General features: G+C 65.0%; 52 protein-coding genes (1 of these 52 only partly in view). 35 read left to right on the top strand and 17 right to left on the bottom strand.

What is annotated here, in order from left to right; genetic code table 11:
- Positions 1-56: 56 nt before the first annotated feature.
- Positions 57-821, bottom strand: coding sequence for a class I SAM-dependent methyltransferase (locus LDZ23_RS03185; RefSeq protein WP_008351004.1), 765 nt, complete (start codon positions 819-821; stop codon positions 57-59).
- Between the two features lie 103 nt (positions 822-924).
- Between LDZ23_RS03185 and LDZ23_RS03180 the strand changes: the two genes are divergently transcribed.
- From LDZ23_RS03180 to LDZ23_RS03090, 19 genes are all read left to right on the top strand, one after another.
- Entirely contained in the window at positions 925-1,731 is an 807-nt protein-coding gene (locus tag LDZ23_RS03180) for a helix-turn-helix transcriptional regulator (RefSeq protein WP_175981740.1), read from the top strand.
- A 55-nt stretch (positions 1,732-1,786) separates the two neighbouring features.
- Positions 1,787-3,190 carry an argininosuccinate lyase gene (gene argH / locus LDZ23_RS03175; RefSeq protein ID WP_008351007.1) on the top strand — a complete coding sequence of 468 codons (1,404 nt, stop codon included), beginning with the start codon at positions 1,787-1,789 and terminating at the stop codon, positions 3,188-3,190.
- 143 nt (positions 3,191-3,333) lie between these two features.
- Positions 3,334-4,263, top strand: a complete 930-nt coding sequence (locus LDZ23_RS03170) for a bestrophin family protein (protein ID WP_008351010.1) — start codon at positions 3,334-3,336, stop codon at positions 4,261-4,263.
- A 106-nt stretch (positions 4,264-4,369) separates the two neighbouring features.
- Entirely contained in the window at positions 4,370-4,975 is a 606-nt protein-coding gene (gene gstA, locus LDZ23_RS03165; protein WP_008351011.1) for a glutathione transferase GstA, read from the top strand.
- A gap of 231 nt (positions 4,976-5,206) precedes the next feature.
- Positions 5,207-5,722: a Csu type fimbrial protein gene (locus LDZ23_RS03160; protein ID WP_244807785.1), complete on the top strand. Its 516-nt coding sequence runs from the start codon at positions 5,207-5,209 to the stop codon at positions 5,720-5,722.
- Between the two features lie 68 nt (positions 5,723-5,790).
- Positions 5,791-6,198 carry a hypothetical protein gene (locus LDZ23_RS03155; RefSeq protein ID WP_152563197.1) on the top strand — a complete coding sequence of 136 codons (408 nt, stop codon included), beginning with the start codon at positions 5,791-5,793 and terminating at the stop codon, positions 6,196-6,198.
- A gap of 391 nt (positions 6,199-6,589) precedes the next feature.
- The gene (locus LDZ23_RS03150; protein WP_244807784.1) at positions 6,590-8,704 is read left to right on the top strand and encodes a glycosyl hydrolase family 18 protein; all 2,115 of its coding nucleotides are present in this window, start codon (positions 6,590-6,592) and stop codon (positions 8,702-8,704) included.
- A 78-nt stretch (positions 8,705-8,782) separates the two neighbouring features.
- Positions 8,783-9,253: a type II secretion system major pseudopilin GspG gene (gene gspG, locus LDZ23_RS03145; protein WP_008351020.1), complete on the top strand. Its 471-nt coding sequence runs from the start codon at positions 8,783-8,785 to the stop codon at positions 9,251-9,253.
- Between the two features lie 17 nt (positions 9,254-9,270).
- On the top strand, positions 9,271-10,455 hold the full coding sequence (locus tag LDZ23_RS03140) for a type II secretion system F family protein (protein WP_034474466.1): 1,185 nt from the start codon (positions 9,271-9,273) through the stop codon (positions 10,453-10,455).
- A gap of 3 nt (positions 10,456-10,458) precedes the next feature.
- Positions 10,459-12,102 carry a GspE/PulE family protein gene (locus tag LDZ23_RS03135; protein WP_008351022.1) on the top strand — a complete coding sequence of 548 codons (1,644 nt, stop codon included), beginning with the start codon at positions 10,459-10,461 and terminating at the stop codon, positions 12,100-12,102.
- Between the two features lie 12 nt (positions 12,103-12,114).
- Entirely contained in the window at positions 12,115-12,957 is an 843-nt protein-coding gene (locus tag LDZ23_RS03130) for a hypothetical protein (protein WP_244807783.1), read from the top strand.
- A complete protein-coding gene (locus LDZ23_RS03125) occupies positions 12,954-13,718 on the top strand; it encodes a hypothetical protein (protein ID WP_244807782.1) in 765 nt (254 codons plus the stop codon). Before LDZ23_RS03130 ends, LDZ23_RS03125 begins: the two co-directional genes overlap by 4 nt.
- The gene (locus LDZ23_RS03120; RefSeq protein ID WP_244807781.1) at positions 13,715-14,239 is read left to right on the top strand and encodes a hypothetical protein; all 525 of its coding nucleotides are present in this window, start codon (positions 13,715-13,717) and stop codon (positions 14,237-14,239) included. Before LDZ23_RS03125 ends, LDZ23_RS03120 begins: the two co-directional genes overlap by 4 nt.
- Positions 14,236-14,799, top strand: coding sequence for a hypothetical protein (locus LDZ23_RS03115; protein WP_008351026.1), 564 nt, complete (start codon positions 14,236-14,238; stop codon positions 14,797-14,799). Before LDZ23_RS03120 ends, LDZ23_RS03115 begins: the two co-directional genes overlap by 4 nt.
- Positions 14,796-16,775 (top strand): secretin GspD/PilQ domain-containing protein, encoded by a 1,980-nt coding sequence (locus LDZ23_RS03110; RefSeq protein ID WP_244807780.1) that lies wholly within the window; start codon positions 14,796-14,798, stop codon positions 16,773-16,775. Before LDZ23_RS03115 ends, LDZ23_RS03110 begins: the two co-directional genes overlap by 4 nt.
- Positions 16,776-16,797: 22 nt before the next feature.
- On the top strand, positions 16,798-17,265 hold the full coding sequence (locus tag LDZ23_RS03105; protein ID WP_244807779.1) for a type II secretion system protein: 468 nt from the start codon (positions 16,798-16,800) through the stop codon (positions 17,263-17,265).
- A 5-nt stretch (positions 17,266-17,270) separates the two neighbouring features.
- Positions 17,271-17,648: a type II secretion system protein gene (locus LDZ23_RS03100; RefSeq protein WP_244807778.1), complete on the top strand. Its 378-nt coding sequence runs from the start codon at positions 17,271-17,273 to the stop codon at positions 17,646-17,648.
- Complete coding sequence (locus LDZ23_RS03095) at positions 17,623-18,135, top strand: type II secretion system protein (protein ID WP_244807777.1); 513 nt, start codon at positions 17,623-17,625, stop codon at positions 18,133-18,135. Before LDZ23_RS03100 ends, LDZ23_RS03095 begins: the two co-directional genes overlap by 26 nt.
- Positions 18,136-18,187: 52 nt before the next feature.
- Positions 18,188-20,215 carry a glycoside hydrolase family 19 protein gene (locus tag LDZ23_RS03090; RefSeq protein ID WP_244807776.1) on the top strand — a complete coding sequence of 676 codons (2,028 nt, stop codon included), beginning with the start codon at positions 18,188-18,190 and terminating at the stop codon, positions 20,213-20,215.
- Between the two features lie 91 nt (positions 20,216-20,306).
- Here LDZ23_RS03090 and LDZ23_RS03085 read toward each other — a convergent pair whose 3' ends face one another.
- Positions 20,307-21,134 (bottom strand): lytic transglycosylase domain-containing protein, encoded by an 828-nt coding sequence (locus tag LDZ23_RS03085; RefSeq protein WP_244807775.1) that lies wholly within the window; start codon positions 21,132-21,134, stop codon positions 20,307-20,309.
- A gap of 163 nt (positions 21,135-21,297) precedes the next feature.
- On the opposite strand from LDZ23_RS03085, the gene LDZ23_RS03080 reads away from it, so the two are divergent.
- Positions 21,298-22,158: a 2OG-Fe(II) oxygenase gene (locus tag LDZ23_RS03080; RefSeq protein WP_008351040.1), complete on the top strand. Its 861-nt coding sequence runs from the start codon at positions 21,298-21,300 to the stop codon at positions 22,156-22,158.
- Between the two features lie 43 nt (positions 22,159-22,201).
- Here the strand turns inward: LDZ23_RS03080 and LDZ23_RS03075 are convergent, their stop codons facing one another.
- On the bottom strand, positions 22,202-23,680 hold the full coding sequence (locus LDZ23_RS03075) for a lytic polysaccharide monooxygenase (RefSeq protein ID WP_244807774.1): 1,479 nt from the start codon (positions 23,678-23,680) through the stop codon (positions 22,202-22,204).
- 319 nt (positions 23,681-23,999) lie between these two features.
- Here LDZ23_RS03075 and LDZ23_RS03070 point away from each other — a divergent pair, with 319 nt between their 5' ends.
- The 4 genes from LDZ23_RS03070 to LDZ23_RS03055 all read left to right on the top strand — a co-directional run bounded on the left by LDZ23_RS03070 (position 24,000) and on the right by LDZ23_RS03055 (position 28,751).
- Complete coding sequence (locus LDZ23_RS03070; RefSeq protein WP_008351043.1) at positions 24,000-24,518, top strand: Csu type fimbrial protein; 519 nt, start codon at positions 24,000-24,002, stop codon at positions 24,516-24,518.
- A 104-nt stretch (positions 24,519-24,622) separates the two neighbouring features.
- Positions 24,623-25,348 (top strand): fimbrial biogenesis chaperone, encoded by a 726-nt coding sequence (locus tag LDZ23_RS03065; protein WP_034472900.1) that lies wholly within the window; start codon positions 24,623-24,625, stop codon positions 25,346-25,348.
- Between the two features lie 22 nt (positions 25,349-25,370).
- Positions 25,371-27,785, top strand: coding sequence for a fimbria/pilus outer membrane usher protein (locus tag LDZ23_RS03060; RefSeq protein WP_244807773.1), 2,415 nt, complete (start codon positions 25,371-25,373; stop codon positions 27,783-27,785).
- Between the two features lie 3 nt (positions 27,786-27,788).
- Positions 27,789-28,751: a Csu type fimbrial protein gene (locus LDZ23_RS03055; protein ID WP_008351048.1), complete on the top strand. Its 963-nt coding sequence runs from the start codon at positions 27,789-27,791 to the stop codon at positions 28,749-28,751.
- A 28-nt stretch (positions 28,752-28,779) separates the two neighbouring features.
- Here LDZ23_RS03055 and LDZ23_RS03050 read toward each other — a convergent pair whose 3' ends face one another.
- The 4 genes from LDZ23_RS03050 to apbC form a co-directional block, all read right to left on the bottom strand.
- Entirely contained in the window at positions 28,780-31,065 is a 2,286-nt protein-coding gene (locus LDZ23_RS03050) for an arginine/lysine/ornithine decarboxylase (RefSeq protein WP_008351050.1), read from the bottom strand.
- Positions 31,066-31,156: 91 nt separating this feature from the next.
- On the bottom strand, positions 31,157-31,726 hold the full coding sequence (gene dcd, locus LDZ23_RS03045) for a dCTP deaminase (protein WP_008351052.1): 570 nt from the start codon (positions 31,724-31,726) through the stop codon (positions 31,157-31,159).
- A 161-nt stretch (positions 31,727-31,887) separates the two neighbouring features.
- A complete protein-coding gene (locus LDZ23_RS03040; RefSeq protein WP_008351054.1) occupies positions 31,888-32,421 on the bottom strand; it encodes a superoxide dismutase family protein in 534 nt (177 codons plus the stop codon).
- A 119-nt stretch (positions 32,422-32,540) separates the two neighbouring features.
- The gene (gene apbC, locus LDZ23_RS03035; RefSeq protein ID WP_008351057.1) at positions 32,541-33,629 is read right to left on the bottom strand and encodes an iron-sulfur cluster carrier protein ApbC; all 1,089 of its coding nucleotides are present in this window, start codon (positions 33,627-33,629) and stop codon (positions 32,541-32,543) included.
- 261 nt (positions 33,630-33,890) lie between these two features.
- Between apbC and LDZ23_RS03030 the strand changes: the two genes are divergently transcribed.
- Both LDZ23_RS03030 and metG read left to right on the top strand, forming a co-directional pair.
- Complete coding sequence (locus tag LDZ23_RS03030; RefSeq protein WP_008351059.1) at positions 33,891-34,547, top strand: YiaD family glycine zipper/OmpA-like lipoprotein; 657 nt, start codon at positions 33,891-33,893, stop codon at positions 34,545-34,547.
- A 314-nt stretch (positions 34,548-34,861) separates the two neighbouring features.
- The gene (gene metG / locus LDZ23_RS03025) at positions 34,862-37,009 is read left to right on the top strand and encodes a methionine--tRNA ligase (RefSeq protein WP_008351060.1); all 2,148 of its coding nucleotides are present in this window, start codon (positions 34,862-34,864) and stop codon (positions 37,007-37,009) included.
- 64 nt (positions 37,010-37,073) lie between these two features.
- Here the strand turns inward: metG and LDZ23_RS03020 are convergent, their stop codons facing one another.
- On the bottom strand, positions 37,074-41,237 hold the full coding sequence (locus tag LDZ23_RS03020; RefSeq protein ID WP_244807772.1) for a translocation/assembly module TamB domain-containing protein: 4,164 nt from the start codon (positions 41,235-41,237) through the stop codon (positions 37,074-37,076).
- A 32-nt stretch (positions 41,238-41,269) separates the two neighbouring features.
- Positions 41,270-43,003, bottom strand: a complete 1,734-nt coding sequence (locus LDZ23_RS03015) for an autotransporter assembly complex protein TamA (RefSeq protein ID WP_239295371.1) — start codon at positions 43,001-43,003, stop codon at positions 41,270-41,272.
- A gap of 333 nt (positions 43,004-43,336) precedes the next feature.
- Between LDZ23_RS03015 and LDZ23_RS03010 the strand changes: the two genes are divergently transcribed.
- From LDZ23_RS03010 to panD, 4 genes are all read left to right on the top strand, one after another.
- Positions 43,337-43,525 carry a DUF3460 family protein gene (locus LDZ23_RS03010; RefSeq protein ID WP_174447747.1) on the top strand — a complete coding sequence of 63 codons (189 nt, stop codon included), beginning with the start codon at positions 43,337-43,339 and terminating at the stop codon, positions 43,523-43,525.
- Positions 43,526-43,611: 86 nt separating this feature from the next.
- Entirely contained in the window at positions 43,612-44,439 is an 828-nt protein-coding gene (locus LDZ23_RS03005) for a segregation and condensation protein A (protein WP_034472990.1), read from the top strand.
- Between the two features lie 60 nt (positions 44,440-44,499).
- The gene (gene panC, locus LDZ23_RS03000; protein ID WP_008351071.1) at positions 44,500-45,333 is read left to right on the top strand and encodes a pantoate--beta-alanine ligase; all 834 of its coding nucleotides are present in this window, start codon (positions 44,500-44,502) and stop codon (positions 45,331-45,333) included.
- Positions 45,334-45,347: 14 nt separating this feature from the next.
- On the top strand, positions 45,348-45,734 hold the full coding sequence (gene panD, locus LDZ23_RS02995) for an aspartate 1-decarboxylase (protein WP_008351073.1): 387 nt from the start codon (positions 45,348-45,350) through the stop codon (positions 45,732-45,734).
- A 57-nt stretch (positions 45,735-45,791) separates the two neighbouring features.
- Here panD and LDZ23_RS02990 read toward each other — a convergent pair whose 3' ends face one another.
- A complete protein-coding gene (locus tag LDZ23_RS02990; protein WP_008351074.1) occupies positions 45,792-46,418 on the bottom strand; it encodes a ParA family protein in 627 nt (208 codons plus the stop codon).
- Positions 46,419-46,595: 177 nt separating this feature from the next.
- Here LDZ23_RS02990 and LDZ23_RS02985 point away from each other — a divergent pair, with 177 nt between their 5' ends.
- Positions 46,596-47,015, top strand: a complete 420-nt coding sequence (locus LDZ23_RS02985) for a PaaI family thioesterase (protein WP_034472911.1) — start codon at positions 46,596-46,598, stop codon at positions 47,013-47,015.
- On the opposite strand, the gene LDZ23_RS02980 is transcribed toward LDZ23_RS02985, so the two are convergent.
- Entirely contained in the window at positions 47,009-48,484 is a 1,476-nt protein-coding gene (locus LDZ23_RS02980; RefSeq protein WP_244807771.1) for a cobyric acid synthase, read from the bottom strand. The genes LDZ23_RS02985 and LDZ23_RS02980 overlap by 7 nt on opposite strands.
- Positions 48,485-48,540: 56 nt before the next feature.
- Here LDZ23_RS02980 and cobU point away from each other — a divergent pair, with 56 nt between their 5' ends.
- From cobU to LDZ23_RS02960, 4 genes are read left to right on the top strand one after another with little or no spacing between them, the layout of a single operon-like run.
- Positions 48,541-49,089 (top strand): bifunctional adenosylcobinamide kinase/adenosylcobinamide-phosphate guanylyltransferase, encoded by a 549-nt coding sequence (cobU, locus tag LDZ23_RS02975; protein WP_244807770.1) that lies wholly within the window; start codon positions 48,541-48,543, stop codon positions 49,087-49,089.
- A gap of 4 nt (positions 49,090-49,093) precedes the next feature.
- Positions 49,094-50,035, top strand: a complete 942-nt coding sequence (cbiB, locus tag LDZ23_RS02970; RefSeq protein ID WP_244807769.1) for an adenosylcobinamide-phosphate synthase CbiB — start codon at positions 49,094-49,096, stop codon at positions 50,033-50,035.
- 5 nt (positions 50,036-50,040) lie between these two features.
- Positions 50,041-51,036, top strand: a complete 996-nt coding sequence (cobD, locus tag LDZ23_RS02965) for a threonine-phosphate decarboxylase CobD (RefSeq protein ID WP_244807768.1) — start codon at positions 50,041-50,043, stop codon at positions 51,034-51,036.
- Positions 51,033-51,926, top strand: a complete 894-nt coding sequence (locus LDZ23_RS02960; RefSeq protein WP_244807767.1) for a cobalamin-binding protein — start codon at positions 51,033-51,035, stop codon at positions 51,924-51,926. Before cobD ends, LDZ23_RS02960 begins: the two co-directional genes overlap by 4 nt.
- Here the strand turns inward: LDZ23_RS02960 and LDZ23_RS02955 are convergent, their stop codons facing one another.
- The 6 genes in view from LDZ23_RS02955 to LDZ23_RS02930 are tightly spaced (at most 11 nt apart) and all read right to left on the bottom strand, a layout consistent with a single transcriptional unit that may run on beyond the window.
- Positions 51,927-52,496, bottom strand: coding sequence for a histidine phosphatase family protein (locus tag LDZ23_RS02955; protein ID WP_244807766.1), 570 nt, complete (start codon positions 52,494-52,496; stop codon positions 51,927-51,929). It abuts the gene before it with no gap.
- Positions 52,481-53,239: an adenosylcobinamide-GDP ribazoletransferase gene (locus LDZ23_RS02950; protein ID WP_244807765.1), complete on the bottom strand. Its 759-nt coding sequence runs from the start codon at positions 53,237-53,239 to the stop codon at positions 52,481-52,483. Before LDZ23_RS02950 ends, LDZ23_RS02955 begins: the two co-directional genes overlap by 16 nt.
- 1 nt (position 53,240) lies before the next feature.
- Positions 53,241-54,293 (bottom strand): nicotinate-nucleotide--dimethylbenzimidazole phosphoribosyltransferase, encoded by a 1,053-nt coding sequence (gene cobT / locus LDZ23_RS02945; protein ID WP_244807764.1) that lies wholly within the window; start codon positions 54,291-54,293, stop codon positions 53,241-53,243.
- Between the two features lie 11 nt (positions 54,294-54,304).
- A complete protein-coding gene (locus LDZ23_RS02940; protein WP_244807763.1) occupies positions 54,305-55,081 on the bottom strand; it encodes an ABC transporter ATP-binding protein in 777 nt (258 codons plus the stop codon).
- Positions 55,078-56,106: a FecCD family ABC transporter permease gene (locus LDZ23_RS02935; protein ID WP_425306892.1), complete on the bottom strand. Its 1,029-nt coding sequence runs from the start codon at positions 56,104-56,106 to the stop codon at positions 55,078-55,080. Before LDZ23_RS02935 ends, LDZ23_RS02940 begins: the two co-directional genes overlap by 4 nt.
- A protein-coding gene (locus tag LDZ23_RS02930) for a TonB-dependent receptor domain-containing protein (protein WP_244807762.1) crosses the window boundary here: on the bottom strand, positions 56,103-56,913 show its final stretch. Its footprint extends 1,070 nt past the window's final position; 811 of the gene's 1,881 nt are visible here — the last part of the coding sequence; the start codon falls outside the window, past its right edge; its stop codon occupies positions 56,103-56,105. The genes LDZ23_RS02935 and LDZ23_RS02930 overlap by 4 nt, the downstream gene beginning before the upstream one ends.

Below are 56,913 nucleotides of genomic sequence, written 5' to 3'. Positions count from 1 at the left end.
GAAATCAACAACCGTCACCGACACGAACCCGAGGATCGAGCGACATCCAACAATCTTCAACCACGCCGCTTCCCCTCCACCATCACCGCATCGAGCTCGAACGAGCAATCATCCTTCACGTTGAAATACTGCCGCACCTCATCCGGCGCGCTCGCCCACATCGATCTGATGGCCGTCACGCGCTCGGCCGGCGTACGCATCCGCGTCACCCACGACTCGAATTCCAGCGGGATGCGCCAGCGCTCGGCGATTTGCGCATCGAAACCGGCGGCATCGAGCATCGCGATCCATTCGTCGGCGCGATAGTCACGGATATGCGACGCATCGCGCAGGATTTCGATCGCCTGAATGTGCGTGTCGTAGAGCGGATCGTCGATGCCCGCGATATCGATGAACTTCAGCCGCCCGCCAGGCTTCAACACGCGATGCACTTCGGCAAGCGCTGACGAAACGTCGCGCCAATGATGCGCGCTCATCCGGCTCACGGCCCAGTCGAACGACGCATCCGCGAACGGCAGCGTTTCGGCCGCGCCCTGCTGCGTGCGAATCGTCGTCAGGCCGCGTTCCTTCGCGGCGGCTTCCACGGTCGCGAGCATCTGCGGGGCGATGTCGTACGCCACCACTTCGCGCACGTGCGGCGCGATCGCAAAGCTCGCGTGGCCCGCGCCGCATCCCATGTCCAGCACGCGCGCGTTGCCGCAAGTGGCCGCGAACGTCGCGGAGAGATTCTGCAGATCCGCGCCGCTCGCATGGACGGCGCTCGTGAGATACGCGGCAGCGGTGCTGCCGAATGCGTCTGCGACCTGATCGTGGTGTTTCATCGTGGGCTCCGGTTTCGTCGTGGTCTTGTGTCGCTACAATAGAACCCGCTTTGTACCAGTACAAGTTGTGCAGTTATTCTGGTATGTACACCACCTGCCACGCATGAATCACATCGACAAGAACGAAACCCTCGCCGAAACGTCCGCGCACGCGCTCGGCGAGTTCATCCGCGCGCATCGCGAAAGGCTGTCGCCGCAAGCGGTCGGACTCGCGCCCGGCCCGCGCCGCCGCACGCCCGGCTTGCGCCGCGAAGAAGTCGCGCAACTGTGCGGCGTGAGCCCGACCTGGTACACCTGGATCGAGCAAGGCCGGCCCGTGTCCGCTTCCGCCGATGCCCTCGCGCGCATCGCCGTCGCGCTGCAACTGTCGCGCGCCGAACGTGCGTATCTTTTCGAGCTCGCCGCCCAGCGCGATCCCGCCGAGCCCGATCCGGCTTCGCAGGACGCGCCCGCCGCGCTGCTCCAGACCGTCGGGCTGATCGCCGCGCCCGCCTACGTGCTCGATCGTCAGTGGAACGCGCTGCGCTGGAACGAGCATGCGTCGGCGCTGTTCGTCGGCTGGCTCGACGGCGAGCACGACCGCAATCTGCTCACGTACACGTTCACGTCGCCGGCGGCGCGCGCGCTGATCGTCGACTGGGAAACGCGCGCGCGGCGTCTCGCGGCCGAATTCCGCGCCGATTCGATCCGCCATCTGAACGATGCGCCGACGCGCGCGCTCATCGACGATCTCTCCGCCGCGAGCGATGCCTTCGCGCGCTACTGGGCGTCGCAGGACGTGTTCGAGCGCGAAGGCGGCGAGCGCGCGTTCAATCATCCGTCGCGCGGGCGCGTCGTGTTCAATCAGATCACGTTCAAGCCCGCGCATCGCGAGGATTTGAAGCTCGTGATTCTGGTCGGATCGGAATAGTGCCGAATGTTAAGATTGTCGACTTCCCGAAGCCCGAACCGCTGAAAACATCACCATGACGTCCCAACTCCACAAAAAAGGCGAAGCCTGGTCGGCTCGCTTCTCCGAGCCGATGTCGGAGCTCGTCAAGCGCTACACGTCGTCGGTGTTCTTCGACAACCGGCTCGCGCTCGTCGACATTCAAGGCTCGCTCGCGCACGCGTCCATGCTTGCGGCGCAGAAGATCATCAGCGCCGACGACCTCGCCGCCATCGAGCGCGGCATGGCGCAGATCAAGGGCGAAATCGAGCGCGGCGAGTTCGAGTGGAAGCTGGATCTGGAAGACGTGCATCTGAACATCGAGGCGCGCCTGACGGCGCTGATCGGCGATGCGGGCAAGCGCCTGCACACCGGCCGCTCGCGCAACGATCAGGTCGCGACCGACATCCGCCTGTGGCTGCGCGGCGAAATCGACCGCATCGGCGAGCTGCTGAAGGAGTTGCGCGTCGCGCTCATCGACATGGCCGAAAAGCATGCCGACACCATCATGCCGGGCTTCACGCACCTGCAGGTCGCGCAGCCGGTCACGTTCGGGCATCACCTTTTGGCCTATGTCGAAATGTTCTCGCGCGATGCCGAGCGCATGCGCGATCTGCGCCGTCGCGTGAACCGTCTGCCGCTGGGCGCGGCGGCGCTCGCGGGCACGAGCTATCCGATCGACCGTCACGCGGTCGCGGCGGCGCTCGGCTTCGACGGCATCTGCGCGAATTCGCTCGACGCCGTGTCCGACCGCGACTTCGCGATCGAATTCACGGCGGCGGCCGCGCTCGTCATGACGCACGTGTCGCGCTTCTCCGAAGAACTCGTGCTGTGGATGAGCCCGCGCGTCGGCTTCATCGACCTGGCGGACCGTTTCTGCACGGGTTCGTCGATCATGCCGCAGAAGAAGAATCCCGACGTGCCCGAACTCGCGCGCGGCAAGACGGGCCGCGTGAACGGCCATCTGATGGCGCTGCTCACGCTGATGAAAGGCCAGCCGCTCGCGTACAACAAGGACAATCAGGAAGACAAGGAGCCGCTGTTCGATACCGTCGATACGGTCGCGGATACGCTGCGCATCTTCGCGGAAATGGCCGCAGGCATCACGGTGAAGCCGCAGGCGATGCGCGCGGCCGCGCTGCAAGGCTTCTCGACCGCCACCGATCTCGCCGACTATCTCGTGAAGCGCGGCCTGCCGTTTCGCGACGCGCACGAAGCCGTCGCGCACGCGGTGCGTATCTGCGACGATCGCGGCTGCGATATCGCGGACCTGTCGCTCGACGCGATGCGTATCGAACTGCCGAACGTCGCGCATCTGATCGGCGAAGACGTGTTCGACTATCTGACGCTCGAAGGCTCGGTCGCGAGCCGCAATCATCCGGGCGGCACCGCGCCGGATCAGGTGCGCGCGGCGGCGAAAGCGGCGCGCGCGGCGCTCTGATCGCATTGTCGCGTTGCTGATCTCGAAGGCCGTTCGCAAGGACGGCCTTTTCGTTTCCGCACGCGACGCCATGTCTCGCGCGCGATGCACCTTATTTTCGAGATAATCGGAAATTCATTGCGGTTTCACCGGCAAGCTCGTCCATGATCATTCGCCCCAAGCTCAACTGGTTCCGGCTGCTGTTCGTGTGGCGCGGCTCCGTGCTGCCGCAACTGCTGCCGCGCCTCGGGCTGATCTTCGCGCTGTCGCTCGCGGCGATCTTCATGCACGACCACATGCGGCACTATCCGCTCGGGCTCGGCACGCCGCCGTTCGCGCTCGTCGGCATCGCGCTCGCGGTGTTTCTCGGTTTCCGCAATAGCGCGAGTTACGAGCGATGGTGGGAAGGCCGCAAGCTGTGGGGCACGCTGCTCAACACATCGCGCGCGCTGGCGCAGCAGGCGCTGTCGCTGCCGGACAATCGCGACCGCGCTGAGGAGCGACGTTTTCTGTCCGCGCTCGGCGCGCTGCCTCACGCGTTGAGACATCAACTGCGCAACACCGACGCGCTCGCCGATCTCGCGCCCCGCCTCTCGCCTGAACTGCACGCACGCGTGGCCGCCGCGAAGTTCCGGCCCGCGCTGATTCTGCTCTGGCTCGGCGAATGGGTCGCCGAACGCAAGCGGGAAGACGCGCTCGACGGCTATGCCGTCCTCGCGATTCAGCACAATCTGAACGCGCTTTCGGATGTGATCGGCGGATGCGAGCGCATCGCCTCCACGCCGCTGCCCTTCTCCTACTCGGTGATGATTCACCGCACGATCTACCTCTTCTGCGTGATGCTGCCGTTCGGCCTCGTCGATGGCGCCGGCCTGCTCACGCCGCTTTTCGCGTTGCTCGTCGCGTATGCGTTCATGGCGCTGGAGGCGATCGCCGCGCAGATCGAAGATCCGTTCGGCCTCGAGGAAAACGATCTCGCGTTGAACGCCATCTGCGACGCGATCGAAGCCGCGCTGCACGACATGGCCGCCGACCCCGACTTCCCGATGCCGCCGAAGACCGTCGCATCCTCGCGCGATTTCATCCTCGATTGATCGCGGTTCGATCTTTCATCAAACGACACAATTCGTTTCGCGATAGCGGATGCTGCGCAAGCACGACATCGTTCATAATCGTGCGACTCATCCTGGAGGAATTGTTTTGAAACTGTTCTACAAGGCAGGCGCCTGTTCCCTCGCGTCGCACATCGCGCTCGAAGAATCCGGGCTCGCCTACGAAACCGAAGCCGTCGATCTCAAGACCAAGCTCACCGCGAGCGGCGCGGATTTCACCAAGATCAACGCGAAGGGTTACGTGCCCGCGCTCCTGCTCGACAACGGGGAACTGCTGACCGAAGGCCCGGCGATCATGCAATACATCGCCGATCAGGTCCCGGCGAAGCATCTCGCGCCGCTCAACGATGCGATGGCGCGGTACCGTCTGCAAAGCTGGCTCACGTTCATCGGCACGGAACTGCACAAGAACTTCTCGCCGTTCTTCAACCCGGCCGCAAGCAGCGACTGGAAGGCCGCGGCGATGGCCAATCTCGAACGCCGTCTCGCCTACGTCGCGCAGCAAGTCGATGACAAGCAGTTCCTGCTCGGCAACGAATTCAGCATCGGCGATGCGTATCTGTTCACGGTTTTGAGCTGGGCGAAGCATATCGATCTCGACCTCGGCAAGTGGCCCGCGCTCGTCGCGTATCAGGCGCGTGTCGGCGCGCGCCCGGGCGTGCAGGCCGCGCTCAAGGCCGAAGGACTGATCTGAATCCACGTCGTCACCGTTAGCCAGGCGGCCTCCTTCGGGAGGCCGTTTTCACATGTAGCGTCGGCATCTCGATAAACGCGTCAGCACAATGCCATCCGGCGAAACCGCTCGTTTCACCATCTCAAATAAGAGTCGTCTCATTCAGTCTTAGACGCGCGCTCCCTATCATTTGCTCATGTTCTCGCGACGCCAAACGCAATCGGCGTCGTCAATCTGATACCGGAGATTCTCATGCGCAATCTGTTCAGCAAAGCCGCCGTCATCGCCATCGTTGCCGGCGCCGCCACGCTCGGCGTCGTCGCTTCGCCCAATGCAATGGCCGCCAGCAAGAGCGCGACATTCGATGTCACGCTGACCGTGCAGGACGACTGCTCCATCGCCGCGAACCCGCTGAATTTCGGCAGCACCGGCGTGATCAGCAACAACCTCGATCAGACGACGACGCTCTCGGTCACATGCACCAAGGGCACGGCCTACAGCGTCGCGCTCGACGCGGGCACCGCGAACGGCTCGACTGTCGCGGACCGCAAGATGAGCAACGCGGCCGGCGATGCATCGGTCGAATTCAATCTGTATCGGGATACGGCGCGCACGCAGGTCTGGGGCAATACGGTGGACAGCGACACGGTCGCAGGCACGGGCGACGGCTCGAACCAGAGCATCACGGTTTATGGCCGCGTGCCGTCGCAAGACACGCCGGCTGCGGGCACGTATTCGTCGACCATCACCGCGACGCTGGTTTTCTAAGCATTTCGGTTTCCTTTTTTCAAAGGCGCGGGGCTTTTTAGAAAGCACCCGCGCATACGCACTGTTGCATGGCGCGAAAAATCAATATCCCCTCGGGTCCATTCATGAAAAGTCACTCGCTCTACCATGCCGCATTCGCCGCCTTGATTGCGGCGGAAACGCTTGCTGTGTCTCCCGAAGGTTTCGCGAAAAGCGGCACGGCTAAAATGGACATCGCGCTGACAATCGAAAATGCCTGCTCGATCGTCACGCCCGGCGCACCTGTCGAAATCGATCAGGCAAGCCGCGTCGCGGTGAATTGCGGCGGGACCAAAACGCCGTATCGCGTCGGCGTCGAAGCGAGATCGGCTTCGGGTGAGGCGCTATCGTTGCAATCGATCGAGCACGCATCTCACGTCAAGGGCGCGGCGGCATCGACCAGTGTGTCCGGCAGCGAAAACTATCCACCGATCGTTGCCGTCACGGTTCAGTTCTGACGCACCGATACGCCGATATACCGGCAGGCGATTAAAGCGATCCCGCATACGGACCTGCGGCGCGTTTCACATTCGCATCGCTGCATGCATCAACGATCCATATCGCCGGAATGCCGATTGAAAATAACGGCCCGATGTCGAACTCACGACGTGCATATTCAAATCGACGGTGCCATATTTCGAAGCAGTATTCTTTGCGTCGCGTAAAAAGCACGCCTATAAGAAAACCAGAAGGAAAACTAATCATCAATTTCCAACTTGCTTAGTGGAGAAGCTTGGATTATCAAAATATCCGCGTATAGGCGCTTGAAATGCGCGGCGTTTGAGGCAAACAGCTTGACAATGTAGAGAATCGAAACCAACCATAATCGAAACAAAGGAGGCCATTCTCATGAATCGCCTTGTTAAGCATTCCAAAATTAGCGCATTGACGCTGGCATTGCTGGTTGCCTATTCAGTCAGCGCCAATGGCGCCGAGTGGCAGGAAGGGACCACATATTCGGCAGGCGCCACCGTCACTTACAACGGCCACACCTATCAGGCGCTGCAATCGCATACCGCCTACCCCGGCGCGGGATGGACGCCTTCCACCACGCCGACGTTGTGGAAGGATCTCGGCGCAACGGGCGGCACGCCGACGCCGACACCGACTCCAACGCCGAGTCCCACGCCGACACCGACTCCAACGCCGACTCCAACACCCACGCCAACGCCAACGCCGACTCCGACTCCGACGCCCACGCCCACGCCGACACCGTCGGGCGCCGCGTGTTATGACGCGTGGTCGTCGACGCAGGCTTATGCGACGGCGGGCACGCGCGTGACCTACAACGGCCGCAATTATCGAAACAAGTGGTGGACGCAGGGCGAAAATCCGGCGCAATCCGGGCAATACGGCGTATGGGAAGATCTCGGCGCGTGCTCGGGCGGGCCGTCGCCTGCTCCTGCTCCTGCGCCGACGCCGGTTCCGACACCGACGCCAACACCCGTTCCGACGCCCACGCCCACGCCCACGCCGACGCCGACGCCCACGCCCACGCCGACGCCGACGCCGGTTCCAACACCAACGCCGACGCCCACGCCGGTTCCAACACCGACGCCAACGCCGGTGCCAACGCCGGCCCCAACACCGACGCCGACACCCACACCCACACCCGCACCCTCCCCCTCAGGGGCGCGTGAAATCGGCGGCTACTTCGCGCAGTGGGGCATCTACGATCGCAACTACAAGCTCAAGGACGTCGACACGACCGGCTCTGCCTCGATGCTCACGTTCATCAACTACGCGTTCGGCAACCTCTACCAGAAGAACGGCGGCTACGAGTGCGGCATCATCAACAAGGCCGAGCCGGGCGCGACCAATCCGAACGCCGCGGACGCAGGCACCGGCGGCGACGCCTGGGCCGACTATCAAAAGAACTTCGGCGCCAACGAAGCCGTCAGCGGCAAGGGCGACACCTGGGACTTCCCGACGAACGATCCGCGCTACGGCAAAGCCGGAGCCGGCCCGCTGAAAGGGAACTTCAATCAGCTCAAGCAGTTGAACGCCAAGCATCCGAACCTGAAGGTGATCATTTCGCTTGGCGGCTGGACCTGGTCGCGATGGTTCGGCAAAGCGGCGGCAACCGACGCGCTGCGCAAGCAGCTCGTGAGCTCGTGCATCGACGTCTACATCAAGGGCAATCTGCCCTATGACGCCGGCTCGAACGCGGGCGGCGACGGCATCGGCGCGGACGTGTTCGACGGCATCGACATCGACTGGGAATTCCCCGGCGGCGGCGGCCAGCCATACAACGCCGTCGATCCGAACGACAAGAAGAACTACACGCTGCTGCTCGCCGAGTTCCGCAAGCAACTCGACGCCATCGGCGCCCAGAACGGCAAGCGCTATCTGCTGACGGTCGCGATCGGCGCGGGCGGCGACAAGATCGCGATGACCGAGCCGGGCGAATACAGCAAGTCGCTCGACTGGATCAACATCATGTCGTACGACTTCCACGGCGGATGGGAAACCAACGGGCCGACCGACTTCCAGGCGCCGCTCTACGGCGACCCCGACAGCCCGAACTACAAGGCGGGCCAGTATGCGCCGACCTATAACGTCGACGGAGCGGTGAAGGCGCTGCTCGCAGGCGGCGTGCCGACATCGAAGATCGTGGTCGGCGTGCCGTTCTACGGACGCGGCTGGACCGGCGTCACCAAGGGTCCGCAAGGCGACGGCCTGTATCAGAAAGCCACCAAGCCCGCGCCGGGCAAGTACGAGGAAGGCATCCAGGACTACCGCCTCCTGAAGAGCGCGGCCGGCACGGTGTACGAGCATCCGGTCGCGAAAACCGCGTACAAGTTCGACGGCACCACCTGGTGGTCCTACGACACGCCCGGAACCATGAAACTCAAGATGGACTACGTGAAAGCGCAGAACCTGCGCGGCTCGTTCGCCTGGGAACTCGACGGCGACGGACCCAACGCCGAGTTGCTGAAAGTGATGAGCGACGGACTGAAGTGATGCTCGACGGGCCGCGCGCGTATCGCCCGACCGGGCAGACGCGCGCGGCGCCGAGATCCGAACCTGCCGGGGGCTGCCATGTATAACCATTTGACGAAGGCTGCCGCACTGAGGGGAAAGCTGACGCAGACCGGCATCGGCTTGCGCCGGCGCGGCTTCACCTTGCTCGAACTGCTGGTGGTGCTGCTCATCATCGCGCTATTGGCGGGCTATGTCGGACCGAAGCTCTTCGGCGAAGTGGGCAAGGCGCGCAGCAAGACGGCGGCATCGCAGATGAAGGGCATCGAAAGCGCGCTCGACCGTTATCGGCTGGACACCGGGCACTATCCGGGCACCGACGCCGGCCTCGCCGCGCTGATGACCAACGTCGGCAACACGTCGGGCTGGGAAGGTCCGTACATGAGCAGCGCGATTCCGAACGATCCGTGGGGCAAGCCGTATATCTATCGATCGCCGGGCGAAGGCGGCAAGGACTACGACCTGATGACCTACGGCGCCGACGGCAAGCCGGGCGGATCGGGCGAGGACGCGGACATCGTCGCCAAATGATCCGCGCGGTGAGCGCCATGCGATATCGCGTACGGGTCGAAAGCGACGGCGGCCAGCAGGAGCTGGAACTCGACGCCGCCGATGACGCCCAGTTGCGCCAGAGCGTCGCCGACATGGGTCTGTCGCTCATCGAAGCGACGCCGCTCGAAAAGCGCAAGGCGGGCTTCACGTTCCGCAAGCCCGTGTTCGAGCGCGCGCTCTTCACGCAAGAGCTGATCGCGCTGCTCGAAGCGGGCCTGAGCCTCGTCGAGACCGTCGAGACATTGCGCGACAAGAGCCGCGACGGGCTCAATCGCACAGTGCTCGCGCAGATCGTTTCCGCGCTCTACGAAGGCGAGCCGCTGTCGCGCGCGCTCGAGCGGCAGCCCGCGCACTTTCCGCCGCTCTACGTCGCGACCGTGGCCTCCGCCGAACAGACCGGCCATCTCGCCGAGGCGCTCAAGCGCTATCACCACTACGACGCGCGGCTCTCCGTGGTGCGCAAGAAAGTCGTGTCGTCGATGGTGTATCCGTCGATCGTCATCGCGACGGGCGCGCTCATCGTCCTGTTTCTCGCGTTCTACGTGATCCCGAAGTTCAGCCAGGTGTTCGCGTCGATGAAGGAGATTCCGTTCTCCGCCCGCGTGATGCTCGCATGGGGAAATCTCGTCGAGGCGCACGGCGGGCTGCTGCTCGCGGGCGTCGTCGGCGCGATCGTCGGCGCGGGCTTGTCGTTGCGCAGCGAGAAAGTGCGCGCGCGGCTCTTCGAAGCGTTCATGCGCCTGCCGAAGCTCGCGGACTATCAGCGCCTCTTCGCGCTGACGCGCTTCTACCGCACGCTCGGCCTCTTGCTCGCGGGCGGCATGTCGATGGTCACGTCGATGGAACTCGCCGCGCAGGTCTTGCCCGCGCAATTGCAGACGGCACTCGCGCAGGCGCTCGACGAAATTCGCGCGGGCAAGCCGCTCTCCGGCGCGCTGCCCGCCGCGAACCTGACGACGCCGGTGGCCGAACGGCTCATCCGCGTGGGCGAGCAAAGCGGCGAGCTGGCCGGCATGGTGACGCGCTCGGCCGAGTTTTGCGACGAAGAGCTGGACCGCGCGATCGACACGCTGATGCGCGTGGTCGAGCCCGTCCTGATGCTGGTGGTGGGCAGCATCATCGGGACGATCATCTTCCTGCTCTACATGCCGATCTTCCAACTGGCCGGAGCCGTGGGGTGAATCATGGAACAAGCCGCGCACATCGCGCCCGATACGCGCACGCGCCAGCAGCGATTCTGGGACGATGCCGATCACGATCCCGCCGACTATCTGCATAACGTGACGGCGACGCTCGGCCTGCGCGGCTTCGACGCGCAAGCGCTCGAAACGCTCACGCCGCGCTTCGACCTGCTCTCTTTCGGCGACGCGATGTCGCGCAAGTGCCTGCTCGCCGACGACCCCGGCGCGCACTTGTGGCTCGTGCTCGCCGACCCTTTCGACGCCAACATGCGCGCCTGGGCGATGAACCGCGTGAAGAAGCCCTTCGCGTTCGCGTTCTGCGTGCCCGCCGAACTGATGGCGTACCTCGCGCTGCATGAATCGGCGCATCAGGCGCTCACGCAGATCAGCGTCGAGGGCAAGTCGTCGGCGAGCGCCGATGCGGGCGTCGAGATCACGCTCGCCACGCTCGCCGCCGATGTGCATCCCGTGATCCGGCTCGTCAATTCGTCGCTGTACGACGCGCTGCGGGCCCGCGCATCGGATATCCATATCGAAAGCACGGCGGCGGGACTCGTCATCAAATACCGCATCGACGGCGTGCTGCAGGAAACGGCGAGCGCGCCGGGCATCGACACGGCCGAGCAAGTGCTGTCGCGCCTGAAGGTCATGGCCGATCTCGATATCGGCGAGCGGCGCATTCCGCAGGACGGGCGCTTCAAGGCGATCATCAATCAGCGCGAGATCGATTTTCGCGTCTCGATCATGCCGTCGATCCACGGCGAAGACGCCGTGCTGCGCGTGCTCGACAAGCAACGCGGCGAGGCCGGCGCCACCGCGCTGCGGCTCGATTCGATCGGCCACGAGCCGGAGATCGTCGAGGCGATCCGCACGATCGCGCACGAGCCGTACGGTCTCCTGCTCGTGACCGGGCCAACCGGCTCGGGCAAATCGACGACGCTCTACGCGACGCTCACCGAAATCAATACCGGCGACGAGAAGATCATCACGATCGAAGATCCGGTGGAATACGAGTTGCCGGGCGTGCTGCAAATTCCCATCAACGACAAGAAAGGGCTCACGTTCGCGCGCGGCCTGCGCTCGATCCTGCGGCACGATCCGGACAAGATTCTCGTCGGCGAAATCCGCGATGGCGAAACGGCGGGCATCGCCGTGCAGGCAGCGCTGACCGGCCACCTCGTGCTGACGTCCGTCCACGCGAACAACGTCTTCTCCGTGCTCGACCGCTTCCTGCACATGGGCGTCGACATGCACAGTTTCGTCGACGCGCTGCTCGGCGCGGTCGCGCAACGGCTGATGCGCAAGAACTGCCCGCATTGCGTGCGCGACGACGATCCGCCCGACGACGCGCTGCTGCGCGCTTCGGCGCTCACGCGCGAAGAGATCGCCGGCTGGCGTTTCCGCAAAGGCGCGGGCTGCGAGGCGTGCAGGCGCACGGGCTATCTCGGACGTCAGCCGATCGCGGAAGTGCTGCGCCTGAACGATGCGATCAAGCAATGCTTCGTCGAGCGGCGGCCGATCGTCGAGCTGAAGCAACTCGCGTATCAGAGCGGCTTCGTGCCGCTGCGCGGCATCGCGTTGCGCGCGGTCGCCGACGGACGCACGACGCTCGCCGAAGTCAATCGCGTCACGATGGTCGAAGGCTGACGGAGGCGAATCATGTCGCGTTGGTCGGACCATCTCGAAGCGTTGCGCAGCGTCGCGAAGAAGCGGCCGAAGCTGAATGCGCCGTCGATCAAAACGCCCGCATTCATGAGCCGCACGACGATCTGGATCGACGGACGGCACGCCCGCACGTTCGGCGGCGCGCCGATGCCGCTGTCATCGGCGAACGATGTCGCCGCGGCGCTCAAGGCCATCGAAACGCTCGCGCCGAAGCCCGCGAACCTCGGTCTGCATGGGCTGCGCGTGGTGGTCGGCGCACCGTTCGCGCGCTATCACGCGCTGCCGTGGCAGCCGCTGCCGAAACCGCAGGACTGGGTCGCCGCCGCACGCGTGCAGGCCGTGCAGATGGGCGCGGGCACCGAGGCGTGGCGCTACGCCGTCACCGATGGCGCGTGGGAACAGGGACGCCTCGCCGCCGCGATATCGGAGGCGCTGTGCGCGGGCATCGAGCGTCTGTGCAAGACGCGCAAGCTGCAACTGCTCGGCATCGAGCCGGCGTATACCTTCGCGATGCAGAAGCATGCGGCGCGCATCCGCGACGGCGCGATCGCGATCGTCGCGCTGGAGGAAACGGAGCGTGACGCGGCCATCGCGCATATCGGGCTGCGGCGCGGCGGCGGATGGACGGCCTTCATCGCATTGCCGGTGACGCGCACGCGCGAGGGCGCGCTCGATGGCGTGCTGCGCGACGCGTTCGCGCTCTGCGCCGATACGCCGCCCGAACGCCGCTACGTGATTGGACCGGGCGGACCGGGCGGACCGGACGCGCGCGAGCGCTGGTCGGCCGACGCCGCGCTCGTCGAATGGCTGCCCGCGCCCTGGGATGCCGCGACATGAAAGCGCCCGTCATCGACCTGCATCGTCCGAACCGGCCCGGCGCGGCCGTGGGGCTGCTCGCGCTCGTCGTCGGGATCGTCGCGCTGATCGCGGCGATGCAGTATCGCGACGCGCTCAAGGAACAAGGCGAGGCGCTCGACGAACGCGAGGCGACGATCGCGAAGCAGGAAGCGAAGTTTCATGTGATCAGCAACGCGCATCGCGAGTCCGGCGACGCGCGCATGGCGCAGTTGATGGCGCAGCAGCGCTACGCGACGGAACCGGCGCGCGATCTGATCGAAGGCGGATGGCATCCGAATATCGCGCTGCTGTCGCTGGATTTCGTCACCGCGTCGCGGCAGATCAACATGCAGTTCGAGACGCGCTCGGTCCAGGAAGCGATCTCTTACGCCGACTGGCTTCAGGCGCAGCCCGGCGCGGAAAGCGTCGCGATCAAGCGGCAGATTCAGAAGCCGGGACCGCCGGCGCCATCGGTGGAGACGTCGTTGCAGGTCACGTGGAAGGCGTTCGTCGCGCGCCCGGTGGCGGCTTCGGCGGTTGCGGCCGCTGTTTCGGCATCGGCGGCATCGGCGGCGGCTTCGGCGGCATCGGCGGCGGCTTCGGCGGCATCGACGGCGGCTTCGGCGGCATCGACGGCGGCTTCGGCGGCTTCGGCGGCATCGGCGGCATCGGCGGCATCGCCGGCTTCCGCCGCTCCGGCCGCATCGCAAGCGCGGCCCCAGGCGAGCCACGCCGCCCATCCGAGCGGAGCGCGCCGATGAACCGCCTCGTCTGGGAACTGCGGCGCGCGCAGTGGCGGCTCGGCGCCTTCGGGCTGCTCGCGGTACTGCTCATCGCGGGCGCGGCGATCGTCGCGCTGACCGACATCCTGCCCTTGCATCGCGACATCGCGCAGCGTGAGGCCGATCTGAACGCGCGCGCCGTCCATCTGACGCAACCGCCGCCACCCTCGCCCGACGAAGCCGTCGCACCGGTCAGCCCCGAGGAGCGTTATTTCGTGTTCCTGCACAGTCTGCATGCGATCGCGGCGAAGAACGGCATCGCGATTCCGCAGATCACGTATCAGCTCGCCGCGCAGGAGAAGGACGATCCGTCGCTGCGGCGCTATGTCGTCGAGACGACGTTCAGCGCCACTTATCTGCAGTTCCGCGGCTTCATGCACGAACTGCGGACGCTGCCGGGCCTGCGCTGCGAACGGCTCACCCTGTCGCGGCCGAATATCGGCGTGACGCAACTGGAGGTGCGCCTGCAATGCGCGTTTCTCGTGGAAGCAACGAAATGAGCCGGCTCGACCTGCGCACCCTGAAGATCTCGCGTCCGGTGCTGGGGCTGATGTTGGCGGCGCTCGCGCTCGTCGTATTCACGTATTTTCGCGGCGGCGACGATACGGCGCCCGAACCGCAACAGTCAGCGGCGACATCGACGGCGAAGCCCGCCGCGCCCGCTTCCGCGCCGCCGGCGGCGAGCGCAGCCGATATCGTCGCGGCGGCCGGACCCGCGCCCATCGATCTCTTTCCGACGCAGAACTGGCAGCCACCGCCGCCGCCGCCGCCGCCCGAACCGCCCAAGCCGTCGAAGCCGCCGCCGCCGCCCGAGCCGCCGCCGCTGCCGTTCGCGGTTCGCTCGCTCTGGCTCGATCAGCAAGGCGTTTTCTATGTGGTCATTTCCGGCGCGAACCGCGAGTTCCCGCTCTGCATGAACTGCCAGAAGAAGGGCTTCCTGCACAAGGGCGACGTGATGCTGAACGCTTATCGCATCGACGACATCAGCCGCCGCGAAGTCCAGTTCACGTACCTGCCGCTGAAGCGCCGGCAGACGCTGTCGCTTGGAGAACTCAAATGAGCCGGCTCAAAGACGTGACGGTCTGCCTGTTGATTCCGCTCATCGCGGCATGCGCGGGGGATCTGCATCGGCAGGATCTGCAAAACCGGCTCGCGGGCATGCCGCCCGACGCCCAGCTCGAACTGCTCGCGCAGCAAAGCGCGCAGTATCCCGACGATCTGGAAATCAGAAGCTGGTATCTCGCGTTGCGGCGCAGGCTGTCGATGGAATACCTGCAACGCGCGACCGTCGCGTACCGCGCGGGCGACGCGGCGCAGGCGCTCGGCTGGGCGCACAAGGCGCAGCAGGCCGCGCCCGGCGACGACAACCCGCGCGAGATGATCGAGTGGATCGAGCGACAGGCGCCGATCGACGCGGAAGTGCGCTACGCCGAATCGGTGCGTCTGGATCAGCCGCAGGCGGCGCTCTCGGCCGTTATCGACGTGCTCGCGAAGCAGCCCGACAACGCGCGCGCGATCCGGCTGCGCGAAGAACTGCTCGCGCCGAAGGGACAATCGATCGAGCCGAAGCTCAACAAGGACCTCGATCAACCGATCACGGTGCAGTTCCGCGATCAGCCGATCATCAGCATCTTCGAGCTGGTGTCGAACATCACAGGGCTGAACTTCACGTTCGACCGCGAAGTGCAAGCGACCGCGCCGACCACGATCTTCGCGAGCAACACGCCCGTCAAGCAGGTGCTGTCGATGGTGCTCCAGGCCAATCAGCTTTCGAGCAAGATCGTGAGCGGCAATTCGATCCTCATCTACCCGAAGCGGCCCGACAAGGAAACCGAGTACAAGGATCTCGTCGTGCGGACGTTCTATCTGCAGAACTCGACGGCGGCGCAGGTGCTCGGCGTGCTCAAGCAGATGGTCAAGACCCGCGACGCCGTGCTCGACGAGCGCACCAACGCGATCATCATGCGCGACGCGCCGGACACGATCAAAGTGGCGGAGCGCATCATCCGCGCGCTCGACGTGACGCCCGCCGAAGTGGTCATCGACGCGCAGGTGCTCGAAGTGTCGTCGTCCGATCTGCTGAACATGGGTATCCAGTATCCGGACCGCATCACGTTCGGGCTCAAGTCCGGCACGATCGACGACGGCACCACGCTGCCCGACAACACCGTCACGCTCGAACAACTGCATAACCTCAACAGCAGCGACGTGCTGGTGCGGATCGGGCCGGTCGGCATCAACTTTTTGCAGACGCACGGCAAGACGCGCACGCTCGCCAATCCGAGCATCCGCGTGCGCAATCGCGAGAAGGCGAAGGTGCTGATCGGCGACCGGCTGCCCGTCGTCACGACGACGCTCTCCAGCAACTTCAGCTCCGAGAGCGTCAACTATCAGGACGTCGGCCTCACGCTGGAAGTCGCGCCGGTGATCGCCAGTCCCGACGAAGTGCAGGTGAAGCTGCGCATGGAAGTGTCGAATGTCACCGACACGATCACGACGTCGACCGGGCTCGTCGCGTACCAGATCGGCACCCGCACCGCCGAAACCGTGATGAGCGTGCGCAACAACGAAACGCAGATGCTCGCGGGCCTGCTCCAGCGCAACGATCGCAGCTCGGGATCGGGCCTGCCGGGATTGAGCCGCCTGCCGATTTTCGACCGCATCTTCGGCTCGCGCGCCGACGACTCGAAGGAAACCGAACTCGTCTTGCTGCTCACGCCGCGCATCGTGCGCAATCAGGCCGTGCCGACCGGCAACGCGATGCAGTTCGATTCGGGCACGGAAACGCGCATCAGCACCGAGCGCGATGTCGTGACCGGCAACGAGAGCTTGCGTCTGCCGCCGCCGGTCGCCGCCGCGCCGGCGGTCGCGGCCGGTGCGGTCGCCGCAGCCCCGCTGCCCGCTCCGTCGGCTCCATCGGCTCCATCCGTGCCGAACGAGCCGCCGAGCGCGCCGCCCATCGCGATCCTGCCGCCGCCCGCGCCGACGCTTCAGTCAACCGGCGAAGCGCAGCGGCTGCCGCGCGAGCAACCCTGAACCGCGCAGCCGGCCGACGACGATGGAAAGGGGCTTCACGATCATCGAACTGCTGGTCACGCTCGCGATCCTCGCCGCGCTCGCGATGGTCGCCGCGCCCCTCGTGCAGATCGCCGCGCAGCGCAACCGGGAGGACGAGTTCAGGCGCGCGCTGTGGAGCATCCGCGACGCGATCGACGCCTACAAGAAAGCCGGCGACGACGGCAAGATCGACCGTCCCGTCGGCGAGACGGGCTATCCGGCGAAGCTTGCAACGCTCGTCGAAGGCGTCGTCGACAAGACGAGTCCGACGCACGCGCGCATCTACTTTCTGCGCCGCGTGCCGCGCGACCCGATGTGCGACTGCCCGAGCCGCTCCGACGACGCGACCTGGGGCAAGCGCAGCTACGCGAGCCCGCCCGATTCGCCGAGCGAAGGCGACGACGTCTACGACGTCTATTCGCTCTCCGAAGGCACCGGTCTCAACGGCGTTCCCTATCGAAAGTGGTGAGAGCCATGTGGAAGAAGGCGCTGCGCGCATTCACGCTGATCGAGTTGCTGGTCGTGCTGGCGATCATCGCGACCTTGCTCACGCTCGTCGTGCCGCGCTACTTCGGCCAGGCGGACAAGGCGAAGGAAACCGTGCTGCATCAGAACCTCGCCGCGATGCGCGATTCCATCGACCGCTTTCGCGCGGATCAGGGGCGCCATCCGCAATCGCTCGATGAGCTCGTGCAGAAGCGCTATCTGCGCGAGATACCGATCGACCCGGTCGCGGGCAATCGCACCGCATGGACGACCGAGCCGCCCGCCGACGGCACACCCGGCGTCTACAACGTGCGCAGCGGCGCGAAAGGCAAGGGCAAGGATGGCAGCGATTACAGCGCGTGGTGAGCGGCGCGGCGGCGCACGTCGAAAGCGCGAGCGCGGCTTCGGCATGTTGTGGGCGCTGATGTGCGTCGCGCTGATCTCCATCTGTCTGATGGCGGTCGGCACCGTATGGACCACGCAAATCCAGCGCGTGAAGGAAGACGAGCTGCTGCGCCGCGGCGACGCGATCCGCCGGGCGATCGAGGCTTACGTCAAGGCCGACAAGAGCGGCGCGTTCCCGAAGCGCTTCGACGATCTGCTGCGCGATCCGCGCGCGTCATACGTGCAGCGCTATCTGCGCGAGGCCTATGCCGATCCGATGACCAACGACGGCCCGTGGCAGGAGATTCGCGGGCCGGACGGCGAGTTATACGGCGTGTACAGCGCATCGAACGAAGCGCCGCTCAAGAAGGACGGATTTTCCGACAGCGATGCGAGCTTCGGGCTGCAGACGAGCATTTCGGAATGGAAGTTCACGTACTACCCGGAAAAGAACATGAGCCGACGGTAGCCGACTTCAATCGTCCGGCGCGCATCCGGACCTTCACGCTGGAGAGACTGAGATGACATCGATTCGAAGAAAGCTGGCATTGCTGCCGGCCGCGCTGATGCTTCAGGCGGGTCTGACGTTCGCGCAGCAGGCCTGGACCGAGGGCACGACCTATTCGGCGGGCACGACAGTCACGTACAACGGACGCGTCTATCAGGCTTTGCAGACGCATACGGCTTATCCCGGCGCGGGATGGAATCCGGCTGCGTCGCCGACGTTGTGGAAGGATGTCGGCGCGGCGGGGACGCCTGCGCCGGCTCCGGCTCCGGCTCCGACGCCTGTGCCGGTTCCTGCTCCGGTTCCGGTTCCGACTCCGACGCCTGTTCCGACGCCCACGCCGACGCCGACGCCGGTTCCGACACCAACGCCGACACCAACGCCAACGCCAACGCCAACGCCAACGCCGACACCAACACCGTCCGGCTGCTACACGGCGTGGTCCGCGAGTCAGGTTTATGCGCAGGCGAACACGCGCGTGACGTACAACGGGCGGAACTATCGAAACAAGTGGTGGACGCAGGGCGACAATCCCGCGCAATCGGGCGCGTATGGCGTGTGGGAAGACCTCGGCGCGTGCAGCGGCGCAACGCCGAGCCCGACGCCCGTTCCTACGCCTGTTCCTACGCCTGTTCCTGCGCCTGTTCCTGCGCCGACGCCTGTTCCGACTCCAACGCCCACGCCGACTCCGGTGCCGGTGCCCACGCCGACGCCGACGCCCGTACCTGTGCCCACTCCGGTTCCGACGCCAACGCCAACGCCAACCCCAACGCCAACTCCAACCCCAACGCCAACCCCAACGCCAACCCCCGCGTCCTACAAACCTCAAATCACCTACATCCCCGCGCCCGCCGATTACCCGACGCAGGCCCAGTTCAACGCGTCCGAGAAAGCGCTGATCGACCAATCCGGCGGCCAGATCGCGACGCTGCGCGACGCCCTGCGCGTGCTGCCCGACGACGAAGTCAACGCCGTCGTGCCGAAACGCGCCGCCAATCCGTCGAACGTGAAGCGCGTCGAAGCGATCATCCCCGAAGCGAAGTTCGACGCGCTCTTCCCTGTACGCAACATCGCTTATTCGTACGTGAACTTCCTGCGCGGCATCGCTAAATTCCCGGCCTACTGCGGCGACTACACGGACGGACGCGACGCCGACGCCATCTGTCGCAAGCTGCTCGCCACATCGTTCGCGCACTTCGTGCAGGAAACCGGCGCGAACTGGAATTCGCTGACGCCGGCGCAAGCGCGCTCGAACGACGCCGAGCACAACAACCCGGTACTCGCGACGATGCCGCAAAACACGCCGATTCCCTTCTGGCAGCAAGGTCTGTGGTTCCTGCGCGAATCGGGATACACGGAAGGCTCGGCGGTCGGCGCGTATCAGCAGTGCATCCCCGGCTCGCACGCGACGAACTGGATCTTCTATCCGTGCGCGAAGAATGCCTCGGGCAAGTATCTCGACTACTTCGGGCGCGGCGCGAAGCAGCTCTCGTGGAACTACAACTTCGGCCCGTTCTCGCAGGCGCTGTATGGCGACGTCAACATCCTGCTCGACAATCCCGGACGCGTCGCGGATACGTGGCTCAACTTCGCATCCGCGATCTGGTTCGCCGTGACGCCGCAAACGCCCAAGCCGCCGATGACCTGGGCCGTCGACGGAACCTGGAAACCGAACGCCGTCGATATCGGCAACAACATGAAGCCGGGCTTCGGCGCGACGGTGTTCATCATCAACGGCGGGATCGAGTGCGGCGGCGGCGGCGCGGAAAAATCGCAGGTGACGAACCGCATCAACGCGTACAAGGAGTTCACGCGCGAGCTGGGCGTGACCATTCCCGCCGACGAACCGCTCGGCTGCGCCAACATGAAAGGCTTCAACGAAGGCTCGGCCCCGCGATCAAGGCGTATCTCGACAAGGACTATTCGTGGATCAACGGCAAGCCGGCGACGGGATGCAAGCTGGTCGACTATCAGATGCCCTTCTCGCTCATCAATCCGGGCGATTACAAGGCGTGCACGGACTACTTCTTCCGCGGCAAGGTGACATACAACGGCAAGGTCGAAGTCGACAACACGAAGTAAGCGCCGGCGCGTTCCCTCGCGGCAACATCCGCGCGAGGGAACGCGTGAAGCGTTCAGCGCCCGTCGCGATAACGCTCGGCGAGCGTCTTCACGCGCGACACATACGTGCGCGTCTCGTTGTATGGCGGCACGCCGTTGTAGCGATCGACGGCCGCCTCGCCGCTGTTGTACGCGGCCAGCGCGAGATCGAGATTGTTGTTGAAGCGCCTGAGCAGCCACGACAGATACTGCACGCCGCCGCGAATGTTTTGCGCCGCGTCGAACGGATCGCCGACGTTGAAGCGCGTCGCCGTCGCCGGCATCAGTTGCATGAGGCCCTGCGCGCCCGCGCGGGAGATCGCGTTCGCGCGATACGCCGATTCCGCGTGAATCACCGCGCGCACGAGCGCGCTGTCGACGTTGAACGACGCGGCGGCGGCATCGATTTCGCGTCCGTAGGAACGCGTGTCGAGCGCGAGCCCCGCAACGTTGACGTCATCGCCGGGCGAGCACAGATTGCACGTCTCCATGAAACGCAACTCGATGACCGTTACGTTCGCCGCAACGCCGGCCGGTTTCCTGGACACGAAGTGGCGCACGCCGTCTGCGACATAGCTGTAGATGCGCGCCGTGGTCTGACGTCGCGTGAGCGGCGCGGCGGGCGGCGCGGCCGACGCCATCGATGCGGATGACGCTGCAGGCGGCGTCCACTGCCAGTTCATGTTCACGCGGATGCACTTTGCGTTTTCGATGCGCGTGCTGACATACGTGACCGTGTTGTCATCGGACTCGCAGCGCAGCATCGACGCGGCGCGCGCTCGCTCGCCAAGCGCGAGGCATCCGATCGCCAGCAACAAGGCGATCACAGGGCGGCCTTCGATCCTCAACGATGCGCTTCGCATGGCGCGATTCATCCCTCATCCGACACGGCCCGATGCCGCGCCTTGAGAAAGCATAGTTCGCTTTGCGCGAGCCGCGCGGCTGTTTCAATCGCGCCGTTGTTATTCAGATGCTTTTGTGCTTCCATGAAAGGACCGATCGTTTAGTGATACTCGGAAAGCCGCCATGAGCACGATTCCCCGCTTCGATTCGACATGGAAGAACTGGCTCGACGACAACATCCGCCGCGGCTGCACGCATCAGTCGCTGATCGACGCGATGATCGCCGCCGCGTTCCATCCGAACACCGCGCGCCTGCTGCTCGCGCGCCATCTTGCCGGCGACGCGCCTCAAGCCGACGATGAAACATCGCCCGACTATCTCTACGGCACGCCGATGCTGCCGCAGGCGCGCGTGCTGACCGCGAGCGATCGATCCGCGCCCAAGGTGTTCAGCAGCGAACAGCCGGTGATCGCGCTCGTCGCCGACGTGCTCGACGACACCGAATGCGACCGGCTGATCGAGATCGGCCGCGAGCATGTGCAGCGCTCGTCCGTCGTCGATCCGGATTCGGGCAAGGAGATCACCATCGAAGAACGCAGGAGCGAAGGCGCGTTCGTCAATGCATCGACGGATGCGCTCGTCGAAACGATCGACCGAAGGATCGCCGAACTGTTTCGCCAGCCGGTAGAGAACGGCGAGGATCTGCATATCCTTCGATACGGCATGGGCGGCGAATATCGCCCGCATTACGACTACTTCCCCGAAGAGCAGGCCGGCAGCAAACATCACATGCAGCGCGGCGGGCAGCGCATCGCGACGGTCATCCTCTATCTCAACGAAGTCGAGCAAGGCGGCGACACGACGTTTCCGGACATCGGACTCGCGATTCATCCGCGGCGCGGCAGCGCGCTCTATTTCGAATACGTCAACGAACTCGGACAAAGCGATCCGAAAACGCTGCACGCGGGCACGCCCGTCGAAAAAGGCGAGAAGTGGATCGCGACGAAGTGGATCCGGCGCGGGCGTTTTCGCGCTGAAGCATGAGACTTGCGCGACGCCTCGATGCGGGCGCCGCGCTCCCCCTCTCTCATTTGCAGGCTCCGACTTTTTCCCAGGCGCCGTCGGAGTTCGTCGCCGGATCGGCGTTGGCGCTCCACCACTTGTTGCGATAGTTCATGCCGTTGTAGCTGACCGTCGTGCCCGCGGTCGCGTAGGTCTTGCTCGCGCTCCACGGCGCGGCGCACGCGAGCAACGTCTGTCCCGAACACGCGCCCAGGTCCTGCCACGATTTGCCGCTGCCCGAATTGCGCGAGGGATCGTCGGAGTTCTCCCAGCGCGCGCTGTAGTTGCGGCCACTCACCGATACGTTTTCCTTCGCCTTGTAGATCGTGCCCGACTGCCAGGCGATGGCGCATGTCGCGCCTCCTGCGCTGGGTGAGGGGGCGGGGGTTGGTGTCGGCGTTGGCGCCGGTGCGGGCGTAGGTGTTGGCGTTGGCGTTGGCGTTGGCGTTGGCGTTGGCGTGGGCGTGGGCGTTGGCGTTGGCGTTGGCGTGGGCGTGGGCGTTGGCGTGGGCGTGGGCGCAGGTGAAGGCGTCGGCGTAGGTGAAGGCGCGGGTGCCGGCGCGCCGGTGTAATCGACCGCGAAGTTGTAGTCCTGCGGACTGTCGACGTAGATGCGGTTCGCCGACATCGTCTTCTGCGGCACGATGTTGCCGTTGTTGTCGATCAGCCCCAGCCGCACATGCTTCGCATCCGAGTTGACCTTCTGCGCCATCGCATACACCCAGTCCGCAGCGGCCGTCGTCTGCGCCGTCACCGTATAGCTGATCGATTCCAGATCGTGCCCGTCCGCATCGAAGACCCGCAGCGTGATCTTCATGCCCGCCGGTTGATCCAGCGCCGTCGTCGGGATCGGACGCATCTCGCGCCAGGTCGTGCGCGCGCCGTTGATGACCACGTCGCTGCACGCATAGAACGCTTCGGCGCTGTCGTTGCGCTGCCAGATCGTGTAAATGATCCGCCTGCCCGTTTTGCCGGCGGGCAGCTTGCATTGCAGCTTGTAGCGCCCGTTGTCGAGCGTCGCGCTGTTGAGTTCGCAGAACGGCTTGCTGTCGAGATCGGACCATTTCAACGGCTGATTGAAATCGTAGCCGTCCGAGGTCATGTACATCTGGAAGTAGCGCGTGACGTGCGGCGCGGTCGCGTACCAGACGAATGTGTAGTTTCCGCTCAGATCGGCCGAGATCGTCGTGGCCGGCCAGTCGCTTCGGCCGAGATCCAGACCGTAGTAGTTGGTCTTGCCGCCGCTGCACAGATGCCCGTCGGGCACGAAAGCCTTGTGATCGCCATTGGGCAGTTGATTCACGCCAGCCCAGTCGTACAGGAATGATGGCCCCGCCACCGCGACCGCAGCCTTGCACGGCGCCGACGTCGGGCTTTCCGGGCCCTCGAGGTAGCACGAATAGACGCGGCTGATCGGCGTCTCGATCGTACCGTGCGCCGACACCGCACACGGCACGGCCAACGGAAGCAGCACGAACCTCAATTTCCACTTCTCAGCGAACATGACAATCCCCTTTTTTGATTTGCTTCGCATATCTAATTCAAATGGTCGAACCGCGCCCGATCGCTCTTCATTCTAGAAGGCGCAATCGGGATGAGTTAGCACGAAGATGCTCCGTGCCGGCAGCCAGTGATTCGCGGCACGCATCAATCTCAATAACGCCCGCGACATAACCACAACAAGCGAAACACCGCGCCTGCCTATCTCAATTAAGAGTCGTCTCATTCAGTCTTAGTCGCGTATTCCCTATGATTCATCCATGTCCTCGCGACGCCAGCGCGATTCAGCATCAGTCATCTTTTCGATCTCAGGAGTGTTCCTCATGCGTAACCTGTTCAAGAAAGCCGCCGTCATTGCCATCGTTGCAAGCGCCGCCACGCTCGGCGCCGTCGGTTCGCAGAATGCATTCGCCGCCACGAGCAAGACCGCGACTTTCGACGTCACGCTGACGGTTCAGGACGATTGCTCGATCGCCGCCAATCCGCTCGATTTCGGCAGCACCGGCGTGCTCACGCAGAACATCGATCAGAACGCCAGCCTGTCGGTCACCTGCACCAAGGGCACGCCCTACACCGTCGCCCTCGACGCGGGCACGGCCACCGGTTCGGCCATATCGGATCGCAAGATGGGCAACGCAGCAGGCGACGCATTCGTCTCGTTCAACCTGTATCGCGATATCGCCCGCACGCAGGTCTGGGGCAACACGGCGGACACCGACACGGTCGCGGGCACCGGCGACGGCGGCGCGCAAACCATCCCGGTCTATGGCCGCGTGCCGACGCAGAACACGCCCGCGGCTGGCGCGTATTCGTCGACCATCACCGCGACGGTCGTGTTCTAAACCTCGCATCGGGCTGCAAGCATCTCGCACTCAGCGCGACGCTTGCTTGTTCGCAGATAAATCTATATCAATGGGATAGTCGGGATGACATAAGGAGACCGACGATGCCCACCTTGCTACCGCGCGTCTGCGCGGTTTTTCTCTTTCTGCAATGCTCCGCGACGCTCGCCGCTTCATTGCAAATCTCCCCGGTAACGATCCAGCTCACTGCCGCGGAGAACGGCAAAGTCATCAACCTGAGCAACGGCGGCGACGAACCGATCCACGCTCAAGTGCGCGCGTTCGTCTGGGATCAGGCCGATGAACAGGACAAGCTGACGCCGACGCGCGAGATCGTCGCGAGCCCGCCTATCGCCGAAGTGGCCGCGGGCGGACAGCAGGTCATCCGCGTGATTCGCGCGAGCATGGAGCCGTTGCAGCAGGAGCGCGCGTATCGTCTGCTCATCGATGAATTGCCGCCGGAAGGCGCTACCGCCGGTGCAAACGTTCAGTTTCGCTTTCGATATTCTGTACCACTATTTATTTCGCCAGCCGGTGAAGCGGGCAAGCCGAAGCTGCAATGGAGCATCGTCGAGAGAAACGGCAAGCCGTTTCTGCTCGTCTCGAACAGCGGGGCGATCCATGCGCAGTTGAGCGCGGTATCGCTGAAAAACGGCGGCGCGGACATTCCGATTTCCGCGGGCCTGCTCGGCTACGTCCTGCCGGGCCGCGTGCGCGCGTGGGCGCTGCCCGCCGCCGCGAGCGCCTTGCGCGGCAAGCCGGCGGACGTCGCGGCGACGGTCAACGGCTCGGCCGTCACGGAGCGGCTCGGCGAGAGCGGCGGACCTTGATCGCTTGCGCATCGCCGCGAGCATGTCCTCGTCCGCCGACACTGCCAGGAAGACGCCGGGCCGGAAAGCTCGCGTCGCGCTGACGCTCGTTCTCGTGTCGGAAGCGGCGATCGCGCAGGTCGACATCACCGGCGGCGGCTCGCCCGCCGAACTGCCGAGCCTCTCGGGCGCAGCGCGCGGGGAGCCCTTCGGCGCGTTCGCCGAAACGAATCAGCAACTCGTGCTCGAGATCGTCATCAACGGAACGAATCTCGGCGAGCCGTCGGAGTTCGAACTGCGTCACGGCCAACTTTATGCCGAGCCGCACACGCTCGGAGCCGCGGGCATCCGCGTGAGCGATCTCAAACCGGACGCCGATGGCTGGCTCGCGCTGTCGTCGATTCCCGGCTTGCGCGCGACGTATGCGCCCGCGCGCCAGCAGGCGATTCTCGACGTCGACGAAGCGCGCCAGACCACACGCAAGATCGGCTACACGCTGCCGGTCACGCCGAAGGCGACGTCAGGCACCGGCTTCCTGATGAACTACGACGTGAGTTACACGCGCGAATACGGCGAGGACAGCGAAAACAGCATCGGCGTGTGGAGCGAGCAGCGCCTCTTCACGCCCTTCGGCGTGTTCGACAACACCGGCACCTGGATCAACGCGGACGGCGGCTCGAACCGATACACGCGGCTCGACACGAACTGGAGCTACTCGAATCCCGCGAAACTTTTCACGATGACGGTCGGCGATTCGGTATCGGGATCGCTGCCGTGGTCGCGCTCCGTGCGCTTCGGCGGATTCCAGATCCAGCGCGACTTCACGCTGAGGCCCGACCTCATCACGTTTCCCCTGCCGATGTTCTCCGCCTCGGCCGCCGTGCCTTCCGCCGTCGATCTCTACGTCAACGGCCTGCGCCAGTACAGCGGCGAAGTCGCGCCCGGGCCGTTCCAGATCGCGCAGGCGCCGAGCCTGAACGGCGCGGGCGTCGCGCAAATCGTCGTCACCGATGCGCTCGGTCGCCGCGTCACGACGAGCGTGCCGCTCTATATCGATGCGCGGCTCTTGTCGAAGGGATTGTTCAACTATTCGTTCGAACTCGGCTTCCTGCGCGACAACTACACGGTCGAGTCTTTCGACTACGAGCGTTCGCCCATCTATAGCGGCGTGTTCAGCTATGGCGTCAGCGACTGGCTGACCTTGCAGGCGCACGCCGAAGGCGGCCAGGGACTCGTCAACGGCGGCGCGGGCGCGGTCATCGGCACCGGCGGCTTCGGCGTGTTCAGCACGGCGGCGGCCGCGAGCAAGGTCGACGGTATGACCGGTTCGCTCTACAGCCTCGGCTATCAGTACATCGGGCCGAAGTTTTCCGTCAGTCTGCAGGGCACGCAGGCGTCGAGCGGCTATCGCGATGTCGCGTCGCTTACGGGCACGTCGACGTTTCAGCATGTCTATCAGGCGACGGCGTCGGTTTCGTTCCTGCGCACGCAATCGGCGACGATGAGCTATGTCGATTTCGAGGACAGCTTTTCCGGGCACGCGCGCGTCCTCACGCTCGCGTACAACGCGCAGTTCGGGCGGCGCTGGTCGCTCTTCGCGACGGCGTACCGCGACTTCCTGCAGAAGAACGTGTGGGGCGGATCGATCGGCGTGACGGTCGCGCTCGGCGGCAACATGGCGGTCAGCACGACGCTCGCGCAATCGGGCGGCCACTCGACGGCGGACGTCACCGCGTCGCGTCCGGCCGATTTCAGCGGCGGATGGGGCTGGACGGTGCAGGCGGGCGCGGGCGCGGATTATCGGCATGGGTTCGCGGGCGCGAACTATCGTGCGAGCTTCGGGGAATTCCAGGCGACGGCGCAGCGCTTCAACGGCACGACGACGGGCACCGCCGAGATGACCGGCGCAATCGCCATCATGGACGGCGCGGTGCTGCCCGCGCGCACGATCACGGATGGCTTCGCGCTCGTCTCCACCGACGGCGTCGCGGGCGTGCCGGTGAGCCAGGAGAACCGCAAGGTCGGCGTCACGAATTCGGGCGGCCATCTGCTGGTGCCGGATCTGCAGTCGTATCAGCGCAATCAGATCGCGATCGATCCGCTCGCCTTGCCCGCCGATGCGCGTATCGAAACGACGAAGCTCAACGTCGCGCCCGAACGGCGCTCGGGCGTGCTCGCGCGCTTCGGGATGTCGCGGTATCAGGGCGCGTCGGTGAGTTTCGTCGATGCGGGCGGCGCGCCGATCAAGGAAGGCGCTGCCGCGACCAACGAGAGCACGGGCGAAACGGCGATCGTCGGCTTCGACGGCCTCGCGTTCTTCAACAAGCTCGACGCCGCCAACACGGTGACGATTCGCGGACACGGCGCGAGCTGTTCCGCGCAGGTGCCGTTCGACGCCGCGTCGTCACACGAGTTGCCGCAGATCGGGCCGTTCGTCTGTCGCGGCAACGGAGGATGAATCATGCGAACGCGATCGTGGATACGAAGAGGCGCGGTCATCGTCGTCGCGATGTTTGCGCTGCTCGCGCTGCCGAAAGCGTCGCGGGCGCAGATGTGTTCGTTTTCCGTCGGCTACACGGATTTCGGCGAATACGACACGACCTATTCGGAGCCGACGGAGGTCGTCGGCGCGGTCATCATGTATTGCACCGGCTACACGACGCCGATGGTGCGCATGTGCCTGAACATCAGCACGACGTCGCCGCGCGTGCTGACCGGCCCGAACGGCGCGACGCTCGACTACAACCTATACGTCGATCCGGATCATGTGAGCGTGTGGGGCTCGATTCTCAACCCGTCGACGACGCCGTACATCATCGACCTGCCCGTGCATCCGAGCGGCAAGGTGTGGGCACAGGAGCCGTTCTACGGGCGGATTCCGCCGAATCAGCAGGTCGGATTGGGGACGTACACGCAGACGTTCACCGCCGCCGACACGTATTTCGTCTATGTGGGCTACAGCGGCACGCCGCCGAGTTGCAGCACGGCGACCGCGCCGTACAAGTCGGCGGCGTTCAACGTATCGGTCAACGTGGCGAACAACTGCAACATCTCCGCGACGCCGATGGCGTTCGGCACGCAGAGTTCTTTTCAGGAGCCGCTCGAGGCGACGAGCCGCATCACCGCGACCTGCACGTCGGGCGCGTCGTACAACATTGCGCTGAACGGAGGCACGTCGGACGGCGGCGCGATCACTGGGCGCAAGCTCACACGGGTGGGTGGGACCGAGACAATCGACTATCAGCTGTACATCGACCCTTCGCATACCGTCCCGTGGGGCGACGGCACGTCCGGGACTGTGATGGGCAACGGCGTCGGTACGGGCGTCGCCTACACCTTCACCGTCTATGGGCAAGTGCCTGCGCAATCGGCCCCACGGCCCGGCCCCTATCGCGACACGATCACCGCATTCATTATTTTTTGATGCGGCTCGTGATCGCCACGGCGTGCACTCAATCCCGCACGCAATCCACGAAATACTCGATCCGTCCGTTGATCATCTCGCCGACCAGCCCGTGAATATCCGTATGGAATCCCGGGAAGCGCTCGTTGAACTCGCGCGCGAAACGCAGGTAATCCACGATCGTGCGATTGAAACGCTCGCCCGGAATCAGCAACGGAATGCCCGGCGGATACGGCGTCAAAAGAATCGACGTCACGCGTCCTTCCAGTTCGTCGATAGGCACGCGATCGATCTCGCGGTGCGCGAGCTTCGCGAACGCCTCGGACGGCTTCATCGCCGGCTCCATGCTCGACAGATACATCTCCGTCGTCAGGCGCGCGATGTTGTTCGCGCGATAGACGCTGTGAATCTGCTCGCATAGATCGCGCAGACCGATGCGCTCGTAAGACGGATGCTGCGCGACGAACTCCGGCAGCACGCGCCACAGCGGCTGATTGTTGTCGTAGTCGTCCTTGAACTGCTGAAGCTCCGTGACCATCGAGTTCCAGCGGCCCTTCGTGATGCCGATCGTGAACATGATGAAGAACGAGTAAAGCCCCGTCTTCTCCACGATGATGCCGTGCTCCGCCAGATACTTCGTCACGATCGCGGCCGGAATGCCGGTCTCGCCGAATTCGCCGTCGACGTCGAGTCCCGGCGTGATGATCGTCGCCTTGATCGGATCGAGCATGTTGAAGCCTTCCGCGAGCGCGCCGAAACCGTGCCAGCGGTCGTTGGGCTTCAGCACCCAGTCCTCGCGATCGCCGATGCCCTCTTCCGCCAGCGCGTCCGGGCCCCAGACCTTGAAGAACCAGTCGTCGCCGTATTCGGCATCGACCTTGCGCATCGCGCGGCGGAAATCGACCGCTTCCGCAATCGACTCCTCGACGAGCGCCTCGCCGCCCGGCGCTTCCATCATCGCGGCCGCGACGTCGCACGACGCGATGATCGCGTATTGCGGCGACGTGGACGTGTGCATCAGATACGCCTCGTTGAAACGATGACGGTCGAACGTGCTGTTCTCGCTGTCCTGCACGAGAATCTGCGACGCCTGCGAAATGCCCGCGAGCAGTTTGTGCGTGGAGTGCGTCGCGAACACGAGCGCGCCCGTGCGCGGACGGCCCGCGCCGATCGCGTGCATGTCCTGATAGAACGAGTGGAACTCGGCGTGCGGCAGCCAGGCTTCGTCGAAGTGCAGCGTGTCGAGCATGTCGCCGAGCAGATCCTTGATCATCTCGACGTTGTAGATCACGCCGTCGTACGTGCTCTGCGTGATCGTCAGAATGCGCGGCTTGATCTTCGGGTTCTTCGCCAGCGCCTCGCGCGCGAACGGATTCGCCTCGATCTTCCTGCGGATATTCTCCGGCTTGAACTCGTCGCGCGGAATCGGTCCGATGATGCCGAAGTGATTGCGCGTCGGCGTGAGGAACACGGGGATCGCGCCCGTCATCGTGATCGCGTGCAGGATCGACTTGTGGCAGTTGCGATCGACCAGCACGATATCGCCCGGCGCGACGGTCGCATGCCACACGATCTTGTTCGACGTCGACGTGCCGTTGGTCACGAAGAAGAGATGATCCGCGCCGAAGATGCGCGCCGCGTTACGCTCCGACGCCGCGACCGGGCCGGTGTGATCCAGCAGCTGACCCAGTTCCTCGACCGCGTTGCAGACGTCCGCGCGCAGCATGTTTTCGCCGAAGAACTGATGGAACATCTGCCCGAGCGGATTCTTCAGGAATGCCACGCCGCCCGAGTGCCCCGGACAGTGCCACGAATACGAGCCTTCGTCCGCGTACTGCACGAGCTCCTTGAAGAACGGCGGCGCGAGCGCATCGAGATACACCTTCGCCTCGCGGATGATGTGACGCGCCACGAACTCCGGCGTGTCCTCGAACATGTGGATGAAGCCGTGCAGTTCGCGCAGGATGTCGTTCGGCAGATGGCGCGACGTGCGCGTTTCGCCGTACAGGAAGATGGGGATATCGGCGTTGCGCTTGCGCACCGCGGTGATGAACGCGCGCAAGGCGACGATGGCCGTCGCCAGTTCCGGCGTATCGCCTTCTACGACGACGTTGTCCGCGTAAGGCAGCAATTCCTCGTCGTCGATCGACAAAATGAAACACGATGCGCGGCTCGACTGCTGCGCGAACGCGGCGAGATCGCCGTAACTCGTCAGGCCGAGGACTTCGGCGCCTTCCTTTTCGATCGCTTCTGCGAGCGCCCGGATGCCGGAACCCGAAATGTTTTCGGAGCGAAAGTCTTCGTCGATGATGACGACGGGGAAGCGGAACTTCATGGGGCGAATCTCCAAATGGAAACGACCGCTGCCCGAGTCGCAATCTCGGGGCCAGCGGTCTTTCGACAAGCTTGTAACGTGCGTGGTTCGATCAGGTTTTCGGCAGCGTCACGCCGTGCTGACCTTGGTACTTCCCGCCGCGATCGGCATACGACGTCTCGCACATTTCATCGCTTTCGAAGAACAGGACTTGGGCGACGCCCTCGTTCGCGTAGATTTTGGCAGGCAAAGGTGTCGTATTCGAGAATTCGAGCGTGACGTAACCTTCCCATTCCGGCTCGAACGGCGTCACGTTCACGATGATCCCGCAGCGTGCATACGTCGACTTGCCGAGGCACACCGTGAGGCACGAACGCGGAATGCGGAAATACTCGACCGTGCGCGCGAGCGCGAAAGAATTCGGCGGAATGATGCAGACATCGCCCTTGAAGTCGACGAACGATTTCTCGTCGAAGGCTTTCGGATCGACGATGGTGGAATTGATGTTCGTGAAGATCTTGAATTCGTCGGCGACGCGAATGTCGTAGCCGTAGCTCGACGTGCCGTAGCTCACGATCTTGCGGCCGTCCTCGGCCACGCGCACCTGATCGCGCACGAACGGCTCGATCATCTTGTGCTCTTCGGCCATGCGGCGAATCCACTTATCGGATTTGATGCTCATAGGGGACGCTACTCAACGGTGAACGGCTCGGTCTCGCGACCGCCGCCTGCGGTGAAACGGGGCATGGCCGGCGGCGGTTCTCGCCGCGCGGGCCAAACGAAAGCGGGTATTTTACGCGAAGCGCGCCGCCGCGCCGGGCGCTTCGCATGCCGCCGCAGCAGCTACCGCCGGATCACGCCGCAAGCGAGCGCGGGTCCGACGTTGTGCGGCGCGCTCGCGTACGGGTCGAGCGCTTCGCGGTGCAGCATGATCGCGCGCGAAATGATCGAGCGCACGCCGTCGAGCGAGACATCTGTCGCGACGATGAAGCCCGTCGCCGCGCCGGTTGCGTCCGCGTGGATGTTGCCGAGCTCGCCTTCGAGACGCGATGACGTTCGTCTGCGATCCGAAGGCAGCGCGAACACCGGACTCGCGTCCGGCCCGTTGACCGCGATGCAGTCGCCGCGCTCGTGAACGGTCAGCGCGTGATCGCTGTTCGGCGGCATGTCGGTGAGGCTGTAGGAAACCTGCACGCCGTCCGCGCGCTCGATCAGCGTGACGGTGCCGCGCGTGGCGTTGCCGGGCGTCGGATTCAAAACGGCGTCCGCGCGCTTTTCGTGATTCTGGAAGATGAGGCCGCAACCGCTCAGCATGACGCTGCAAGCGGCCATCGCGATCGAGGCGTAAAGCGCCCTTCCGTCGAATCTGTGTCTCATGCGATCCTCTCGGCGGCCCGCCGACGCCCCGTGCGTCCGCGCTGCCGCGCATCGAAGGCGACATGATACCGCGAGCCGCATCGCACAAGGCTCGCGCCGATTCGATCGCTTATTCGAAATCAGGTGTTCTGCACGACGATGCTCGGAAACTTCGAGGTCATGTCGCGCTGGCGCTCCGCAATCGAAATGGCGACGCGGCGCGCGATGGCGCGATACGTCTCCGCGATGCGGCTGTCCGGCTGCGACACGACGGTCGGCTGGCCCGCGTCGGTGCGCTCGCGAATGGCGATATCGAGCGGCAGGGAACCGAGCACTTCGACGCCGTATTCCTTCGCCATGCGCTCGCCGCCGCCTGCGCCGAAGATGTGCTCTTCGTGACCGCAGTTCGAGCAGATATGCGTGCTCATGTTCTCGACGATGCCGAGAATCGGAATCCCGACCTTCTCGAACATCTTCAAGCCCTTCTTCGCGTCGAGCAGCGCGATGTCCTGCGGCGTCGTGACGATCACCGCGCCCGTCACCGGCACTTTCTGCGATAGCGTGAGCTGGATGTCGCCGGTGCCCGGCGGCATGTCGACGACGAGGTAATCGAGATCCTTCCAGTTCGTCTGACGCAGCAATTGTTCGAGCGCGGACGTGACCATCGGGCCGCGCCAGACCATCGGATTGTCCTGCTCGATCAGAAAGCCAATGGAGTTCGCCTGAATGCCGTGGCCTTCGAGCGGATTCATCGTCTGATTGTCAGGCGATTCCGGACGGCCGGTGATGCCGAGCATCATCGGCAGCGAGGGACCGTAGATGTCCGCGTCCAGCATGCCGACCGACGCGCCTTCGGCCGCGAGCGCGAGCGCGAGATTCGTCGCCGTCGTGCTCTTGCCGACGCCGCCCTTGCCGGACGCCACCGCGATGATGTTCTTGACGTTCGGCAGCAGCTTCACGCCGCGCTGCACGGCATGCGCGACGACCTGCGACGAAACATCCACGGTCACGTTCGCGACGCCCGCGATCTGACGCAGCGCGCCTTCCACCATTTCGCGGATCGCACCGAACTGCGATTTCGCCGGATAGCCGAGCACGACACTCACCGCGACGTTCGCGCCGTCGACGGATACGTTGCGAATGCTTTTCAGATCAACCAGCTTGCGGTTGGTGTTCGGATCGGTCAGTGTGGCGAGTGCGGCGTCGATCTTCGCGCGGTCAATACTCATCGAGACTCCATGGAACGATTGTTGCTGGCGCCCAGCGGCGCACGGAACACTCTGAGGAAATTGAAAGTAATTGTTAGCGCCGTTGCGTTGTAACGCTTACGCATTGCACTATCCCGCTGCAAATCTTTCCGGGGACGCATCCCACCGGGCAGTCGGGCGCTTTTCTCATTATTGTAGAGGCTCGCCCGGAGGCTCGTCCGAAGACCCTTTCGCACTGTCGGCGCATGCGCCGAACGCTTGTTGAATCAAAGGAGATCGTAGATGAATACTAAGTTGATGACCCGCCTGTCCGTCGTTGCCCTGGTGGGCGCGCTTCTCGCCGGCTGTCAAACGCAGCAGGGCACCAACACCGCAGTCGGCACCGGCGCGGGCGCCGCGACCGGCGCGGCGATCGGCGCGATCTTCGGCGGCGGCAAGGGCGCGGCGATCGGCGCGGCAGCCGGCGCGGCGACGGGCGGTATCGTCGGCTACAACTGGCAGTCGATCAAGAACAAGATCTCGGGCGACTCGAAGGGCACGGGCACGCAAGTGACCGAGCAGCAGGACGGCTCGCTGAAGGTGAACATTCCGAACTCGATTTCGTTCGACACGAACAGCTACGCGATCAAGCCGTCGTTCGATCCGGTGCTGAACTCCGTCACGCAGACGATGCAGCAGCATCCGGAGCTGATCGCGAGCGTGGTCGGCCATACGGATAACACGGGTCAGGCGGCTTACAACCAGACGCTGTCGCAGAATCGCGCGCAGAGCGTCGCGTCGTACATTTCGACGCACGGCGTCGCGGCGCAGCGTCTCGCGGCATCGGGCATGGGCCAGACTCAGCCGATCGCGGACAACTCGACGGAAGCCGGCCGCGCGCAGAATCGTCGCGTGGAGATCTATCTGCGTGCGACCGCGCAGCCCGGACAAGTGCAGTAAGCGTCTGATTATAAAGGAGAATATGCCGCCGCGAGGGCGGTGGCACGAGCGGCAATTAGTCGTCTGAAAAAAATTTGAAACTTGGACGCGGTGCTGCTGTCTGTCCTTACGGTAGGCGGATGGCGATGCCATCACCTGCCATTCTCCTCTTGTCGTTGTTGCTCCGGGGCCCGATTGGACCCCGGTTTTTTTTTGGGCGCTCGAAACGCACTCCGCCCCATCCACCGCCGACTCCGCCCGCCTCTCCCCGCCCTGCTAAAATCGAGCTCCGCGTTTTTTCACAACCTCAAGCACTCCCACCGGGCCGCGCCTTTATGTCAGCACCGATTTCAGCCACTGCCACCGCCGCGCCTGCCGCTCAAGCCTTTGAAGGCGGCCGCCGCCAGATCCTCGTCACGTCCGCGTTGCCGTACGCGAACGGTCAGATTCATATCGGCCATATGGTCGAATACATTCAGACGGACATCTGGGTTCGGACGCTGCGAATGCATGGCCACGAGGTCTACTACGTCGGCGCGGACGACACCCACGGCACGCCAATCATGCTGCGCGCCGAGAAGGAAGGCATCACGCCGAAAGCGTTGATCGAGCGCGTGTGGAAAGAGCACAAGCGCGACTTCGACAGCTTCGGCATCTCGTTCGACAACTACTACTCGACCGATGCCGAGGAAAACCGCGAACTGTGCAACACGATCTACGGCGCGCTGCAGCAGGCGGGCCTGATCGAGGCGCGCGACATCGAACAAGCCTACGATCCGGTCAAGGAAATGTTCCTGCCGGACCGTTTCATCAAGGGCCAATGCCCGAAATGCGGCGCGAAGGACCAATACGGCGACAACTGCGAAGTCTGCGGCTCGACCTATCAGCCGACCGAACTGATCAATCCGTATTCGGTCGTGTCGGGCGCGACGCCGATCCGCAAGACGTCGACGCATTATTTCTTCAAGCTGTCCGATCCGCGCTGTGAGGAATTCCTGCGCGGCTGGGTCAGCGGTCTCGCTCAGCCCGAAGCCACCAACAAGATGCGCGAATGGCTCGGCGACAAGGGCGAAGCCAAACTCGCCGACTGGGACATTTCGCGCGACGCGCCCTACTTCGGCTTCGAAATTCCCGGCGCGCCGGGCAAGTATTTCTACGTCTGGGTCGATGCGCCCGTCGGCTATTACGCGAGCTTCAAGAATCTCGCGGACCGCATCGGCGTGAATTTCGGGGAATGGGTGAAGCCCGGCTCGAAGGCCGAGCAATATCACTTCATTGGCAAGGACATTCTGTATTTCCACACGCTGTTCTGGCCGGCGATGCTCGAATTCTCCGGCCATCGCACGCCGACGAACGTGTTCGCGCACGGCTTCCTGACCGTCGACGGCGCGAAGATGTCGAAGTCGCGCGGCACGTTCATCACCGCGCAGAGCGTCATCGACACGGGGCTGAATCCCGAGTGGCTGCGCTACTACTTCGCGGCGAAGCTGAACAGCACGATGGAAGACATCGACCTGAATCTCGAAGATTTCCAGGCGCGCGTGAACAGCGATCTCGTCGGCAAGTACGTGAACATCGCGAGCCGCGCGGCGGGCTTTCTCATCAAGCGTTTCGACGGCCGCGTGCAGGACAGCGCGATGCATCATCCGCTCGTCGCGCAACTGCGTTCGGCGATTCCGCACATCGCCGGCTTCTACGAGTCGCGCGAATACGGCCGCGCGCTGCGCACGACGATGGAACTGGCCGACGCCGTCAACGCCTACGTCGACACCGCGAAGCCGTGGGAACAGGCGAAGGATCCGGCGAACGCCGTCGCGCTGCATGAAACCTGCAGCGTGAGCCTGGAAGCGTTCCGCCTGCTGTCGCTCGCGTTGAAGCCGGTTTTGCCGAAGCTCATCGAAGCGGTGGAATCGTTCCTCGGCATCGCACCGCTCGTCTGGGCCGATGCCGACAAGCCGCTGTCGTCGGCGAGCGCGATCAACGCATACAAGCATCTGACGACGCGCGTCGATCCGAAGCAGATCGAGGCGTTGCTCGCCGCGAATCGCGAATCGCTCGCGCCGGCCGCGGAAGCCGCAGCCGCAACGGCGACGACAACAGCCGCTCCGGCCAAGACCGCCGCTAAGAAGCCGGACGATGCGGGCGTCATTTCCATCGACGACTTCGCGAAGGTCGATCTGCGTATCGCGAAGATCGTCGACTGCAAGGCCGTCGAAGGCTCCGACAAGCTGCTGCAACTCACGCTCGACGTCGGCGAGGACAAGACGCGCAATGTGTTTTCGGGCATCAAGTCGGCGTATCAGCCGCAAGATCTGATCGGCAAGCTGACCGTGATGGTCGTCAACCTCGCGCCGCGCAAGATGAAGTTCGGTCTGTCGGAAGGGATGGTGCTCGCGGCATCCGCCACGGACGAAAAAGCCGAACCGGGCCTCTACATTCTCGAGCCGCACAGCGGCGCGAAACCGGGCATGCGGGTGAAGTAACACGCATCGCATAACAAAAAGGGCACGCAGATCGCGTGCCCTTTTTGCTTGAAGCAGACGATGCTCAGTCCGATTCCACTTCCGTCGCCGATGCCCCGAACGGCGCGCTCACGCCCGACGCCCCCGAGGCCGCCGATGGCTGCACAGTCGACGCCCGCGATGCCGACGAAGACGAAGACGACGACCACAGCCTCGACCAGCGATTGAAGCGCCGCGTATAAGACAGATCGACGCCCTGATACGTCCCGCCGTACACCGTCACGGCCCAGAACCGCGACAGGTTCAGCGTCGCCTTGACCGCGTTGCTCGCCGATTGCAAGCCTTGCTCGTAGCCGATCACGAGCCGTTCGTTGATCGCCTTCGACAGCAGCACGACTTGCGGATCGGTCAGGCCCACTTCGCTCGATCCGACCGTGAACTCGTCCAGTCCGACCGTCTGCGCGATCTTCGCGCCGCCGCGGCTTCCGAGCAGCGCGAGCGCGCTCGTCATCGCGCTCTGCTGGCCGACGTTGTTGCCCTGATCGGTGCCGTGGCCGAACAGCAGCCACGAGAGCTTTTCGTTGTCTGGCACGCTCGGCTCGGAAATCAGCTTGGCGACCGGCGCCTGCACCGTGCCCGTCACCTGCACACCCGCCTCGACTTCCTGATTGCGCCGCATCGCGAGAATGTTGAGGCCGGGATTCGCCACCGGCCCGTTGAACGTGAAGAAACCGTTCTCGATGTTCAGCTTGCGCCCGAACGCCGTGTACGACGAACCCGGCGTCGTCACGCGCACGTTGCCGACCGCGCGCAGCGGCATGTTCGGCGCGCTCATCGCCGTAATCGTGCCCGCGAGGCCGAGGTCCGCACCCGCGCCCTTGAAGCGGAAGTGCTGACCGAGATCGATCCCGATGTTCGCGCGCGGCGTGAACGGCCCGACCGGCTTCTCGGTCTTCGCGGTGATCGACTGATTCTCGCCCTTGATCGTGCCATCGGGGCGCTCGATCACGACATCGTCGCCGAGAGACGGCGCGGACGATTCCGGCAGATCGATGAGCGCGTGATCGACGGTGAACTTGCCGTCGACCGCCATGCCGCCCTGCAAGCCCGCGTTCGCGATCGTCGCGCTGCCGGAGAGCATCAGCTCGCGATCCGGCGATGCGAACAGCTCCAGCTTGTCCGCGATGATGCTCGCGGTCAGATCGGGCTCCTGCTGATCGAGGCGCACCTTGCCGGTCGCGCGCAGCGTGCCGCTCGCGCCATGAAACTCGACGCGCTGAAAATCGACGAGATTCTCCGACAGCGCAATGCGGATGATGCCGTCCTTCAGTTGCACGCCCTGATCGACGACCGTCGCGGAAATGTTGTCGCCCGTCAGCGAGCCCGACAGATTCGGCTTCGCGACGATGCCCGCGATCACCAGCTTGAGCGCAATCCTGCCGCCGAGCAGATAGTTCGCGCCTAGCAGGCCGCCGGTCGTGCGCAATTCCGGCACGTTCGCGTTGATGGCGCCGGTCAGCGGCGCGTTGTCGTCGATGGTGAGCATGCCGTCGCGATTGACGAGCGGCGTGTGCACGTTGGCATCGATCACGCCGATGCGGCTCGCCTGGGCGTGCAGCGACGCGTTCAGGCGGTTGCCGTCGGTGAAATCCGCGCGCGCGGCGATATCGGAAATGCCGAGCGCCGACAGGCCGCGCGTACCGTCGATCGTCACGTCGCCGGCGCGGCGCTTGATCTGCGCGTAGCCCGTCGCGGTCGCGCCGAGCGTGAAGTTCCAGTCGCCGTCGAAAACGAGATCGGTGCGGATCGGCGGCTCCGCGCCCGTCAGCGTCTGGCGCACGTCGAGCAGATGCGGCACCGACAGGTTCGTCAGCGTGCCCGCCGATTGCAGGCGGCCGTTCTCCATCGCGAACGATTTCAGATTCAGCACCGCGCCTTCCGCGACGAGCCGCGTCGCGCCGAGCACGAGACGCTTCGGACCGTAGCTCACCGAAAGCGGCGATTCGAGATTCAGCGACGGCGTGCCCTTGTTCGACAGCTTCGTGATCGCGCCGTCCCAGTGCGGGCCGTCGGGCGCGTCGGTGAACTTGCCGTTCGCGCCGAGCGCGAGATTCACGGGCTGGCCGCGCACCTTGCCGGTCGCCGTCACGTCGAGCGTGTGATGCGCGCGCGTGCCGTTCAGATTCGCGTCGAGATTCGCGATGTCGATGTCTTCCGTGCTCGCATCGCGCGCCTTCAGCGTGAAGACGAGCGCGCCGTTCGCGCCGTCGCGGATATCGGCGCGGCCTTCCGCGTGACCGAGCCGATTCGCGCCGAACACGAGGCCATCGGCCTGATAGTTCGCCGCGATGTTCGGATGCGCGATCGAGCCGGTCAGATCGCCGTCCGCCTTCGCCGTGCCCGCGATGCCGAAGCCGAGCCGTTCGAGCGCGGGCGCGTCGACCTTGAAGCGCAGCCGGTCGCCGGGCGCGCCGAAGCTGCCGTTCAGATCGACGTTGTTGCCCGCCACCGACAGCGCCGCCTTGCTCGGCAACAGTCGCATGCCCGCGACCTGTATCGTGCCCTCGCCCGTCAGCGGCAGATTGTCGTACATGCTGTCGGTGAGCTTGAAGGTCGCCTTGGTCGTGAGCGTCGGCGCGAGTTGCCCCGATGCCGCCAGCGTGCCGTTCACGCGCGCTTCCACGACACGCGCCGGCGCGGCCGGCTTGTTCGACGGCTTCGCGCCTTTCTTCGCCGGCGCGGGCTTCGGCGCGATCAACTGCTGTTGCAGCAGCAGCGGATTGAACTCGACGATTTTCGCCTTCAGGTCGTAGCTCGAATTCGCGTCCTTCTTCAGCACGCCGCTCGCTTCGACGCGGCCCTTCCCGACCGTGAGCGTCACGTCGTCGAGCGTGGTCGCTTGCGGATCGAGCTTCACTTTGGCCTGCGCGCGGATCGCGGCTTTCGGATCGTTCAGGTCGGCGGCGATGCGCTGCGTGTCGCCATCCAGCTCGATGCGGATCGGTCCGGCGAAATCCGTCGGGCGCAGCGTCGGCTCGATCGCGTTCAGATCGAGCTTCGCGACCTTGAGGTCGAACTTGCCCTTGCCGCTTTTGAGCGCGCCGCCGCCCGTCACCGACGCGTTCTTCAGGAGCCGCACATCGAGATCGGTGATGCTTTGCTCGGACGCGTCGAGCCGCACGTTCGCGTGCGCGTCGATGAGCGGCAGCAGCTTCTTGTCGATGGAACCGGGCTTCGCGTTCACGATCGACACCGGCCCGGCGACGACGAACGCCTTCGGGTCCGCGCCTTCGACGGGCTTCACTTCGGCGCGCACGGCGAGGTCGGCCTCGGGCGCGCCCGGCGCGAACGCCTGCGGATTGACGTGATCGAACGTGACGAGCGCCGACTTGAGCGGCACGTCCGCGAACAGCAGCGCCTCGACGTGCGCGCGTCCGTTGAGTTTCAGGCCGCTCGCATCGACGTCGGCGATCAGGTCTTCGAGCGAGCCCGAGAGCCGCGCGCTCACGTTCACCGTTTCGTTGTTGACCTTGCCGGCATAGCCCGCATCGCCGGAAAGCGGAAACGGACGCGCGCCGCCATCGAGCTTCGCCGACGCCGTCACCGCGCCGAACGGCGTGTCGAGCCGCTCTACCGCCGCTTCGTGATGCTGGCCGTCGCTTCGGCCGTGGAAAAGCAGGCGCGAGAATTCGGTCGTCGCCGTGCCCTGATGCAGACGCAGTTTCCCGACGGAAAGATCGTTGATCGCAAGTTGAATCGGAATGCGCAGATCCTTGGGCAGTTCCGTTTTCTTGCTCGGCTCGTTCGACGGCGCAATGCGCGCATCGACCGTCCCGATGTGCAGATAATCGATCGTGAAGCGCAGCGGCTCGCGTGTGAGCGCCCAGCGGCCCGACACGCTATCGACCGCGATATCCGTGCCCTTGCCGTCCTTCCAGCGCACGTCGCGCAGTTGCAGGCCGGTCGCGATGGCGCCGCCGTCGAGCTTGCCGGTAAGTTGCCCCTTGAGCAGCTTCGTTGCCGCGTTCCATGCGTAGCGCGTGCCGCGCTCGGTCGTCAGCACGTAAAAGACCGTGCCGATGGCGATCCCGGCGATCAGCACGACGACGAGCACGAGCGCGCCGATCCACCGCGCCAGACGGCGCCAGCCGCTTTTGCGCGGCGGCGGTGTCTGCGCGCCGCCGTCGCCGCCGCCAACGTTTTCGGGCGGCGGCGCTTCGGCGTCCGCCTGCTTGTTCGGGTCCGTCATGCCGATTCAATGTCCTTCATCGTTCTCACGCATCAGAACGCGATGCCGAGCGTCAGATACGGTTTGATGCTCTTGTTCTTCAGCCCATACGCCAGGTCGACGTTGACCGGGCCGACGGGACTGCGCCAGCGCGCGCCGACGCCCACGCCCGGATCGAACACGCGCTCGCTCCAGTTGTCGGTCGCGGTGCCGATGTCGAAGAACACCGCGCCGCCCCAGTCGTGCGTGAACCAGTGCTGATATTCGCTGCTGGCCGTCACCATGTATTTGGTCGGCAGGATCGAGCCGGCCACATTGTTGCCGATGCTGAGATAGCTATAGCCGCGCACCGAATTCGCGCCGCCCGCGCGGAACAGCAGCGAAGCCGGCACGCCGCTCGACGGCCCGCTCGTGAACACGCCGCCGAACTCCGCGCGAAACACGAGCAGATCGTTCTTGCCGAGCGGCACGTATTGCAGCGCGTTGGTGTACAGGCGCGCGAAAGTCTGATCGGCCATCACGCCCTTGACGGCGAAACCCGCCTCCGCGCGGATGATGTTGCCGCGGCGCGGAAACAGCGGATCGTCGACGTCGCGGCGCACCCAGCTCCACGCGGGCACGAGCGCACGCGCCGTCGACGGATTCGGCTCGTTCTGCGTCAGGCGGTCGTCGTAGAAGGTCAGCGAATACGTCGTGTCGATGTTCTGACGCGAGCGCGAACGCTGCACGCCGACGCGCCCGCTATAGATCTTCGTGCTCGAGACGTCGGTGATCGTGTACGAGCCGAACACGGCGTTGACCCAGCCGGACGAATCGGGCGGCATCGCGAGTTGCACGCGGCCGTATTGCTGCGTCTGGTCGAGCCGCCCGGAAATCGTGAACGGGTACGCCGCGCCGAACGTATTGAGATAGCTGTAGGCGCCCTGAATGTGGAAACCCGTGTCCGTCGCGTAACCCACGCCGTAGCGGATGCTGTTGTACGGATACTCGCTCACCTTCACATGCAGCGGTGTGTCGACCGGCTTGTTCACGTCGCTGTCCGCATCGATCGCGACGCTCGCGTAATACGGCGTGTTCTGGATCTGGCGCTGCAACTCGTTCAGGCGAGCGATGTCGTAGACCTCGCCTTCGCGGATCGGATTCACATGGTCGATGATCCACGCGGGATAGCGCTTCGGGCCGCTCACCTCGAGCTTGCCGAGCGTGAAGGTCGGGCCGCTGTCGAACGTCACGGAGAGATCGGCCAGATGCGCGCGCGGATTGATGCGCGCCTGCGAACGCACGATCTTCGCGCCGAGATAGCGTTTCGATTGCAGGGCCCGCAGCGCGGCGTTTTTCGCGTCGTCCCAGCCGCTTTGCGTGAAAGGATCGCCTTCGCTGACCGAAAAAGCGAAACGCGCCGCGTTCTCCTGCGCGCGATCTTCGGTCGTCACCGCGCCCGTGAAATTCAGTTGCACCGAGGCGACCATCGTGCGCGGGCCGGGATCGACGCTCACCTTGACGTTGCGCTTGTCGTCGACGGTCGTGACGTCCGTACGCACGATGGGCGTGAAATAGCCTTCCGTCGCGACGAGATCGCGCACGTCCTTCGGCGTCGCGGTGACGAGGAACTGGAACTGGTCGTCGCTGACGTCGTCGCGCTTGGCGAAACGGGAGAGATCGAGGTTCTCCTTCAGCAGCTTCTTGATGCTGCGCGGCGCGTCGATGTCGACGTCGTACTTGGCGCAAGCGGGCGCAGCGAAGCCGAACGCGACGAGCGCCACAATCAGGGCCGGCCAGCGGCTCATGCCGCGCGGCCTTACGCGCCACGCGCGCAGCGGATCAAACGAACGCCCCGCCAAACGTGACCTCCGGCATCGGGAAAAAGTGGGATTCGAGGTAAAACTTGCAGCCGACGCAATCGGACGCAGGCGCTATTTCACCACATCGGCATGGACGCACGCCGCAAAAGCGGCCATCTCGCGCCGGACGTGCGCCGTTGGACGGCTGCGCGCCGCGTGGGTTCCGCGAAAGCTGCACGCGCGTGCGCCTTCCGGGCGACGAAACTGCCGCGCGCTTGCGGTAAAATTGCGCGCACAGGCAAAATCACAGGCTCACGCCTCGACCTCAACGGAAGCCGGATCATGTATCAGTCGGATATCACCCAGTTCATCAATCAGTTGAAAGAGCAGAAGCCCTCGCTGGAAGAAGAACAGCGCCGCGGCCGCGCGCTACTGTGGGACAAGCAGCCGATCGACCTCGACGAGCGCACCACGCAGCAGCAATCGCGCGTGAACCAGACGCCCTACGTCTATTACCAGAACTTCTGAACGTGAGCGCAGCAGGCCGCGAGCCGCAATCGTCCGCGCATTCGCCGTCTGAGGCAAAGCGCGACGAAGCCCGGGAAGACCGTGCCGTGGCGCTCGCCACGCCCGCAACCGATTCGACGCCCGACACCATCGACGGCGTCGCGATCGCGCACCTGTACGGCGAGCCGCTCTGGAAGCTGCCGACCGACCTGTACATCCCGCCCGACGCGCTCGAGATCTTTCTCGAAGCCTTCGAAGGCCCGCTCGACCTGCTGCTCTATCTCATCCGCAAGCAGAACTTCAACGTGCTCGACATCCCGATGGCGGATGTCACCGCGCAATATCTCGGCTACGTCGATCAGATTCGCGAATCGAATCTCGAGCTGGCGTCGGAATATCTGCTGATGGCCGCGATGCTGATCGAGATCAAGTCGCGCATGCTGCTGCCGGTCAAGAAGGCCGACACCGGCGAGGAAGCCGAAGATCCGCGCGCCGAACTCGTGCGGCGTCTGCTCGAATACGAGCAGATGAAACTCGCCGCGCAGAAGCTCGACCAGTTGCCGCAACTCGGCCGCGACTTCCTGCGCGCGGACATTTACATCGAGCAGTCCGCCGAGCAGCGCTTCCCCGACGTCGACATGAACGACCTGCGCGCCGCGTGGGCCGACGTCATCAAGCGCGCGAAGCTCGTGCAGCATCACAAGATCACGCGCGAAGAGCTTTCGGTGCGCGAGCACATGAGCGTGATCCTGCGGCGTCTGCAGAACGCGCGCTTCATGGAGTTCACGGAACTCTTCGACACCACGCGCGGCGTGCCGGTAGTCGTCGTGAACTTCATCGCGATGCTGGAGCTGTCGCGCGAATCGCTGATCGAAATCACGCAGGCCGAACCCTACGCGCCGATCTACGTGCGGCTCGCGTATTCTCCTGCCTAGTCTTTCTTATCTTTTTCCGCGTGGCGGCGCACCGGCCGCTCGACAGGAGACACCCGCTCGATGAAAGTCATCAGCTCCATCCACGAACTGCGCGACCAGTTGCGCGGCCAGAACCGAACCGCCTTCGTCCCGACGATGGGCAACCTCCACGAAGGCCATCTCTCCCTGATGCGTCTCGCGCGCCAGCACGGCGATCCCGTGGTCGCGAGCATTTTCGTGAATCGTCTGCAGTTCGGCCCGAACGAAGATTTCGACAAATATCCGCGCACGCTGCAGGACGACATCGAAAAGCTGCAGAAGGAGAACGTCTACGTGCTGTTCGCGCCGACCGAGACGGACATGTATCCGGAGCCGCAGGAGTATCGCGTGCATCCGCCGCACAATCTCGGCGACATTCTCGAAGGCGAATTCCGCCCCGGCTTTTTCACGGGCGTGTGCACCGTCGTCATGAAACTGATGTCGTGCGTGCAGCCGCGCGTCGCGGTGTTCGGCAAGAAGGATTATCAACAGTTGATGATCGTGCGCGCCATGTGCCATCAGTTCGCGCTGCCGACGGAAATCGTCGCGGCGGAAACCGTGCGCGATGAAGACGGCCTCGCGCTGTCGTCGCGCAACCGCTTCCTGTCCGCCGACGAGCGCGCCGAAGCGCCGCAGCTCGCCGCCGCGTTGCAGCGCGTGCGCGAAGCCGTGCTGTCGGGCAATCGCGATATCGCCGCACTCGAACGCGACGCGATGAACGCGCTCGCCGACCGCGGCTGGAAGCCGGACTACATCAGCGTGCGCAAACGCTCGAACCTGATCGCGCCGGGCGCCGACGAAACCGACGCGCCGCTCGTCGTGGTCGCGGCGGCCAAGCTCGGCGCGACGCGTCTCATCGACAATCTGGAAATCTGAAGGAAGGAAGCATCATGCAGCGCACCTTGTTGAAATCGAAGATTCACCGCGCGACGGTCACGCATTGCGAATTGCATTACGAAGGCTCGTGCGCGATCGACGAAGACCTGCTCGACGCCGCGAACCTGATGGAAAACGAGCAGATCGACATCTGGAACGTGAACAACGGCGAGCGCCTGACCACGTACGCGATCAAGGGCGAGCGCGGCAGCGGCATGATTTCGCTGAACGGCTCGGCGGCGCGCCGCGCGCAACTCGGCGATCTCGTCATCATCGCGGCGTTCGCGCAAGTCGACGAGGAAGAGATCAAGGCGGGCTGGAAGCCGAACCTCGTGTTCGTCGACGAGGACAATCGCATCAAGGGCAGCCGCGATCACGTCCCGACGCAGAACTGGACCTGATTTCCGGGCGGTTTTCGTCCGACGAAGCCGGCGTTCCTCAACGGACGCCGGCTTTTTTCATTTCTTCGACACCCAGTCGATGATCGGCTCCCACTGCTCCAGATCCTTTTCGACGCGGCTTTTGGCCACGTCCCAGATCGTGAGGCCGTGCGCGGCGAGCTGCACGTAGTTCTGCGTATCGCGCAAGAAGCCGAGCACCGGCAAATCGAGTCCTTCGACGAAACGATGCAACTGTTCGGCCGAGCGCGTGCGTGCATCGACGCGCATGCCGACCACGCCGACCTGAATCGCGCCCTTCCTCACCGCCTTCTCCTTCGATAGCCGCGTGAGAAAGTCCTGCGTCGCGAGGATGTCGAACATCGACGGCTGGAGCGGCACGATCACTTTATCGGCGAGATCCAGCGCGAGCGACAGGCGGTTGCCGTGCACGCCGGCGGGCGTATCGACGACGGCTTTCTCCAGACCTTTGGGCGGCTTCGCGGGAGAATCGACGTCGACGGCCCATTCCTCGATCTTCGGCAGCATATCGACGCGCAGCGAAAGCCACGCGTGCGACGAGCGCTGCTTGTCGAGATCCGCGAGCGCGACCCATTCGCCTTGCGCCGCGAAATAGCCGGCCAGATTGGTTGCGAGCGTGCTTTTGCCGACGCCGCCTTTAGGATTTGCCACCACGATCACGGTCATGAAGTGTCCTGGATTTTGTTGGGCGCGCTCGCGCAGTGTTTCCGCGCCGCGCACGATTTCGTCTTGACTAGAACAGGTGCATGATTTCGAGCGTTGATATTATCGGCAAAACTCGCGCGGCCGGCATCTCTCCCGAACGGCCGTACGCCTTCCTCCATTTCAACCGACCGAACGCTCATGACGCCCCTTCGCCCCGATGTCACGCTCGATTTCCTTCGCAATCGCCAGAAAGGCCGCCTGCCCGAGCTGCTCGGCGTGCAACTGATCTCGCTCGATCAGGGCCAGTTGAGCGGCGAACTCACGATCCGCCCGGAATTGCTCGCGCCGAATGGCTTTCTGCATGCGGCGACGGTCGTCGGCCTCGCGGATACGTGTTGCGGCTACGCGTGCATCGCGCATCTGCCGGAGAAGGCGCAGAACTTCACGACGCTCGAACTGAAGAGCAACCACGTTTCGACGGCGCGCGAAGGCAGGATCGTCGCGAAGGCGACGGCCGTGCACCTCGGGCGCAGCACGCAGGTGTGGGACGCGACGGTCACGAACGGCGACGGCAAGCTGATCGCCATGTTCCGTTGCACGCAGATGATTCTTTATTGACCGAAGGCAGCTTGTAGCGCGTCCAGATCGAGCGACTGCGCGAACGAATCGGCGAGGCGATCCAGCGACGCCTCGCGCAGCGCCGGATAATCGAGCAGCTCGGCGTCTTTTACGCCCGCCCATGCGAGCAGCGCGGCGCAGGCTTCGGGCGTATCGAAAACGCCGTGCAGATACGTCGCGGCGATCTGGCCGTCATCCGATACCGCGCCGTCGACACGCCCGCCGTCCAGCGCGACCAGCGGCCGCGCGAGCGCCGGTCCGCGCGTGCGGCCCATGTGGATTTCATAGCCGCGCACGGGCGCTTTGGCATCGCCGATGGTCAACCGTCCGGTGACATTCTCCAGTTGCTTCTGCGGCGTTAGCACGGTCGAGAGATCGAGCAGCCCGAGGCCGCCCACGCACCCCGCCGCGCCTTCGACGCCATCGGGATCGTCGATCTCGCGTCCGAGCATCTGCATGCCGCCGCATATGCCGAGCACCTTGCCGCCGTATCGCAGATGCCGTTCGATCGCGCGATCCCAGCCGTTTTCGCGCAGCCATGCGAGATCGCGCTGCACGCTCTTCGAACCGGGCAGCACGATCAGATCGGCGGGCGGCGGCGCAACGCCCGCGCGCACATAGCTGAAGTCGATCTGACGATGCGCCCGCAGCGCATCGAAATCCGTGTGATTGCTGATGCGCGGCAGCGCCGGCACGATCACCTTCAGCGCGGGTGCATCGCCCCGCGTGTGCGGCTGGCTCGGCAGCATGTCCTCGGCGTCGAGCGTCAGGCCGTGCAGATACGGCAGCACGCCGAACACCGGCTTGCCCGTCTGCGCTTCCAGCCAGTCGAGCCCCGGCTTCAACAAGCCGATATCCCCGCGAAACCGGTTGATGACGAAGCCGCGAACGCGCGCCCTTTCGCTCTCCGACAAACACGCGAGCGTGCCGACGAGATGCGCGAACACGCCGCCGCGATCGATATCGGCGACGAGCACGACCGGGCAATCGACGCGCTCCGCGAAGCCCATGTTGGCGATATCGCCGTCGCGCAGATTGATTTCGGCGGGACTGCCCGCGCCTTCGACGATCACCGCGTCGAAGTCCTTCTGCAAGCGCTCGTACGACGCGAGCACGGCGTCGAACGCGATGCGCTTGTACGCGTGATACGCGCGCGCGTCGAGGTTCGCGTGCGCGTGACCGTGGATGATGACCTGCGCGCCGCGATCGCTCGTCGGCTTGAGCAGGACCGGATTGAAGTCGATGCGCGCATCGACGCCCGCCGCGATCGCCTGAAGCGCCTGCGCGCGGCCGATCTCGCCGCCATCGACGGTCACTGCGCTATTGAGCGCCATGTTCTGCGGCTTGAACGGCGCGACGCGCACGCCGCCGCGCCGGGCGAGGCGGCACAATCCGGCGACGAGCGTGCTTTTGCCGGCATCGGACGTCGTGCCCTGGATCATCAGCGTGCCGCGTGGCGTGAATGGCATCGGAGGATTCTCATGAAGAGCGACGCGCTATCTTAGCCCGTCAGTACAATATCGCGATGACCCCCGACCTCACTTTCATCCTCGGCGGCGCACGCTCCGGCAAGAGCGCGCACGCCGAACGGCTCGCCGCCGAAAGCGGCCTGCCCGTGACGTATATCGCGACTGCGCGCGTCGGCGACGCGGAGTTCGCCGAACGCGTGAAGCTGCATCGCGGGCGCCGGCCCGCACACTGGACGCTCGTCGAAGCGCCGCTCGATCTCGCGGGCGCGTTGCGCGAAGCGGATCGCGCGGGACATTGCGTGCTGATCGACTGCCTGACGCTGTGGCTCGCGAATCTGCTTTTTTCGAAAGAAGCGATGAGCGACGAAATCGCCGTTCTGCCCGACAGCGCCCGCGATGCCTTCGCGCAATTCGACGCAACGCTCGGGCAGACGAAAGGCAAAGTGATCGTCGTGAGCAACGAAATCGGGCTGGGCGTCGTGCCGCTCGGCTCCGTCACGCGTCTTTATGTCGATGAACTCGGCCGGCTGAATCAGCGCGTCGCGGCCGCGAGCACACGCGCGACGCTGATGGTCGCGGGCCTTCCGCTCGCGCTCAAGGGTTAGCGCGATGCTCCTTCTCTCCGCCTACGCAATGGCGCTTCTCGCCGTGCTCGGCGTGATCGTCGATCGCATCTTAGGCGAGCCGCGCGCGCGGCATCCGCTCGTCGGCTTCGGCAATCTCGCGACGAAGCTCGAAGCGCGCGTGAACACCGGCTTTCGCGCGCGGCCGGCGGGCATCCTCGCGTGGTTCGCGCTGGTCGCGCCGCCGGTCGGCATCGCGTGGTTTCTGGTCGGCGCGCTGCCGTTCGCGTATGCGTGTCTCGTGCATGTTCTGCTGCTCTGGTTCGCCCTCGGCGCGAAAAGCCTGCGCCAGCACATCGCGCCGATCGCTCGCGCGTTGAGTTTCGGCGATATCGATCACGCGCGCGTGCTGACGTCGCGCATCGTGTCGCGCGATACATCCCAAGCCGATGAAAACGCGCTCTCGCGCGCGGCGGTCGAATCGGCGCTGGAAAACGGCAACGATGCGATCTTCGGCGCGCTCTTCTGGTTCGCGGTCGCGGGCGGCCCCGGCGCGCTGATGTTCCGCCTCGCCAACACGCTCGACGCGATGTGGGGTTATCGCACGCCGCGCTTTCTGCGTTTCGGCTGGGCGGCCGCGCGCTTCGACGATGTGCTCAACTTCATCCCCGCGCGCCTCACGGCCGCGACCTACGCGCTCGCCGGCGACACGCACATGGCGTGGCACTGCTGGCGCACGCAGGCGCGCTCGTGGGATAGCCCGAACGCGGGGCCGGTAATGGCCTCGGGGGCCGGCAGTCTCAACGTGCTGATCGGCGGCGCGGCGGTGTACCACGGCGTGCTCGAAACGCGTCCGACGCTCGGCGCGGGCCATCCGGCGACGGCGAAGCATGTCGTCGCGGCGTTGCGGCTCGTCGAGCGCGCGACATTGATGTGGCTCGCGGTGCTATTGATGATCGCGGTTCTGAGCGTAACGACGAGTGGCTGACTGACATGACGCAATCCATCCGGCACGGCGGCAATCTGCGCGAGGCCGCGCGCCGCTACGCGATATCTCTCGATGACTGGCTCGATCTGTCGACCGGCATCAATCCGCACGGCTATCCGGTGCCGCCCGTCGCGCCCGATGCGTGGCGGCGCCTGCCCGAAGACGACGACGGCCTCGCCGAAGACGCCGCGCGCTACTACGGCGCGCCGCTCGCGTTGCCGGTGGCGGGATCGCAGGCGGCGATACGCGCGTTGCCCGCGCTTTTGCGCCGCGGCACGGCGGCCGTCGCGCCGCTCACGTACGGCGAATACGCGCCCGCGTTCGCACGCGCGGGCCACGCGATCGCCACGCTCGACATCACGAAGCACGATTTGCCCGATACGTTCGATCACGTCATCGTCGCCAATCCGAACAATCCGACGGCCGAGCGCGTCGCGCCCGACACGCTGCTTTCCTGGCACGAACAGCTCGCCTCGCGCGGCGGCACGCTGATCGTCGATGAAGCGTTCGCCGATACCGATCCCGCATCGTCGCTGGCGAGCGAGACGGCGCACGACGGGCTCGTCGTGCTGCGCTCGGTCGGCAAGTTTTTCGGGCTCGCGGGCATTCGCGCGGGTTTCGTGCTGGCCGCGCCCGCGCTCGCCGACGCGTTGCGCGACGCGCTCGGCGCATGGACCGTGAGCGGCCCGGCGCGACATGCGGTCGCCGCCGCTTTCGCCGATATCGCGTGGCAGCGCGAAATGCGCGAGCGTCTGCATCGCGATGGCGCGCGCCTTGCCGCATCGATCGCGATCTACGGTTTCGACGTGCGCGCGACGCCGCTTTTCGCGTGGACAGCGACGCCGAAAGCGCCCGAACTGCAACACGCGCTCGCGTTGCGCGGCATCTGGACGCGTCTTTTCGATCCGCCCGGCATGACGCCGAGCCTGCGCATCGGATTGCCAGGCGCGGAAGGCGACTGGGCGCGCCTGTCGCTCGCGCTGCGGGAGATTTGCGCGTGAGGTTGTGCCGTGCGATTGCCCTGCTGATCGGCTTCGCGGTGACGCAAGCGCATGCGATCACCGTCGTCGATGACAGCGGCGCGTCCGTCACGCTCGCGAAGCCCGCCGAACGTGTCGTCAGTCTCGCGCCGCATGTGACCGAGTTGCTGTTCGCGGCGGGCGGCGGCGCGCGCGTCGTCGGCGCGGTGACGTATAGCGATTATCCGAAAGAGGCGCAGGCGATTGCCCGCGTCGGCGACAACAAGGCGCTCGATCTCGAACGCATCGTCGCGTTGCATCCGGATCTGATCGTCGTGTGGCGGCATGGAAATGCGGCGCGTCAGATGGATCGGCTGCAGGCGCTCGGCGTGCCGATCTATTTCAGCGAGCCGAAGCATCTCGACGATATCGCGGCGAGCATCGGCAAGCTCGGCGCGCTGCTCGGCACGCAGAATGAGGCACGCGCCGCGTCCGATGCCTTCACGCGCGCGATTGCGCGATTGCGTGCGCGTTACGCGGAACGGCCGCGCGTGAGCGTGTTCTATCAGGTGTGGGACGATCCGTTGATGACGCTCAATCGCGACAACGTTTTCGACGAAGTGATCGGCTTGTGCGGCGGCGCGAACGTGTTCGCAGCCGAGAAACCGCGCGTGCCGACGATATCGACCGAAGCCGTGCTCGCGGCGAATCCGGAAGCGATCGTCACGGCGACACCCGGCGCGACGAAGCCCGATCGCCCGTTGCCCGCGCTCGAAAGATGGCGGCGCTGGACATCGATGACGGCGGTGGCGCGCGGCAATCTTTTCGGCATCGACGGCGATCTCATCAATCGGCCGACGCCGCGGCTTGCGCTGGGCGCGGATGAGCTGTGCCGCGATTTGGAAATCGCGCGCGAGCGGAGGACGAAGTAGTCAGGCGTTCCACCGCACAAGCAGCCACTGCCCGCGCACGCGCCTGAACCACGCGATCCCGCCGAAATCGAGCGGCCATTGCAACGCCGATTCACGCGCGACGCCGAGCAGATGCGCAGCAAGCACGCGCACGACGCCCGCATGCGCGACGACATGCACGGCCCGTTCATCGACACACGTCGCATCGAACCACGCGATCACGCGATGCGCGAACTGCGCGAGACTCTCGCCGCCGTGCGGACGCGCATGGGCGATATCGTCGGCCCATGCATCGATCAGCGCGCGATCGATCGCGTCCCACGCGCGCCCTTCCCACGCGCCGAAGTGCATTTCGGCCAGACGTGCGTCGAGATGAACGTCGCCGCCCAGCGCACGCGCGATCGAAGCGCAACGCACGAGCGGACTCGCGTGCCATCCATCGACGCATGGGGGCACGTTCAGCGCCTTCATGCGCGCCGTCAACGCGCTCGCCGATTCGCGCGCATCGCGCTGCAAAGGCACATCGGTTTGCCCGTAGCAAACGCCCGCATCGACGGCGACTTCCGGATGCCGGATCAGGACGAGATCCATGCGAGCCCTATGAGATAGATCGCGATCTCGAACACTTGCTGCGCGAAACCGAGGCAATCGCCCGTGTAACCGCCAATGCGCCGCACGAAGTACCGTCCGATGAACAAGCGCAGAACGATCAGCGCGACGATCGTCACGCACGCGAGCTTCCAGTCGGTCACGAAGAGCCACGGCAGGCCGAACGCGAGCGCCAGCGCGAACGACGACACGCTCATGCGCTGCGCGACCGGCTTCGCCTTGCCTTCGGCGCGCACGTAATCGAGCGTGACGAGATAGCTGATTGCGAACGCGCGGCTCGCGGCGTGCGCGGCGATCATCGTCCACGCGACGCGTTGCGGCGGCAATGCGGCGAGCGTCTGCCATTTCAGCGCGAGCGCGATCATCAACGCAATCGCGCCGAACGCGCCGATGCGCGAGTCGTGCATGATGCGTAACGCGTCCTCGCGCGTGTATGCGCCGCCGAAGGCATCGACGCAATCGGCGAGTCCGTCTTCGTGAAACGCGCCGGTCAAGACGAGCGTCGCGGCCATCGAAAGCAGCACCGCGATGCCCGCCGGAAACACGCGCAACGCCGCGAGATACACCAGCGCCGCGACGCCGCCGACCATCGCGCCGACGAGCGGAAAATAGCGCGCCGCCGCGTTCAGATAGTCGCGCTCGAAGCCGACCCAGCGCGGCACCGGCACGCGCGTGAAATAGCCGAGCGCGGTGAAGAAATAGCGCAGTTCGTCGAGCGGGCGCATCTCAGTCGGCTTTATTCGAGACGCCCGCCGACTCGAAGCTCGCCATTTCGTCGACGAACGCGACGGCCGCGCGCAGGATCGGCAACGCGAGCGCCGCGCCCGTGCCTTCGCCCAGACGCAACTCGAGTTGCAGCAGCGGCGCGGCACCGAAATGCGCGAGCATCCGGCGATGCCCCGTCTCGTTCGATGCATGCGCGAACACGCAATAGTCGAGCACGTCAGGCGCCATCTTCGATGCAACCAGCAACGCGGAAGTCGCGATGAAACCATCGACGAGTATCGTCATGCCCGCGCACGCGGCGGCGAGATACGCGCCCGTCATCATCGCGATTTCGAAGCCGCCGAAGGTCGCGAGCGTGTCGATCGCATCGCCTTCATCGCGATGCAGCGCGAGCGCTTTAGACAGCACCTCGCGCTTGTGCGCGAGTCCTCGCTCGTCGAGACCGGTGCCGCGCCCGACGCACTCGTCGATCGAAAGAACGCACAGACGGCTCATCAAACATGCCGCCGCCGACGTATTCGCGATGCCCATTTCGCCGAAGCCGATCACGTTCGTGCCGAGCGACGCGTGATGCCGCACGCGCGCCGCGCCGCGCGCGATGCCTTCGAGCGCGGTCTCGCGCGACATCGCGCGTTCGTGCGCGAAGTTGCGCGTGCCGAGCCCGAGCGACAGACGCTCGTATCCATGATCGATGGGAATCGGCGTCGCGACGCCCGCATCGACGACTTCGAGCGTCATGCCGACCGAGCGCGACAGCGCGTTGATCGCAGCGCCGCCCGCCAGAAAATTCGCGACCATCTGCGCGGTCACTTCCTGCGGATACGAGCTCACGCCCTCTTTCGCGATGCCGTGATCGCCCGCGAAGACGATCATCGCGGGACGCTCGATGCGCGGCTTCGCCGTGCGTTGAATCAGGCCCATTTGCAGCGCGATGTCTTCGAGCCGCCCGAGACTGCCGGGCGGCTTCGTCTTCGTGTCGATGATGCGGCGCAGTTCGCCTTCGATGGCGCGGTCGAGCGCGCGGGGCATCGGGATGCCGTTATTCGTGGACATCGGAATTCCTTTCATGAGCGAGGGATGGAAGGCACGAGCGCTTCGTGCTCGCCATCGCGAATCAACGCGAGCGGATAGCCGAATGCGGCGCTGGCGCGTTCGGCCGTGAGCACGTCGGCGACGAGTCCCGCATGAGCGCCGCCGTTCCCGTCGAGCAGAAGCGCGTGCGTCGCGAAACGGCGCGCGAGATTCAGATCGTGGCACGAGAAGATTACGGTGCGCTTGTGCGCGCGCGCCGCGTCGCGCAACGCGTGCAGGCAATCGATCTGATGATGCAGGTCGAGATGCGAAAGCGGTTCGTCGAGCAACAGCAGCGGCGCGTTCTGGCACAGCACGGCGGCGAGCGCGACACGCTGGCGTTCGCCGCCGGAAAGCGTCAGCACGTCGCGCGACGCGAACGATGCGAGACCCAACGTTTCGAGCGCGGCGTACGCGGCGGCGCGATCCTCGTCGCTCTCCCAGCCCCAGCCGGTGAGATGCGGAAAGCGGTTGAGCAGCACGGTATCGAGCACGCTCGCGCTGAAGGCGTCGTGCGCGGCTTGCGGCATCAAAGCGCGCGCGCGCGCGAGTTCCGTCGCGCGCCATGACGCGAGCGCGCGGCCGTCGAGCGACACGCTGCCCGATGCGGCTTTCGCAATCCCGGCGAGCACGTTGATGAGCGTCGTCTTGCCCGCGCCGTTCGGCCCGGCGATGCACCACATTTCGCCCGCTTCGATCGACTGCGTGAGCCCGTCGATGAGCGTGCGCTTACCCGCGCGAAGCACGATGGCGTCGAGCCGCAAAATCATCGCGGCCTCCGCAGCAGCATCCACAGGAACATCGGGACGCCGATCAATGCCGTGACGACGCCGACCGGCAATTGCGCGGGCGCGATCACCGTGCGCGCGACGAGATCGGCGGCCATCACCGCGAGTCCGCCCGCGAGCGCGGCGGCGGGCACGAGCATGCGCTGATCGTTGCCGAACGCGAGGCGCAGCAGATGCGGCACGACGAGCCCGACGAAGCCGATGGTGCCCGCCGTCGTCACGGCGGCCGCCGCCGCGATCGATGCGACGAGATACACGCGCAGACGCAAGCGCTCGACCGGCACGCCGAGCGCGCGCGCGGTCGTATCGCCGCGCAAGAGCACGTTCAGTTGCGGTGCGACGGGAACGATGACCGCGAGCACGACGGCGAGCGCGATCAGCGCGGGCCATGGCGCCGCCGCGCCGTTGAGATCGCCCGTCAGCCAGAAGATCATGCCGCGCAAACGGTTCTCGGGCGCGACGATCAGGATCAGCGTGATGAGCGCGCCCCATCCCGATGCGATCACGACACCCGTCAGCAAGAGCCTCGGCGATGCGTCCTGTCCGCTTTGCCACAAGTCCTTGCGCGCGAGTCCGAGGACCAGAACGATCGATGCGAACGCGCCCGCGCAAGCCGCGATATCTACGCCCCACCACGGCAGCGACCCGAGCATCGCGGCAAGCGCGAAGGTTGCCGCGCCGCCGGATACGCCGAGCACGTACGGTTCCGCCAGCGGATTGCGCAACAGCACTTGCAGCAGCGCGCCGGCGAACGCGAGCAATGCGCCCGACGCGAAGCCCGCGAGCGCGCGCGGCAGACGCAAGGTCAGCACGATGTCATCGGCGATATCGGGCGTCGCCGAGTGCGCGTGAAAGAGCGCGCCGATCGCGCGCGATACGGGCAACGCGACGCTGCCCATCGCGAGCGACGCGACCAGCACGACGAGCGTCGCTGCGCCGAGCGCGATCCAGATCGCGGTGGCGCGGCTCGCGTTCATCGCGCGCGGACGTTCAGCCACGCGGCTCACGACGGATGCCAGCCCAACGTGATGTACGCGCCGCGTCGTGGCGTGTTGTACGAGTACGCAAGTTCATAGTCCTTGTCGAACAGGTTGTCGATGCGCGCCGTGACGTACCACGACTTCGAGATGTCGTAGCGCGCCGACAGATTCACGATGCCGTAGCCCGCGAGCGTCGAATCGTAATCGCTGCGTTGACCGCTCACGATCCATTCGCCACCGACGCGCCACGGCCCGATCGTGCGATGCGCCGTCAGCGTCGCGAAATGCCGCGCGCGCCGCGTCAAATCCTCGTGATTCGTTTCGTCGACGGGATTCTGGAACGTGACGCCCGCGCGCACATCCGTTGCGCCGACGTGCCCCGCCCACGATCCCTCGATGCCCTGCACCTTCGCGCGCCCGACGTTCTGCGCGACATAGTAGAAGCCGCCGTCGGACACGTAATCGATCAAATTCGAATAGCGCGTCTGAAAAAGCGTCACGCGCACCACGCCGAGCGCATTCGATGCGTACTGCAACGCCGCCTCGACCGAATGACTGCGCTCCGGCTGAATCGACGGATTGCCGCTCAGCGGATAGTAGAGATCGTCGAAGCTCGGCGCGCGAAACGAGGCCGAATAGCTCGCGCTCGCCTTCCAGTGCGCGTCGAAGTTATACGCGTAGCCCAGATAGTAGCTGTTCGCGCCGCCGAAATCGGAATACTGATCGCGGCGCAGATTCGCCTGCAACTCGTTCGCGCCGATGTGCCCCACGTAACCCGCGAACATCGAATTCACATGACGGTCGGGCGCGCTGAACTGATCGGAATCGAGCGTC

It is taken from the genome of Caballeronia zhejiangensis (assembly GCF_022879815.1).
GTDB classification, from domain to species: domain Bacteria; phylum Pseudomonadota; class Gammaproteobacteria; order Burkholderiales; family Burkholderiaceae; genus Caballeronia; species Caballeronia zhejiangensis.
Note: the sequence above shows the minus strand (reverse complement) of the source record. Positions and strands in the feature narration are given on the sequence as shown.

Bases quoted from the DNA above. Each gene is read 5' to 3' on its own strand.
- LDZ23_RS03185 (WP_008351004.1), bottom strand. From the start codon at position 821: ATGAAACACCACGATCAGGTCGCAGACGCATTCGGCAGCACCGCTGCC.
- LDZ23_RS03180 (WP_175981740.1), top strand. From the start codon at position 925: ATGAATCACATCGACAAGAACGAAACCCTCGCCGAAACGTCCGCGCAC.
- argH (WP_008351007.1), top strand. From the start codon at position 1,787: ATGACGTCCCAACTCCACAAAAAAGGCGAAGCCTGGTCGGCTCGCTTC.
- LDZ23_RS03170 (WP_008351010.1), top strand. From the start codon at position 3,334: ATGATCATTCGCCCCAAGCTCAACTGGTTCCGGCTGCTGTTCGTGTGG.
- LDZ23_RS03160 (WP_244807785.1), top strand. From the start codon at position 5,207: ATGCGCAATCTGTTCAGCAAAGCCGCCGTCATCGCCATCGTTGCCGGC.
- LDZ23_RS03155 (WP_152563197.1), top strand. From the start codon at position 5,791: ATGGCGCGAAAAATCAATATCCCCTCGGGTCCATTCATGAAAAGTCAC.
- LDZ23_RS03150 (WP_244807784.1), top strand. From the start codon at position 6,590: ATGAATCGCCTTGTTAAGCATTCCAAAATTAGCGCATTGACGCTGGCA.
- gspG (WP_008351020.1), top strand. From the start codon at position 8,783: ATGTATAACCATTTGACGAAGGCTGCCGCACTGAGGGGAAAGCTGACG.
- LDZ23_RS03140 (WP_034474466.1), top strand. From the start codon at position 9,271: ATGCGATATCGCGTACGGGTCGAAAGCGACGGCGGCCAGCAGGAGCTG.
- LDZ23_RS03135 (WP_008351022.1), top strand. From the start codon at position 10,459: ATGGAACAAGCCGCGCACATCGCGCCCGATACGCGCACGCGCCAGCAG.
- LDZ23_RS03130 (WP_244807783.1), top strand. From the start codon at position 12,115: ATGTCGCGTTGGTCGGACCATCTCGAAGCGTTGCGCAGCGTCGCGAAG.
- LDZ23_RS03125 (WP_244807782.1), top strand. From the start codon at position 12,954: ATGAAAGCGCCCGTCATCGACCTGCATCGTCCGAACCGGCCCGGCGCG.
- LDZ23_RS03120 (WP_244807781.1), top strand. From the start codon at position 13,715: ATGAACCGCCTCGTCTGGGAACTGCGGCGCGCGCAGTGGCGGCTCGGC.
- LDZ23_RS03115 (WP_008351026.1), top strand. From the start codon at position 14,236: ATGAGCCGGCTCGACCTGCGCACCCTGAAGATCTCGCGTCCGGTGCTG.
- LDZ23_RS03110 (WP_244807780.1), top strand. From the start codon at position 14,796: ATGAGCCGGCTCAAAGACGTGACGGTCTGCCTGTTGATTCCGCTCATC.
- LDZ23_RS03105 (WP_244807779.1), top strand. From the start codon at position 16,798: ATGGAAAGGGGCTTCACGATCATCGAACTGCTGGTCACGCTCGCGATC.
- LDZ23_RS03100 (WP_244807778.1), top strand. From the start codon at position 17,271: ATGTGGAAGAAGGCGCTGCGCGCATTCACGCTGATCGAGTTGCTGGTC.
- LDZ23_RS03095 (WP_244807777.1), top strand. From the start codon at position 17,623: ATGGCAGCGATTACAGCGCGTGGTGAGCGGCGCGGCGGCGCACGTCGA.
- LDZ23_RS03090 (WP_244807776.1), top strand. From the start codon at position 18,188: ATGACATCGATTCGAAGAAAGCTGGCATTGCTGCCGGCCGCGCTGATG.
- LDZ23_RS03085 (WP_244807775.1), bottom strand. From the start codon at position 21,134: ATGCGAAGCGCATCGTTGAGGATCGAAGGCCGCCCTGTGATCGCCTTG.
- LDZ23_RS03080 (WP_008351040.1), top strand. From the start codon at position 21,298: ATGAGCACGATTCCCCGCTTCGATTCGACATGGAAGAACTGGCTCGAC.
- LDZ23_RS03075 (WP_244807774.1), bottom strand. From the start codon at position 23,680: ATGTTCGCTGAGAAGTGGAAATTGAGGTTCGTGCTGCTTCCGTTGGCC.
- LDZ23_RS03070 (WP_008351043.1), top strand. From the start codon at position 24,000: ATGCGTAACCTGTTCAAGAAAGCCGCCGTCATTGCCATCGTTGCAAGC.
- LDZ23_RS03065 (WP_034472900.1), top strand. From the start codon at position 24,623: ATGCCCACCTTGCTACCGCGCGTCTGCGCGGTTTTTCTCTTTCTGCAA.
- LDZ23_RS03060 (WP_244807773.1), top strand. From the start codon at position 25,371: ATGTCCTCGTCCGCCGACACTGCCAGGAAGACGCCGGGCCGGAAAGCT.
- LDZ23_RS03055 (WP_008351048.1), top strand. From the start codon at position 27,789: ATGCGAACGCGATCGTGGATACGAAGAGGCGCGGTCATCGTCGTCGCG.
- LDZ23_RS03050 (WP_008351050.1), bottom strand. From the start codon at position 31,065: ATGAAGTTCCGCTTCCCCGTCGTCATCATCGACGAAGACTTTCGCTCC.
- dcd (WP_008351052.1), bottom strand. From the start codon at position 31,726: ATGAGCATCAAATCCGATAAGTGGATTCGCCGCATGGCCGAAGAGCAC.
- LDZ23_RS03040 (WP_008351054.1), bottom strand. From the start codon at position 32,421: ATGAGACACAGATTCGACGGAAGGGCGCTTTACGCCTCGATCGCGATG.
- apbC (WP_008351057.1), bottom strand. From the start codon at position 33,629: ATGAGTATTGACCGCGCGAAGATCGACGCCGCACTCGCCACACTGACC.
- LDZ23_RS03030 (WP_008351059.1), top strand. From the start codon at position 33,891: ATGAATACTAAGTTGATGACCCGCCTGTCCGTCGTTGCCCTGGTGGGC.
- metG (WP_008351060.1), top strand. From the start codon at position 34,862: ATGTCAGCACCGATTTCAGCCACTGCCACCGCCGCGCCTGCCGCTCAA.
- LDZ23_RS03020 (WP_244807772.1), bottom strand. From the start codon at position 41,237: ATGACGGACCCGAACAAGCAGGCGGACGCCGAAGCGCCGCCGCCCGAA.
- LDZ23_RS03015 (WP_239295371.1), bottom strand. From the start codon at position 43,003: ATGAGCCGCTGGCCGGCCCTGATTGTGGCGCTCGTCGCGTTCGGCTTC.
- panC (WP_008351071.1), top strand. From the start codon at position 44,500: ATGAAAGTCATCAGCTCCATCCACGAACTGCGCGACCAGTTGCGCGGC.
- panD (WP_008351073.1), top strand. From the start codon at position 45,348: ATGCAGCGCACCTTGTTGAAATCGAAGATTCACCGCGCGACGGTCACG.
- LDZ23_RS02990 (WP_008351074.1), bottom strand. From the start codon at position 46,418: ATGACCGTGATCGTGGTGGCAAATCCTAAAGGCGGCGTCGGCAAAAGC.
- LDZ23_RS02985 (WP_034472911.1), top strand. From the start codon at position 46,596: ATGACGCCCCTTCGCCCCGATGTCACGCTCGATTTCCTTCGCAATCGC.
- LDZ23_RS02980 (WP_244807771.1), bottom strand. From the start codon at position 48,484: ATGCCATTCACGCCACGCGGCACGCTGATGATCCAGGGCACGACGTCC.
- cobU (WP_244807770.1), top strand. From the start codon at position 48,541: ATGACCCCCGACCTCACTTTCATCCTCGGCGGCGCACGCTCCGGCAAG.
- cbiB (WP_244807769.1), top strand. From the start codon at position 49,094: ATGCTCCTTCTCTCCGCCTACGCAATGGCGCTTCTCGCCGTGCTCGGC.
- cobD (WP_244807768.1), top strand. From the start codon at position 50,041: ATGACGCAATCCATCCGGCACGGCGGCAATCTGCGCGAGGCCGCGCGC.
- LDZ23_RS02955 (WP_244807766.1), bottom strand. From the start codon at position 52,496: ATGGATCTCGTCCTGATCCGGCATCCGGAAGTCGCCGTCGATGCGGGC.
- LDZ23_RS02950 (WP_244807765.1), bottom strand. From the start codon at position 53,239: ATGCGCCCGCTCGACGAACTGCGCTATTTCTTCACCGCGCTCGGCTAT.
- cobT (WP_244807764.1), bottom strand. From the start codon at position 54,293: ATGTCCACGAATAACGGCATCCCGATGCCCCGCGCGCTCGACCGCGCC.
- LDZ23_RS02940 (WP_244807763.1), bottom strand. From the start codon at position 55,081: ATGATTTTGCGGCTCGACGCCATCGTGCTTCGCGCGGGTAAGCGCACG.